General features: G+C 63.6%; 53 protein-coding genes and 1 pseudogene (1 of these 54 running past the window's edge). 31 read left to right on the forward strand and 23 right to left on the reverse strand.

From position 1 onward, the window contains the following. The first annotated feature begins 408 nt into the window (after positions 1–408). Complete coding sequence (locus tag C448_RS08080) at positions 409–1,563, forward strand: MFS transporter (protein WP_004053708.1); 1,155 nt, start codon at positions 409–411, stop codon at positions 1,561–1,563. Positions 1,564–1,733: 170 nt separating this feature from the next. Here the strand turns inward: C448_RS08080 and C448_RS08085 are convergent, their stop codons facing one another. Continuing rightward, a complete protein-coding gene (locus C448_RS08085; RefSeq protein ID WP_004053710.1) occupies positions 1,734–3,629 on the reverse strand; it encodes an ArnT family glycosyltransferase in 1,896 nt (631 codons plus the stop codon). 180 nt (positions 3,630–3,809) lie between these two features. On the opposite strand from C448_RS08085, the gene C448_RS08090 reads away from it, so the two are divergent. Beyond that, positions 3,810–4,886 (forward strand): glucose-1-phosphate thymidylyltransferase, encoded by a 1,077-nt coding sequence (locus C448_RS08090; RefSeq protein ID WP_004053711.1) that lies wholly within the window; start codon positions 3,810–3,812, stop codon positions 4,884–4,886. Between the two features lie 68 nt (positions 4,887–4,954). On the opposite strand, the gene C448_RS08095 is transcribed toward C448_RS08090, so the two are convergent. Beyond that, on the reverse strand, positions 4,955–5,860 hold the full coding sequence (locus tag C448_RS08095) for an SDR family oxidoreductase (RefSeq protein WP_004053713.1): 906 nt from the start codon (positions 5,858–5,860) through the stop codon (positions 4,955–4,957). Between the two features lie 52 nt (positions 5,861–5,912). Here C448_RS08095 and rfbB point away from each other — a divergent pair, with 52 nt between their 5' ends. Then, complete coding sequence (gene rfbB, locus C448_RS08100; RefSeq protein WP_004053714.1) at positions 5,913–6,842, forward strand: dTDP-glucose 4,6-dehydratase; 930 nt, start codon at positions 5,913–5,915, stop codon at positions 6,840–6,842. Positions 6,843–6,951: 109 nt separating this feature from the next. Here rfbB and C448_RS08105 read toward each other — a convergent pair whose 3' ends face one another. Then, complete coding sequence (locus C448_RS08105) at positions 6,952–7,416, reverse strand: dTDP-4-dehydrorhamnose 3,5-epimerase family protein (protein ID WP_004053716.1); 465 nt, start codon at positions 7,414–7,416, stop codon at positions 6,952–6,954. A 111-nt stretch (positions 7,417–7,527) separates the two neighbouring features. Here C448_RS08105 and C448_RS08110 point away from each other — a divergent pair, with 111 nt between their 5' ends. Both C448_RS08110 and C448_RS08120 read left to right on the forward strand, forming a co-directional pair. Next, positions 7,528–8,289, forward strand: coding sequence for a class I SAM-dependent methyltransferase (locus C448_RS08110; RefSeq protein WP_004053718.1), 762 nt, complete (start codon positions 7,528–7,530; stop codon positions 8,287–8,289). Between the two features lie 740 nt (positions 8,290–9,029). After that, positions 9,030–9,833, forward strand: coding sequence for a class I SAM-dependent methyltransferase (locus C448_RS08120; RefSeq protein ID WP_004053722.1), 804 nt, complete (start codon positions 9,030–9,032; stop codon positions 9,831–9,833). A gap of 25 nt (positions 9,834–9,858) precedes the next feature. Here the strand turns inward: C448_RS08120 and C448_RS08125 are convergent, their stop codons facing one another. Both C448_RS08125 and C448_RS08130 read right to left on the reverse strand, forming a co-directional pair. Then, positions 9,859–10,719, reverse strand: a complete 861-nt coding sequence (locus C448_RS08125; RefSeq protein ID WP_004053724.1) for a glycosyltransferase family 2 protein — start codon at positions 10,717–10,719, stop codon at positions 9,859–9,861. Positions 10,720–10,827: 108 nt separating this feature from the next. Continuing rightward, on the reverse strand, positions 10,828–11,925 hold the full coding sequence (locus C448_RS08130) for a DUF2304 family protein (RefSeq protein WP_193363122.1): 1,098 nt from the start codon (positions 11,923–11,925) through the stop codon (positions 10,828–10,830). 151 nt (positions 11,926–12,076) lie between these two features. Here C448_RS08130 and C448_RS08135 point away from each other — a divergent pair, with 151 nt between their 5' ends. The 3 genes from C448_RS08135 to C448_RS08145 are packed head-to-tail and all read left to right on the forward strand — an operon-like array spanning position 12,077 to position 15,578. Next, complete coding sequence (locus C448_RS08135) at positions 12,077–12,955, forward strand: polysaccharide deacetylase family protein (RefSeq protein WP_004053728.1); 879 nt, start codon at positions 12,077–12,079, stop codon at positions 12,953–12,955. 4 nt (positions 12,956–12,959) lie between these two features. After that, on the forward strand, positions 12,960–13,994 hold the full coding sequence (locus C448_RS08140; RefSeq protein WP_239640553.1) for a lysylphosphatidylglycerol synthase transmembrane domain-containing protein: 1,035 nt from the start codon (positions 12,960–12,962) through the stop codon (positions 13,992–13,994). Between the two features lie 39 nt (positions 13,995–14,033). Then, positions 14,034–15,578 carry an alkaline phosphatase family protein gene (locus C448_RS08145; RefSeq protein WP_004053733.1) on the forward strand — a complete coding sequence of 515 codons (1,545 nt, stop codon included), beginning with the start codon at positions 14,034–14,036 and terminating at the stop codon, positions 15,576–15,578. Between the two features lie 223 nt (positions 15,579–15,801). On the opposite strand, the gene C448_RS08150 is transcribed toward C448_RS08145, so the two are convergent. Together C448_RS08150 and C448_RS15535 are read right to left on the reverse strand one after the other, a co-directional pair. After that, entirely contained in the window at positions 15,802–17,028 is a 1,227-nt protein-coding gene (locus C448_RS08150) for an RNA-guided endonuclease InsQ/TnpB family protein (RefSeq protein WP_004053734.1), read from the reverse strand. Between the two features lie 9 nt (positions 17,029–17,037). Then, positions 17,038–17,190 carry a DUF2080 family transposase-associated protein gene (locus tag C448_RS15535; protein ID WP_004053736.1) on the reverse strand — a complete coding sequence of 51 codons (153 nt, stop codon included), beginning with the start codon at positions 17,188–17,190 and terminating at the stop codon, positions 17,038–17,040. Between the two features lie 546 nt (positions 17,191–17,736). On the opposite strand from C448_RS15535, the gene C448_RS08155 reads away from it, so the two are divergent. Beyond that, the gene (locus tag C448_RS08155) at positions 17,737–18,342 is read left to right on the forward strand and encodes a zinc ribbon domain-containing protein (protein ID WP_239640554.1); all 606 of its coding nucleotides are present in this window, start codon (positions 17,737–17,739) and stop codon (positions 18,340–18,342) included. Between the two features lie 202 nt (positions 18,343–18,544). Beyond that, positions 18,545–19,480: a pre-peptidase gene (locus C448_RS08160; RefSeq protein WP_239640555.1), complete on the forward strand. Its 936-nt coding sequence runs from the start codon at positions 18,545–18,547 to the stop codon at positions 19,478–19,480. A 94-nt stretch (positions 19,481–19,574) separates the two neighbouring features. Here C448_RS08160 and C448_RS08165 read toward each other — a convergent pair whose 3' ends face one another. After that, positions 19,575–21,044 carry an MDR family MFS transporter gene (locus tag C448_RS08165; RefSeq protein ID WP_004053741.1) on the reverse strand — a complete coding sequence of 490 codons (1,470 nt, stop codon included), beginning with the start codon at positions 21,042–21,044 and terminating at the stop codon, positions 19,575–19,577. 182 nt (positions 21,045–21,226) lie between these two features. Between C448_RS08165 and C448_RS08170 the strand changes: the two genes are divergently transcribed. The 4 genes from C448_RS08170 (at position 21,227) to C448_RS08185 (ending at position 26,411) form a co-directional block, all read left to right on the forward strand. After that, positions 21,227–21,739 carry a macro domain-containing protein gene (locus C448_RS08170; protein ID WP_004053743.1) on the forward strand — a complete coding sequence of 171 codons (513 nt, stop codon included), beginning with the start codon at positions 21,227–21,229 and terminating at the stop codon, positions 21,737–21,739. A gap of 158 nt (positions 21,740–21,897) precedes the next feature. Continuing rightward, a complete protein-coding gene (locus C448_RS08175) occupies positions 21,898–23,106 on the forward strand; it encodes a TAXI family TRAP transporter solute-binding subunit (protein WP_004053745.1) in 1,209 nt (402 codons plus the stop codon). A gap of 63 nt (positions 23,107–23,169) precedes the next feature. Next, positions 23,170–23,676, forward strand: a complete 507-nt coding sequence (locus C448_RS08180) for a DUF1850 domain-containing protein (protein ID WP_004053747.1) — start codon at positions 23,170–23,172, stop codon at positions 23,674–23,676. Next, positions 23,673–26,411, forward strand: coding sequence for a TRAP transporter permease (locus C448_RS08185; protein WP_004053750.1), 2,739 nt, complete (start codon positions 23,673–23,675; stop codon positions 26,409–26,411). The genes C448_RS08180 and C448_RS08185 overlap by 4 nt, the downstream gene beginning before the upstream one ends. Here the strand turns inward: C448_RS08185 and C448_RS08190 are convergent. Further along, entirely contained in the window at positions 26,408–26,884 is a 477-nt protein-coding gene (locus C448_RS08190) for a hypothetical protein (RefSeq protein WP_004053751.1), read from the reverse strand. The genes C448_RS08185 and C448_RS08190 overlap by 4 nt on opposite strands. 264 nt (positions 26,885–27,148) lie before the next feature. On the opposite strand from C448_RS08190, the gene C448_RS08195 reads away from it, so the two are divergent. From C448_RS08195 to C448_RS08210, 4 genes are all read left to right on the forward strand, one after another. Then, the gene (locus C448_RS08195) at positions 27,149–29,059 is read left to right on the forward strand and encodes a beta-CASP ribonuclease aCPSF1 (RefSeq protein WP_004053753.1); all 1,911 of its coding nucleotides are present in this window, start codon (positions 27,149–27,151) and stop codon (positions 29,057–29,059) included. A 142-nt stretch (positions 29,060–29,201) separates the two neighbouring features. Then, a complete protein-coding gene (locus C448_RS08200; protein ID WP_004053755.1) occupies positions 29,202–29,486 on the forward strand; it encodes a hypothetical protein in 285 nt (94 codons plus the stop codon). A gap of 174 nt (positions 29,487–29,660) precedes the next feature. Beyond that, positions 29,661–30,563: a DMT family transporter gene (locus tag C448_RS08205; protein WP_239640556.1), complete on the forward strand. Its 903-nt coding sequence runs from the start codon at positions 29,661–29,663 to the stop codon at positions 30,561–30,563. Between the two features lie 175 nt (positions 30,564–30,738). Beyond that, positions 30,739–31,683 (forward strand): BMP family protein, encoded by a 945-nt coding sequence (locus C448_RS08210; protein WP_239640557.1) that lies wholly within the window; start codon positions 30,739–30,741, stop codon positions 31,681–31,683. A gap of 44 nt (positions 31,684–31,727) precedes the next feature. Here C448_RS08210 and C448_RS08215 read toward each other — a convergent pair whose 3' ends face one another. Together C448_RS08215 and C448_RS08220 are read right to left on the reverse strand one after the other, a co-directional pair. After that, complete coding sequence (locus C448_RS08215; RefSeq protein WP_004053763.1) at positions 31,728–32,531, reverse strand: endonuclease III domain-containing protein; 804 nt, start codon at positions 32,529–32,531, stop codon at positions 31,728–31,730. Positions 32,532–32,561: 30 nt separating this feature from the next. Further along, on the reverse strand, positions 32,562–32,975 hold the full coding sequence (locus C448_RS08220; protein WP_004053765.1) for a DUF371 domain-containing protein: 414 nt from the start codon (positions 32,973–32,975) through the stop codon (positions 32,562–32,564). 523 nt (positions 32,976–33,498) lie between these two features. Here C448_RS08220 and C448_RS08225 point away from each other — a divergent pair. The 3 genes from C448_RS08225 (at position 33,499) to C448_RS08235 (ending at position 37,206) form a co-directional block, all read left to right on the forward strand. Beyond that, positions 33,499–35,160, forward strand: coding sequence for a glycoside hydrolase family 2 protein (locus tag C448_RS08225; RefSeq protein WP_004053767.1), 1,662 nt, complete (start codon positions 33,499–33,501; stop codon positions 35,158–35,160). Between the two features lie 188 nt (positions 35,161–35,348). Then, positions 35,349–36,239: a coiled-coil protein gene (locus C448_RS08230; protein WP_004053769.1), complete on the forward strand. Its 891-nt coding sequence runs from the start codon at positions 35,349–35,351 to the stop codon at positions 36,237–36,239. 58 nt (positions 36,240–36,297) lie between these two features. Beyond that, positions 36,298–37,206 carry a S49 family peptidase gene (locus C448_RS08235; protein WP_049916187.1) on the forward strand — a complete coding sequence of 303 codons (909 nt, stop codon included), beginning with the start codon at positions 36,298–36,300 and terminating at the stop codon, positions 37,204–37,206. Between the two features lie 143 nt (positions 37,207–37,349). Here C448_RS08235 and C448_RS17070 read toward each other — a convergent pair. Both C448_RS17070 and C448_RS08245 read right to left on the reverse strand, forming a co-directional pair. Further along, positions 37,350–38,858, reverse strand: a pseudogene (locus C448_RS17070) (RNA-guided endonuclease InsQ/TnpB family protein); the annotation flags it as partial. 322 nt (positions 38,859–39,180) lie between these two features. Next, positions 39,181–39,423, reverse strand: coding sequence for a nucleoside deaminase (locus C448_RS08245; RefSeq protein WP_004053777.1), 243 nt, complete (start codon positions 39,421–39,423; stop codon positions 39,181–39,183). Positions 39,424–39,510: 87 nt separating this feature from the next. Between C448_RS08245 and C448_RS08250 the strand changes: the two genes are divergently transcribed. After that, complete coding sequence (locus C448_RS08250) at positions 39,511–40,653, forward strand: DUF373 family protein (RefSeq protein ID WP_004053778.1); 1,143 nt, start codon at positions 39,511–39,513, stop codon at positions 40,651–40,653. On the opposite strand, the gene C448_RS08255 is transcribed toward C448_RS08250, so the two are convergent. Then, on the reverse strand, positions 40,650–41,315 hold the full coding sequence (locus C448_RS08255; RefSeq protein WP_004053779.1) for a type I 3-dehydroquinate dehydratase: 666 nt from the start codon (positions 41,313–41,315) through the stop codon (positions 40,650–40,652). The genes C448_RS08250 and C448_RS08255 overlap by 4 nt on opposite strands. A 409-nt stretch (positions 41,316–41,724) precedes the next feature. Between C448_RS08255 and C448_RS08260 the strand changes: the two genes are divergently transcribed. After that, entirely contained in the window at positions 41,725–42,021 is a 297-nt protein-coding gene (locus tag C448_RS08260; protein ID WP_004053780.1) for a DUF5789 family protein, read from the forward strand. A gap of 73 nt (positions 42,022–42,094) precedes the next feature. Beyond that, positions 42,095–42,691, forward strand: coding sequence for a CPBP family glutamic-type intramembrane protease (locus C448_RS08265; RefSeq protein ID WP_394294946.1), 597 nt, complete (start codon positions 42,095–42,097; stop codon positions 42,689–42,691). A 6-nt stretch (positions 42,692–42,697) separates the two neighbouring features. Here the strand turns inward: C448_RS08265 and C448_RS08270 are convergent, their stop codons facing one another. The 4 genes from C448_RS08270 to C448_RS08285 are packed head-to-tail and all read right to left on the reverse strand — an operon-like array spanning position 42,698 to position 46,025. Then, entirely contained in the window at positions 42,698–43,453 is a 756-nt protein-coding gene (locus C448_RS08270; protein ID WP_004053783.1) for a CPBP family intramembrane glutamic endopeptidase, read from the reverse strand. 40 nt (positions 43,454–43,493) lie between these two features. Next, a complete protein-coding gene (gene nreA / locus C448_RS08275; RefSeq protein WP_004053785.1) occupies positions 43,494–44,762 on the reverse strand; it encodes a DNA repair protein NreA in 1,269 nt (422 codons plus the stop codon). 60 nt (positions 44,763–44,822) lie between these two features. Next, positions 44,823–45,020 carry a hypothetical protein gene (locus tag C448_RS08280; RefSeq protein ID WP_004053787.1) on the reverse strand — a complete coding sequence of 66 codons (198 nt, stop codon included), beginning with the start codon at positions 45,018–45,020 and terminating at the stop codon, positions 44,823–44,825. A gap of 39 nt (positions 45,021–45,059) precedes the next feature. Beyond that, positions 45,060–46,025, reverse strand: a complete 966-nt coding sequence (locus C448_RS08285; protein ID WP_049916188.1) for a transcription initiation factor IIB — start codon at positions 46,023–46,025, stop codon at positions 45,060–45,062. A gap of 150 nt (positions 46,026–46,175) precedes the next feature. On the opposite strand from C448_RS08285, the gene rnhA reads away from it, so the two are divergent. Together rnhA and C448_RS08295 are read left to right on the forward strand one after the other, a co-directional pair. Further along, entirely contained in the window at positions 46,176–46,766 is a 591-nt protein-coding gene (gene rnhA / locus C448_RS08290) for a ribonuclease HI (protein WP_004053789.1), read from the forward strand. Further along, positions 46,759–47,307, forward strand: coding sequence for a DUF7108 domain-containing protein (locus C448_RS08295; RefSeq protein WP_004053790.1), 549 nt, complete (start codon positions 46,759–46,761; stop codon positions 47,305–47,307). Before rnhA ends, C448_RS08295 begins: the two co-directional genes overlap by 8 nt. A 1-nt stretch (position 47,308) precedes the next feature. On the opposite strand, the gene C448_RS08300 is transcribed toward C448_RS08295, so the two are convergent. Together C448_RS08300 and C448_RS08305 are read right to left on the reverse strand one after the other, a co-directional pair. Next, the gene (locus tag C448_RS08300) at positions 47,309–48,547 is read right to left on the reverse strand and encodes an RNA-guided endonuclease InsQ/TnpB family protein (RefSeq protein WP_049916189.1); all 1,239 of its coding nucleotides are present in this window, start codon (positions 48,545–48,547) and stop codon (positions 47,309–47,311) included. Positions 48,548–48,707: 160 nt separating this feature from the next. Continuing rightward, a complete protein-coding gene (locus tag C448_RS08305; RefSeq protein ID WP_004053794.1) occupies positions 48,708–49,058 on the reverse strand; it encodes a PadR family transcriptional regulator in 351 nt (116 codons plus the stop codon). Between the two features lie 181 nt (positions 49,059–49,239). Here C448_RS08305 and C448_RS08310 point away from each other — a divergent pair, with 181 nt between their 5' ends. The 4 genes from C448_RS08310 to C448_RS08325 all read left to right on the forward strand — a co-directional run bounded on the left by C448_RS08310 (position 49,240) and on the right by C448_RS08325 (position 53,330). Beyond that, the gene (locus tag C448_RS08310) at positions 49,240–49,773 is read left to right on the forward strand and encodes an inorganic diphosphatase (protein WP_004053796.1); all 534 of its coding nucleotides are present in this window, start codon (positions 49,240–49,242) and stop codon (positions 49,771–49,773) included. A 105-nt stretch (positions 49,774–49,878) separates the two neighbouring features. Continuing rightward, positions 49,879–50,577: a helix-turn-helix domain-containing protein gene (locus C448_RS08315; RefSeq protein ID WP_004053798.1), complete on the forward strand. Its 699-nt coding sequence runs from the start codon at positions 49,879–49,881 to the stop codon at positions 50,575–50,577. A gap of 88 nt (positions 50,578–50,665) precedes the next feature. Further along, entirely contained in the window at positions 50,666–52,084 is a 1,419-nt protein-coding gene (locus C448_RS08320; RefSeq protein WP_004053799.1) for an APC family permease, read from the forward strand. Continuing rightward, positions 52,077–53,330, forward strand: a complete 1,254-nt coding sequence (locus C448_RS08325; protein ID WP_004053801.1) for a M20 family metallopeptidase — start codon at positions 52,077–52,079, stop codon at positions 53,328–53,330. The genes C448_RS08320 and C448_RS08325 overlap by 8 nt, the downstream gene beginning before the upstream one ends. An 11-nt stretch (positions 53,331–53,341) precedes the next feature. On the opposite strand, the gene C448_RS08330 is transcribed toward C448_RS08325, so the two are convergent. The 3 genes from C448_RS08330 to C448_RS08340 all read right to left on the reverse strand — a co-directional run bounded on the left by C448_RS08330 (position 53,342) and on the right by C448_RS08340 (position 57,209). Next, positions 53,342–54,403 carry a phosphotransacetylase family protein gene (locus C448_RS08330; protein WP_004053803.1) on the reverse strand — a complete coding sequence of 354 codons (1,062 nt, stop codon included), beginning with the start codon at positions 54,401–54,403 and terminating at the stop codon, positions 53,342–53,344. Beyond that, positions 54,400–56,502: an acetate--CoA ligase family protein gene (locus C448_RS08335; protein WP_004053805.1), complete on the reverse strand. Its 2,103-nt coding sequence runs from the start codon at positions 56,500–56,502 to the stop codon at positions 54,400–54,402. Before C448_RS08335 ends, C448_RS08330 begins: the two co-directional genes overlap by 4 nt. A 125-nt stretch (positions 56,503–56,627) precedes the next feature. Then, positions 56,628–57,209, reverse strand: a complete 582-nt coding sequence (locus C448_RS08340) for an HdeD family acid-resistance protein (protein WP_394294945.1) — start codon at positions 57,207–57,209, stop codon at positions 56,628–56,630. A gap of 443 nt (positions 57,210–57,652) precedes the next feature. On the opposite strand from C448_RS08340, the gene C448_RS08345 reads away from it, so the two are divergent. Then, positions 57,653–57,671, forward strand: the 5' end (the start) of a protein-coding gene (locus C448_RS08345; protein WP_004053809.1) for a hemolysin family protein. Its footprint extends 1,325 nt past the window's final position; only the first 19 of its 1,344 coding nucleotides appear in the window; the start codon lies at positions 57,653–57,655; its stop codon lies off the right edge, out of view.

Consider the following 57,671-nt stretch of genomic DNA (forward strand, 5'->3'; position numbering starts at 1 on the left):
ACGCCGCCGCCCGCTCTTTCTCTGTCAGATGGTCTGAGAGGCATCACCAGCGATACGCCGATCCATCCGCCGATCTTTATCAAATCTGTTAATTCTAACCCAACCGCAAATCTATGTTTTTGCATCGTGTGTCACGTCGAATCATTGGTTAGAGCCGCTAAGAGTTGTATTCAGCTACCCCACCCCTTCGCTGTCTGTCGATCAACAGAGCANATCGTGTGTCACGTCGAATCATTGGTTAGAGCCGCTAAGAGTTGTATTCAGCTACCCCACCCCTTCGCTGTCTGTCGATCAACAGAGCAGAACACATCGCTTGAGAGATCCGCTACGGGATTCCGCGTGGAAGTCAGTACGTTTTACCAGCCCACGGGGCTACCGGACACGGTGAAGCGAGTCTGGGACTATCGAGTGACACTCGTCGCCCTCTGTACGCTGGCGTTTTTCGCGACGATGGTCGCACGATTGGTCATCAGTCCGGTTGTCCCCGAAATCGTCGAGACGTTCGGCTCGTCGACCGGTGTTCTCGGACTTGCTCTGACCGGTCTCTGGATGGCGTACGCCTTCGCACAGTTCCCCAGCGGCGTGCTCGCCGACCGATACGGCGAGCGAATCATCATCCTCGTGGCAGTTGGGCTGACCACGGTTGCGAGCGCTCTGCTTGCGCTCTCGCCGTCGATGCCGGTCTTTCTCGTTCTGACGTTGATCCTGGGTGGCGTTGCAGGACTGCATTACAGCGTTGCGACGACGCTACTGACTCGCGAACTGAACAACATCGGCACCGCGATCGGTCTGCACAACTCCGGGGCACCCTTGGCCGGATTGCTCGCGCCGATCGCGGCGGCCGCCGTCAGCCAGCGGTTCGGCTGGCGAGCGGCGATCGCACTCGGAGCCGTGGCCGCGTTGCCCGTGTTCGTCCTCTTCCGATGGAAGGTACGTCCAACGGAACCGGCACGCCCCGAGCAGCCGATGGGGGATCGATTCGCGCTCAAACCGGTTGTGGAACTGCTCTCCCGGCGGAAGATCGCGTTCACTGCTGTGCTGGCGTTTCTGTTCGAATTCGTCTGGCAGGCGACGGCATCCTTTCTCCCGACGTTTCTGATCGCGTATCACGGCTACTCGGTGACGTTCGCCAGCACGCTGTTCTCGGCGTATTTCGTCATCCAGGGGCTGACACAGCCCGGCGTGGGTTCGCTATCGGATCGGTACGGCCGCGAGGAGACGGCGGGGCTCTGTGCAGTGCTCGGGATCGGCGGATTCTCGCTGCTTCTCGTTGGATCGCGATTGGCGGTGCTTCTCGTCGGCATCGTTCTCGTCGGCGTTTCGATGGGCTGGGGCGCAGCACTCCTCCCACGCTTTGTGGACAATCTCTCGAACGAAGAACGCGGCGCTGGGTTCGGTCTCGTCCGGACGACGTATATGATGCTGAGTGCGACCGGCAGCGTCGTCGTGGGCACGATCGCGGAGACTGCAGGCTGGGGGATCGCGTTCGGCACTTTCGTCGTGTTTCTCTCTGTGATCTGTCTGTCGCTCGTCGGCAACCGAGTGCTCGATCTCGGTTTCTGAAACGACGATCCAAACATGACGATCCAGACACGACGATCGATACCGAGAACCACCACCGTGTAGTGGACTAACCGATCTGGGCTTCCATCGACGCCTGGAGCGCGCTACCGAATTCCAGAAACGCCACCAACGGGGGTTTGCTGGTGGCGGAATCCGTCACCAGAACGGTGCTAGGGCGCGCGACGGCGTGGGGACGTGTTCCGAGACGATCCACACTGTCCGGTCCGGTTCAAGATCAGCGTGTACTGTTCGGTCCGGAAATCCTGATCGTCGCCGTAGGTGATCGTCCACGGATCGACGCCGGTCTTCAGGAGGTCCAACAGCGACGTCTGGGTCCGTGGCTGTGGCCACATCGGGGGTTGCGGGCCGAACTCGGCTGCCACAGTGTAGTTGTACTGTCCGGTGAGCAGACTCCGAACGTGTTCAGCCCGTTTCGGTGTCGGTGATCTGGGCGGCAGTCCGCGTCTGTACCCATCGGTGGCCGAGTTCTGACTCCCCGATTCCGCCCGGATCGGACTCGCGGTACCGAGGTGGACGAGATCCCAGTAGGTGAGCTGGATGAACTCCGGGCACCGGGTCGAGAGGTTGTTCATCCATTGGACGCGCGTCGGTGGGTCGGAACCCGCCGTCATCCGCGCTTTGCGATAGCTGCTGATCTGCATATCGCGGGGGAACGTCGCATCCCTGAACCGTGACCGATACACCTCCATCGTCGCGTTGTCGGGCGCGTTCGCGTTCAGCCATTCCCCCGCTTCGTCACGCGGTGTGGTGGCGTAGTGAAGGTCGCCGACGCCGGCATACGCGCTGCTCGTCACGAACAGCACTGCGACGAGCGCCCACATGATGCGCTGGCTGTGACCGCGAAGCCGCGAGAGTGCGGCTGCGAGCAAGAGTGCGAGCAGCGGAAACGTGAGGAGGAGGTGATGCAGCCGAACGTAGCCCCAGCGGGAGTACACGAGGAGATACATCCCGAGCCCGACGAGCAACAGTACTGTCGCGTCCGCCTCGATCGAACGCTCGCGCAGGCGAGTGATTGCCGCCGCTATACCACCGAGCGCGCCGACGAACAACGGAATTCCGAGGCCGTTGAGATAGCCGCGCACCAGCCACCACCAGCTCGGCGCGACCGGTGCAGCCACACCGACCGATCGCGAACCGCCGCCGGAAACCCGCTCGATGAGCACCTCGGGACCGGCAGCGAGTACCTCGGGAAATCCGACGACGATCGCCCCTGCGCCGCATGCGACCGCCATGACGAGAAGCCCTGGTTGCAAGAGTGCGTCGCGCGGGTTCACGCCCGGCCTCCGCGCTCGGAGGACGTACGCGAGGCCAAGGAGTATCACGCTCGTTCCGGCAGTGAGTTTGAACGCGATGGCGATCCCTCCCGCTATACAGCCGGCAAGAAAGACTGCCCTGTCGCCCGTCTCGATGTATCGGAGCGCGAGATAGAGCACCAGCAGGAGGAAAAACAACGCCGGGATGTCCTCGCTCACCTCGTGGGCCATGATGAGAAAACCCCACGTCAGCGAGAGCAACACGGCTGCCAGCCGTCCGGTCGTCCGATCGCGCATCGCCCTTCCGAGACGGTAGGTAAGGTAGACACAGCCGACCGCAAGCACGACGGTGAGCAGTCGCGCAAAAAGCAGACTCCATGTCCAGATCCATTCGGGGGTACCGGTACGAAATTGCCAGAGACCGGCCGTTCGAAGCTGCGGATTGAACTCGACGAACGCGTCGAGCTGTCCCGTCGCGAGCGCGACGATCGCGACCGGGAGCACGGCGAGCAGATTCACGTAGAGCGTCGCCCCAGCAGGCTGCTGTGCCAGGATCGCCGGCCGAATCGCACCGAGTCCGGGATCGTCGACGACGGTGCCGATCGCCGCGAGCGCGTCGATCAGCCGCCAGCGTTCGTCGATCGTCGCGAACTCGGGAATCCCGTGCCAGAACCAGAATCCGGCGAGGACCGTCGCCAAGAGGAGCACGTAGCGAAGATACGGGTCGGTCGTGAGATCGTCGCCGACTCGCTTTTTCGCGCGACCCAGCAGTCCACTGCCGATTCCTCGCATTGACTCGGCTTATGAGCAACCCGTATTAAAAGCGGGTCATCCTGTCACGGCGACAGCTGGCAACTCGATCGCTCTGCACACCGATCGGCAGCCCTCAATCGGATGGACAGTTGTCGTCGTGAATCGTTGTGGCTGCAAGGAACCGCCGCTCCTATTAGCTCGCTCACCGTGTCGCCGGCAATGAAAGGCGTACTTCTCGCCGGAGGCAAGGGCACCCGCCTCCGCCCGATCACGCATACCGGCCCGAAACAGCTGGTGCCGGTGGCGAACAAGCCCGTCATCCAGTACGCCATCGAAGACCTCAAAGCGGCTGGCATCACCGATATCGGCGTCGTCCTCGGGAACAAGGGACGCGAGGCGATCCGGAACTATCTCGGTGACGGTGCCGACTTCGGGGTCGATATCACGTATATCGTGCAGGGCGACCCGCTCGGGCTCGCCCATGCGGTCGGCTGTGCGCGCGAGTTCGTCGATGGCGACGATTTCGTCGTCTATCTCGGCGACAACATGCTCAAACAGGGCATCTCCGCTCTCGTCGAGAGCTTCGAGCGCGGCCAGTACGATGCGGGTATCGCCCTCCAGTCGGTCGCGGAGCCGGAACAGTTCGGCGTTGCCGACGTCGATGGGAACGGCGACGTCACGCGACTCGTCGAAAAGCCCGACGAACCGCCGAGCGATCTCGCACTCATCGGCGTCTACGTGTTCTCACCGGTCGTCTTCGACGCCATCGAACGACTCGAACCGTCGTGGCGTGGCGAGTATGAGATCACCGAGGCCATCGGTACGCTGCTCGACGAGGGTCGTGCGATCGACTCGCTCGTCATCGAGGGTTGGTGGAAGGATACCGGCAAGCCGGCCGACGTGCTCGAAGCGAACCGGTTGGTCCTCGACGATCGGCGGGACGAGACGCCGCCGATCGATATCGAGAGCGACGCGGAGACCACCGGCTATCTCGACGTTCACGACGCGGCGACCATCGAAGAGGGGGCAGTCGTTCGTGGCCCGGTGTCCATCGGCGCGGACACGACGATCGAGGCCGGTGCCTACGTCGGGCCGTACACCTCGATCGGCCCGAACTCGACCCTTCGGAACGTCCATATCGAAAACAGCGTGATCGTGGGTGACTCGTCCATCGCGACCGATGGCAAGATCGTCGACAGTCTCATCGGCCGTGGTACGTCGATCGGCAGTGCCGACGGACTGCTTCCCGAGGGTCGCCGGCTGGTCGTCGGCGAGAACTCGAATCTCGATCTCTGAGACCGCGTCCCGTCACGCTCGCGGCCCGTCTCGCATCGAGCCATCGATATCGCACGGAGCGCTAGGGGTCATAGCGCATCGGCGATCGCGTCGAGATCGTCGGCGAGCGCTGGCTGGTCACGGTCGAGTACGTGTTCGACCTTCTCAACGTCGAGACAGGTGTGCAGCGGTCGCGTTGCGGCACGGTCAACGGCCGACTGTGACCCTTCGGCCAACAGTTCCACGGGCACGTCCATGGAGCGTGACGCATCGAGTCGCTCCCTGATTCGCTCGCCGAATTCGTACGGCGTGATACACGATCGACTGGCGATATGAACCGTCCCCGTGACGTCTGCTGCAAGGAGATCGATCAGCATTGTGGCCGCCTGCCCGGCCCTGCTCGGCGTCACGGTCTGGTCCGTGAACAGCGGGATCGACTCCGCTTTGCGGAGACGATCGCTGACCCACGCTGGAAAGCCGGTGAGTGTGCCCGTAGCGCCGTGGGTTCCGTAGACGAACGAAAGCCGGGCGAGAAGGGCTCCGTCGTGGGCCTTCCTGACGGTCCGCTCGCCGGTGAGTTTCGACTCGCCATACACCTGTTGTGGATTCGTCGGTGCGGATTCGGTGTAGCTCCGTTCGGCATCCCCGTCGAACACGTAATCGGTCGAAACGTGACAGAACGCGAGATCTCGGTCGGCACAGACACGCGCCAGTTCACCGGGTGCTGCCCCGTTGATGGCGTGGGCGTGCTCCGGATTCTCTTCACAGCCGTCCACATCGGTCATGGCCGCACAGTTGAGAACGGTATCGAACTCGTTCGCATCGAGTATCGTGGTGAACCGATCGGTGTCCCGGACATCCAACTCGTGCAGCGGGATGTCGAACGTGGGATCGGTCGAGTGATACGTTCCGGTACACTCCCAATCGCGTGCAAGCGCTTTCGCGATCACATTGCTTCCGAGAAGTCCGTTCGCCCCAACGACGAGCAGCTGCATACGCGGTACAGCCGATGAAAACCTAAATACATACTGTCACCGACGTGCCTCCATGAGCGTGCTCGTCACCGGTGGTGCAGGGTTCATCGGCTCGAACTTCGTTCGCCATCTCCTCGACGCAACGAACCGATCGGTCATCACTCTCGATGCGCTCACGTATGCCGGTTCGATGCGTCATCTCGATGCCGTCCTCGACCATCCGCGCCACGATTTCGTCGACGGCGATATTCGGGATCAGTCGTTGGTTGCGGAACTCTTCGAAGAGGTCGATAGCGTCGTGAACTTCGCCGCCGAATCACACGTCGACCGCTCGATCGACTCGGCCGAACCGTTCGTTGCGACGAACGTTCAGGGAACGCGGACGCTTCTCGACGCCGCACGGGACGCCGATATCGATCGATTCGTCCAGATATCGACCGACGAGGTCTACGGTGAGATCCGCGACGGGAAGTTCACCGAGACGGACCCACTCGATCCCAGAAATCCCTACGCCGCCACGAAGGCGGGTGCGGATCTGCTCGCGTTGAGCTACCACTCCACGTATGACCTGCCGGTGCTCGTCACCCGTTCGTCGAACAATTTCGGGCCGCACCAGCACTCGGAGAAACTCATCCCCAAACTCATCGACCGCGCGGCACGCGAGGAGTCGCTCCCGATCTATGGCGACGGGTCGAACATTCGCGAGTGGACCTACGTGCAGGACAACTGTCGCGCGATCCGGACGGTTCTCGACGAGGGAACGACCGGTGAGATATACAACGTCGGCAGCGGTGACGAACGGACGAACCTCGACGTCGCTCGGACGGTGCTCGATGCCGTGGGAGCACCCGAAACCCTCATCGAGTTCGTCGAGGATCGCCCCGGTCACGACGAGCGGTACGCACTCGATGCGAGCAAGATGGCGACGCTCGGCTGGGAACCGGAGTGGTCGTTCGAAGAGGGTCTCGAACGAACGGTCGAACAGACTGTCGGACGGAACTGATTGGAACCCGCGAGGTGTAACGTCGCTCGTTGCAGTGGCGTTTCGCGATCCGGTCTTCACGTACTTTCGTCCGACAGTACACTCCGAGTCGCCCATCGAGACGACCCGTCTATCCCTGCAGCGTCTCGTCCCAATCGTACGGGATTTCGTCGGTATCGGGCGGTAGCCGCTCCTCGTCGGGGTCGTCGTAGTCGTAGAGGTTCGTCGGGAAGTTGATCAGCAACGCGGGTTCGTCCCCGATCGTCTTGAACCCGTGCCAGCAATCGCCGGGGATACGGACGACTCGCTGGTTGTGTTCACCGATGACGAACGTGTCGAGCTCTCCCTGCGTCGGTGACGGTTCACGATCGTCGTAGATGGCGACCTTGATGCGTCCCGTCGGACAGACGAAGTGGTCTATCTGGCCCCGCTCGTGGCGGTGCCACGCGCGGACGACGCCCGGATAGCTCATCGAGTAGTAACTCATCGCCGGATCGGGGTCGTACAGCTCCCAGTCCTCGCGGAAGATCTCGACGAGATGGCCGCGCTCGTCCGCGTTGACCTGCAGATCGCGCGCTGTAACTCCCTCTATCATGGCTGTCCAGACGTCCAATGCTGTGCGTATAAATACTCCGGAGCGATGTCGATGGACATCGAAGATCGTCGGACAGGTAGTTTATTCTCCTTGCCCGTTCGCGATAGGCGTATGCCGGACGAAGGCCTGCTTCGCCGCTCGCTTCGCCGAAGTGGGGTTCTCGATTGGGTTCGAACGGCGATCGACCGATACAACCGGCTCTACCGATCCGCACCGTACGACCCCCCAACCGACCACCACGAGTTTCGTGCGGTACGACGTCACTCGCAGGAACCGACCGACATCAGTGACCACCTCGAACGACTGTTCGTCGAGGCGATGCAGGTCTCTCCCGACACCATCGTCGAATGCGGCGTCCGTAGTGGCGAATCGACGTTCGTCTTCGAGCGCGTTGCACGCCTCACTGACGCCGACGTGGTGAGCGTCGACATCGAGGAAACGTCCTACACCACCGACTACGACGACTGGCAGTTCGTCAACGCCGATGATATCGATTTCGCAGCGGAGTTCGAGGGCTGGTGTGACGAGAACGACGTCGATCCCGCCATCGACGTCCTGTTCGTGGACACGAGCCATCGCTACGAGCACACGCTCGCCGAGATCGAGGCGTGGTTTCCCCATCTCAGCGAGAACGCAGTCGTCCTCTTTCACGACACCAATATGCAGCGGTTCTATCGGCGAAACGACCGGACGAGAGGGTTGAGCCCGATCGCGAATCGCGGCGTCATTCGAGCGATCGAGGGCCACTTCGACTGCGACCTCGACGAAACCGAATCGTTCGTCACTGTCCTGGATGACTTTGTCTTCGAACAGTATCCTGAGTGTAGTGGCCTCGCAGTCCTCCGAAAACTCGGTTCGACGGCGGCTCCGTGAACCTGCCTCGGGGTCAAGCCCCGAGGCTTCCTGCTTCGGCGTCGGAACTTCCATCGTCCAGCCGAGGACGACAGAGCGGTTCCGGACTCTACGGGCGTTGTCCCTTGCTGGGAGATTCGGACCGTCCCGGCCCTATCTTGCTGGATGGGCGTTCTGGAACGCGCCACACCGAACGCCGGGGGTTTGTTCAACCTCCCGTACTTACGTTCTGGCGGGCCACGTGGCCCATCACGTCCGAACAAAGGTCCAGACAAATAATAAAGCTTACTGTAGCTTCAACCGTGAACTAGCCAGTTTACCGTAAGTTATACCGTAAACTGGCCCGTAGATCGTTCATGCCTCCAGAGGGCTACACGACAATCACGGTTAGTGACAGATTAGCTGCCAAACTCACTCGGATCATGGTGCGTCATGATTGCTCCAGCTACGCTGAAGCAATCAAGTATGCTGCCGATACAACACTTATTCAAGAAGATGAAATCACTATACGAGAGCTTGTTCAACTCCTCGCCGAACGTGTGGACGAGGTAGACGAAAGCGTTTTACAGTAAAATTTACGGTAAGCCCTCAAATCGAGGGTTGAAGCTACACTTACGCGATTCACCCTCGCGGTCAAGCCGCGAGGCACTCTCGCTGTATTTCCTGTAGACCGACTTTCGTCCGATTTTCGAGATCGAAATCGGTGGTCGGATTGTTTCCATCTAGAAAGAACCATCACGGGAGGCGGTAGTGATGTTCGTATGGCTCTCAGATCGTATCTAACCGGTGCAAGCCGACTCTACCGTCGCGACGGGTTCGATTCGGTCTTTCACCGCGGTCTCGAAAAGGTCGAGCGGGACGTGGGCAATGCACTCCCCGCCATCGGCGATACCCTCTGTCGAGCGCTGTCCGTCCGAGAGCTGCGTGGCTACCAATCGTCCGAGGACGACCTCACCGATGTCATCGACACGGCGTACGACTATCGGGGCTACGGTGCGTATCGATCCATCGAGCCGATGCAGATCCGTTCGGAGCTCCGGGACTTCGTCGAAGCGGTCGCTGCAAGCGATCCCGAGACGGTGTGTGAAATCGGCACCGCTCGCGGCGGGAGCTACTACGTTTGGGCGCAGTATCTCGCTGCCTCGAACTACCTCAGCATCGACCTTCCCGGCGGCCGTTTCGGCGGCGGGCACTCGCTCAGACGAGCCGAGTTCCTTCGTGACGTCTGTGACCGTCCGGACGTCGACCAGGCATTTCTCCGCGGCGATTCCCACTCACCGGCGACCGCTCGCCACGTCGAGGAGATTCTCGATGGTGATGCCATCGACTTCCTGTTTATCGACGGCGATCACACCTACGACGGTGTCAAAGACGACTTCGAGCGGTATTCACCGTTCGTCGCCGACGGCGGACTCATCGCGTTCCACGATATCGTCACTATCGACCACGACCCCGACTGCGAGGTCGACCGATTTTGGCACGAACTCCGTGAGGAGTACGAGACGACCGAGATCGTTGCCGATCCACAGCAGGATCGCGGGGGAGTCGGTCTCGTTCACTGGTAACGAGTCCATCGCTGTCGACGACTCGTCACGATACGGACGTCACATTGAGGAACGCGTCGGCCGAACGAGGGTAGGCAGTGCAGTAAATCACCAGCGGATTGAGAACGATACTGCTGGCTGCAATGACGATTGGCAGCAGTGAATCGGTGTTTTTCCGATGCACGACGACGCGCGCCCGGATCATCTTCGCCAAGGTGACGAAATTTCGAACGCTCGGGGCGTACATATCGTCGTTGTCCGGGTGGATCGACTGTGTGTCCAGTATCGCTCGCATCGGGACGCCGGCATCGGCAAGCCGCAACGATAGATCGACGTCCTCGACGCGCAGCGGCATCGCCGGATCGAACACCTGCCCCGAAAGCACGTCCCGATATATCCCTCGGGGAACGATCACGCCATCACCGGGAACGTAGTTCACCTCGGCAACCCCGGACAGCGAATCGACGCGATACGGGAGCGTAAACCGATACTGTGAGAGGAGGCGTACGCACGTCCGTTCCGACGACACGCGGTAGTTGCGCCGGGCCGTCGTCCATACCGCGTCCGGCGTGACTCGCTCGGAAAGCGTCCGCAAGTATCCGTCGGGGAACAGCGTATCGTGATTGTAACAGCAGATGTACTGCCCATCGCTTTCGCGGATGCCTCGGTTGATGCCCCGGCTGAAGCCTCGATTTTGCTCGTTTTCGACTATCCGTACCGAATCGTCCCCTGAGTGGGCGTTCCGAAGCAACTGCAGCGTGTCGTCCTGGCTGTTGTTGTCCACGACGACGATCTCGTAGTCGGTAAACGACTGTTGCTCGACCGATTCGAGCGTCCGGAGGATCGCCTCTCCCGCGTTCCACGTGAGAAATACGAGCGAGAACAGCGGTCGTGAGTCCGTCTCCATCACTGGTTTGCTGGTCGACAGTGCATTGGTGAAACGGTCATGGATCGTGGTTTCGTTCCATCGACGTTGCTATCAGACTGACGACCGAGTCGTCTCGATCACGTTCGGCTATCGGATCCACGTGGTGAAGATGGTGCGAGCGAGGCCGAGTGCGTAGCCGAGTTTCGGCTTTTTCGTCGTTCCGGTTTCACGCTGTGCAATGGAGACCGGGATCTCTCGGATCCGCAGCCCGTTCTTGCGGGCTTCGATGATCAGTTCGGGCGCACTGAACCGCTCTTCGGTGAGTGTGAGGTCGCCGAGCTTTGACCCACGAATCGCGCGAAATCCGTTCGTGCAGTCGGTCATGTCCGACTTGGTGATCACGTTGATCACTTTCGTGAACAGTCTAATTCCCGCTCGGCGAGCGACACCGTTCCCTGATTCATCGACGCCTGCATACCGTGATCCGACCACGTAATCCGCTTCATCAGCGGCGATCGGCGCGACGAGCGCGTCGAGCTGTTCGATCGGATGTTGGCCATCGGCGTCGATCGTGACGACGATGTTCGCACCGCGTTGCTGGGCGAGTTCGAAGCCCGTCTTGAGTGCGCCGCCCTGTCCCTGATTGAGCGGATGCTCGACGGCAGTCGCCGCGGTCGTCGCAACCCGATCGACCGTTCCATCGGTCGATCCATCGGAGACGACGAGCGTTTCGACCGCGTAGTCGTGGACCGATTTCGGTAGCGAACTGACGACGTTTCGGATGCTTTCGGCCTCGTTGTAGGCGGGAATCACCACACAGACCGTTCGTTCCGTGCTGGTGTCGCTACTGGCTGTCTCGGTGGCTCGCTCCACTGCGAGATCCCGCGTGAGTTCGGTGATCGACAGTTGGTTGCTCCGCACCTGTGCCAACAGATACAGGACGAGCAGCACCAGCGCGCTGTTGGCGAGCAACGACACGATGAGCGACCGGCGTTCGACGTGAAACGCCGCCGCGAGGGCACTGTACACGGCTGGAAACGCCCCGGCGGCGAACACGCCGAGCGAGAGGGTGATCGCGATCAGGAACTCCTGCCGCGAGAACGTGGTTCGGTAGCGCTCGAACCCCCAGAGGAAAATCACGACGGCGAGGCCGATGAGGAACGCGGTGAGCGTGCCACTGTCGAGACCGAAGGCTTGCAACACGGGTCCGTTTGCAGTCTGTAGGCCTGCTTCCCACACCGGCATTGTTGCCTGTTCGGTCTCTCGACGACATGACTATTAGCGCTTGTGGCTGCAGTCCCGTTCTGCCCGGTGGTGGCTGCTGCCAGACCCGCTGGTGTCGACACTGACAAAGCACATGAGTTATGCCGACCGCTAAACCAGTATCGACTGATCGATGACTGACTCGCCGGCCGTTCTCTCGGTCGATCTCGAATTCTTCACCCATCTTCCAGCCTACCGGAACGCACGCGGGCGGACCGAGCGAGACGATATCGGTCTCGCTGCTGTCGACGATCTCCTTGCCGTCTTCGACGACTACGACGTATCGACGACGTTCTTCGTGGTTAGCGACATCGCCGAGCGCCATCCCGACTGTGTCGAACGGGTCGCCGCTGCCGGTCACGAGATCGCCTCCCACACTCACCGCCATCGCCATCTCACGACGCTGGACGAGCGCGAGCGTCGCGAGGAAATCGATCGCTCTCGGGCGCTCCTCGAAGACGTGACGGGAACGTCGGTCACGGGATTTCGCGCGCCGTCGTTCGACACTGCTGGGGATCACTTCTCGATGCTCGCGGCAGCCGGCTACGAGTACGATTCCAGCATCGTTCCGTGTCGGTCGATTCCGGGCTGGTACGGCGGCGAACACGATATCGACAGCCCCGTGCCGGCGACGCAGGTGCAGTCGGCTGCTCCCCCCACGATCACCGAACTGCCGGTGAGTACCTTCCCCGGGATACGCCTCCCACTCACGGGTACCTGGCTCCGATTTTTCGGCCCCCGGTATACGACCGTCGGCATGCGACTGCTCGCCCGTCGTGGGATCTGTCCGGTGCTCTACGTCCATCCGTGGGAGTTCGCCGACCTTCCGGACGTGGCAGGCGTTCCGAACCGGGTCTACTGGCACACCGGCAGCTGGATGCGCCGCTCACTGCTCAGGATACTCGACGGTCCGTTCGAGTTCGTCACCGCACGGTCGGCCGTCGAGAGCGCGACCGATAGCGACGGCGCGGCCAGCAGTACCGCCCGCGACACGGCCGTTGGAGGACGGTAGCGTGGTGGACGCAAAACACCGAAAACGGCTGTTCAGAGTGGCCCAGTATCTCCTTGGGGCGCTCACGCTCGCATGGGTGCTTGGACAGGTCGAATGGGAGCGCACGGTATCGCTGTTCGCTTCCGTCTCCATCGAAACGAGCGTGGCGCTCGTCGCCGTGAGCGGAGTTGGACTTCTCGTTGCGCTTGCCATGTGGCACGTGCTGCTCGACAGGATCGAGGACACGCGCTTTCGGGCCGCCATCGACACCGGTCTCATCGTCCTCTTCGTCAACCATCTCCTGCCATCACGGCTGTCGGGGCGGGCCGTTGCACCGTTCGTCGTCCACCATCGGACCGGCATGGCGTATTCGGGTGCTGTCGGGGTTTCGGGCGTTCACACCGGCCTGTATGCGCTTCTGTATGGTTTCGTTGCATTCCTCGGTCTCGTCCTCAGTGTGGGCCAACTGCCGCTGGGACTTGCGCTCGTTCTCGTGCTCTCGACCGCACTGTATGCCGCTGCCGGAACGGTTGTGTTGCTCGCCGGTATCAATCTCAGCGCCGTCGAGCGCATCGCCGGCGGGATCGAGATCATTGCTCGCCGGGTTCCGATCGTGGGCGATCGGCTTGCAGCACTTGCCAAAAAACTCCCCGAGTTCTCGGCGGCATCCGCGGATACCTTCCGCACGCTGCTGCGCGACCCCGTTGCGATCGTCTCCTACACGGCCGGGTTCGTGGTTGCACAGTTGATCGTCCCCGGCCTGCGAGTGTGGCTGATCTTCGAGAGTCTCGGCGTCAGTCTGGAGCCAGCACTCTTCCTTCCGTTCTATCTCGTCATGGCATACAGCGTCACGCTGTTACCACTCACGCCGGGCGGCGTCGGCGTCACCGAGGCGACGGCGACGGCGGTGTTTATCGCCCTCGGCGTGCCGAGTACGGCGATCGTCACGGCGATTTTCGTCGATCGACTGCTCGGCTCCTATCTCCCGGCGCTCGTCGGGTGGTATCCCTCCCTCAAGATGGATCTCTCGAAACTCGTCGAGTCACCGAGTCAGGAGTGAAACGAGAACCTATATCCTCGTTGCAGTATCATGGCTGGCATGACACGGACGTTCGTCGTCGGTCTCGACGGTGCGGGCTGGCGATTGCTCGAACCGTGGATCGAGGCCGGTGAGCTCCCGAATCTCGCTTCACTTCGGTCCGGCGGCGTGTGGGCCGAGAGCCGGAGCTGCCTCCCGCCCGTGACGTTCCCGAACTGGAAGTGTTATTCTTCCGGTAAGGATCCCGGCGGCTTCGGCGTGTTCTGGTTCGAAAACGTCGATCTCGCGAACGAACGCATCGAAACGACCGACAGCCGGGATTTCCACACTGCGGAGCTGTGGGACTATCTCAACGACGCCGGCCGTTCGACGGGCGTCGTCAATATGCCGACGATGTATCCGCCGCGTGAACTCGACGGTGTCGTCGTCTCCGGCGGACCGAGCACCGTCGAGGGGGAGTATCGCTCGATCAGCTCGGGCTACACGTACCCCGAGGGACTCGATCAGCAGCTCACCGAGGAGTTCGATTACCGAGTCCATCCCGAACCGCTCCTCTCCTCGAACGAGGAACGTGGTGCGGAAGTCGACGCCATTCTCTCGGTGCTCGAAAGCCGCTTCGAAGTCGCACTGCGGCTGTTCGAGGAGCAGGAGCTCGATTTCATGCACGTGACGCTGTTTTATCTCAACGTCCTGCATCACTTCTTCTGGGACGACGAGCCAACGCTGCGGGCGTGGAAACTCGTCGACGAGTGGCTTGGACGACTGAACGATCTCGACGACACCAACCTCGTCGTTCTCTCGGATCACGGGAGCGCGCCGACGACGACGGAGTTCTACATCAACGAGTGGCTTGCCGAGAACGACTACCAGTCCCGCGAACGGACCATCGAGGACGTCCTCCGAACGGTCGGTCTCGATCGGGAGAACGTTCTGCGTGTCGCAAAACGTGTTGGTGCCGTCGACGTCCTGAAACGAGCCGTTCCCGAACGGCTTCAACAGCTGGTCCCACAGCGAGCGGGTGTCAAGCGCGGACGGAAACTCGAAGCGATCGATCTCGATCGGACGAGCGCCGTCGCGAGTTCACAAGGCCCGGTCTATCTCAACCCCTCGTTCGAGACCGACGCACTCCGCGACGAACTCATCGGGACTCTCCGATCGGTATCGGACGAGGAGGGGGAACTGTTTACTGCAGTCCATCGCGGTGAGGACGTTTACTCCGGTCCATATCTCGACCAAGCACCGGAAATCGTCGTCGACCAGCGTCCAGGCGTCCACGTCAACGATGGAGTCGGCGGTGGCTCGATCCATACCGATCCCGACCGCTGGGCAGCGGAGAACACACCACACGGCATCTTCGTCGCCAATGGCCCCGATTTCGACACTCGCGGTGAGATCGACCGGATCAGTATCCTCGATATCGCACCGACGCTACTGGTCACGAACGGAACTGACGTTCCAGGGGACATGAACGGTGACGTGCTGCCGATCTTCACTGAGAACCCCTCGTGGGAATCACGCGATCCAATACAGCTGGACCGAAACGACACGAAGCAACACTCCGAACAGGTCTCGGACCGACTCAAGCAGCTTGGATATATGGAGTAATCCCACCAACGATCGGTTGATAGGTGTGTTCAGGGGAACGATCATCGCCGATCTTCGGACGAATGTCCCTTGCTTCTCCCGCTATCGGAGGACTGACCGAACAGGACCCAAGAGAGCCGGTCAACGAAACACATCGGTCGTTTCGGCGATGACACGAACGATCCGATTCGTCGTGCGCCGAGAGATCGTGACCGCGGCGGGCGTCTCGTGACATCCTCCCACCCTACCGCTCGCCTGACGGCTCGCGCTTGAGGGTGGGGCTTCCTGTTTCCGCGACGTGGTTTGCAGCGACCGGCTGAAAGGCGGTCGCCGTAGGGACCACAGTCTCCGCAGGCATTGATTCGGCATTGCCCATGCCTATTTTCGTGAGGCCGCGCTGAAGGACGTTCCACGCGGCGTTCTCGTCTCTGTCGGCGGTGAAGCCACACGCCGGACACGAGTGTTCGCGCACCCACAACGGCTTGTCCGTCTTCGCGCCACATCGGGCGCACTCTTTCGTGGTTCCGTGGGGCCGGACCTCTGCGAAGTATGTGCCTTCGCGTTCGCACTTGTACGCCAGCATCCGCCGGAACGTTCCCCACGCTGCCGATGCCCGGTTCCGACTGTTGCCGTCGAGTTCCATCAGTCCCTTCGCGTTGAGGTCTTCGACCGCCACGAGGTCGTACTCACGAGCGTAGTAGTTCGACAACTTGTGGAGGAAATCCCGGCGCTTTCGCTTGAGGTCGGCGTGACGGCGAGCGACCTTTCGCCGCTGTTTCTCCCAGTTGTTCGACCCGTGGTCGCGGCGCGAAAGGACACGTTGTTCGTGTTCCAGCCGCTCGCGTTCGTGCGAGAGGTCGAGCGACCCGACCGCCGTACCGTCCGTGTCGTGGGCGAACTTCAGGATGCCCATATCGATACCGACGATGTTCTCGGGTTTCTCTGGTTTTGCGGGTGGTTCGTTGGGTGTTTCGACCGACAGAACGGCGTACCACTTCCCAGTGGGTTCGCGTTTGACCGTGACGGTTTTCACGGTTGCGTCGGTCGGGAGGTCGCGGTGTGCGACCACGGGGATGCTGCCAATCTTCGAGAGGTACAGTTCGTCGCGGTCGCTCTTTTTGTCGAGCTTGAAACCGGACTGGCTGTACGTGAACGAGTGGTAGTATCCCGCACCCTTCCACCGAAGGTGGCCGACGCGGTGGCCGTTCTCTTTGAGGCCTTTCAGCGTTGAGAGGTTGTCGTACAGACGTTGGACGACCTTCTGAAGCACTTTGGAGTGGACCGATTTGAGGTCGGTCCACCATTCTTTGAGCTTCGGCAGGCGCTTTTGCTCTTTGTACGACGACGTGCTCTCGACCCGATTCAGTCGGTGGAGAAAGTGGTTGTAGACCTGTCGGCAGGTGTCCAGCGTCCACGCTAACTGCTCGCGTTGGTTGGACGTGGGATTGAGCCGGAACCTGTAGTTGAGCATCTGTATGGTCTACTCGTCAGAATCGGTGTCGAGTTCGGAGGTGCGGACGACCTTGACGGTCGCTCCTATCCACGACTTCGGGAGGTAGACGTGAGCGCCGTTGCCGGTGGGCTTCACGGTTTTCTCCACGACTTCGTGACCTTCTATCTCGTGCCGGTCCATCGCCTGTATCTACGTAGTAGATACAAATAAGACTATCGCTCGTGGTCCGGCCAGCCGACGCGCCGAAACCACGGACGGTCAGATGATGACGGCGTTGACGAGACGCGAAGCGTCTCGTTCGCGCACAAGAGCGAAGCTCTTGTCAACGCTGTATCCCCTCCCTACTCGCAGGCCTCTCCGCACCGCCCGGCGTGCTCCTTGAGGGAGGAGCCTTAGCGCCTGAATTTAGGTAAGCAACCGCGCACAAAGCAGACTCCATGTCCAGATCCGTTCTGGGGTACCGGTACGAAACTGCCAGAGACCGGCCGTTCGAAGCTGCAGAGTGACGGACTGCCAGCCCGAAAAGAACGTATCGTTGATCATCGGCAGATGCTGGGCCGAGGCCGATTCTGGCCTCCGAGTCCGAAACGGATCGATTCGATCGAAACAGTACCGTCTTATAGAGTGTAATCGTACCACGAGAGGAACGCTCTGAAGGCCCTTGATACGCACAACAGATAGGTCACACAACTCTCGTGGACGGACGGTGAACCGTGGATGGGTTCGATGAGCTCCGTCGACCCGCGCTGTCCGGAATGCGGCGAGCCCATCGGTATGACATCGGCCTTCTGTATGTACTGTTCGGCCGATCTGACCGATTACTCCGAGGACACGATCCTTGGCACTGACGAGCAGCGCGGCGACACGCAGCGATCGTCACCGTCGCACGCATCCACACCGGTCGAAAACACCACCACTGGTGAAAAACCACTACTCGATCCCGACGGAGCAGGGAGCACGTTCCTGACCGCCGTAGTGGGCCTCGTCGGTGGGTTCGTTGTTGGCGTCCTGCTGTTGCTCTTCGTCACCGGAATGCTGTCGGCCGCGCTCGGCGTTGCCACCGGCTTCCTCGTGTGGCTCGGCACGACGATCTACTTTGCCCGACGGCGGACCGTCCAGGAGGCCGTCTCGAAAGCCGCCTATGGGATCGCGCTTGCCCTCCTGCTGTATGCGCTGATCCCGTTCAGTTCGACGTGGGAAGCGAACAGTCTGAGCACTCGTCTGACCGACTTCGTCGGTTTGCTCGTCATCCTGGCCATCCCCGTCGCCATCGTCGCTGGTGTTGGACGCCTCGCCGGCCGTTACGTGCCGGCAGACGACACCCAATCGTAGCGACCACACCTATCTACACGACTCATCTACCGACGATTGCCGGCAAAAATCCTGCGAGCCTGGGACAGTTCGTCGATCACCGTTGCATATCCTTTCGAGAACACCAAGAACCGATCTGATGAGGGCGAGACTCGCGAAAACTGTACTGTGTGTATGATACACATACACAAGACTTATTGCAAACCCTTCTGACTGCTTACTAGTGACGCAATTCACTGCATCCCGTCACGAGGTGGGGAGGGCACAGGCTTCCGATCCATCGCCCGCCGTGGATACGACACGGCGTCGGTTCCTCGCGGCGGGAGCAGCGGGGATCGCCGGACTCGGCACGCTCGGCAGCGCAAGCGCGGCCCCCGACACGCACACGCTCACCGTCGACGGCTTCGGCCCGCCGACCACCTACTCGTTCACCGTCGGTGGCGACCTCGAAAAGAGCACGGCCGACGGCGCAACGATCGATCGTAGCGACCGGATCGTCGGTCGGAGCGCCCACGGAGCGGTCGGCGATGGGAAAGACGCCTACACGTTCACCGGGGAGCTCTCCTCGTTCGATTTCGATGGTTTGGGCGAGATCAACGTCCTGCTCGATGGCGAGCCAGCACACGTCGGGAACCGCCCCGATCACACGCTCGTCATCGAGGGGTTCGGCACGACCACTCCCTACTCGTTCGTCATCGGGAAGGGGACCGCCAGCCAGAGTGACGCCTGCGATGCAAGCGTCAACGACAGCGACCAGACCACCGACTTCGGCACTGGCGGTGCGGTCCGGTCCGGAACGGACGCATACGTCTACGACGGCTTCCTCCAGTCGTTCGACTTCGATCGACCCGGCGAGATCAACGTCACCATCGATGGGGAGGCCGCCCACGTCGGCCGGCGTCCCGATCGAACGCTGACGATCGCCGGCGATGGCGAGTACACTCCCTACGAGTTCTCGGTCAGCGGTTCGATCCGGGGAATAATCGAAATCGACGAGGAACGGGCCATCGTCGACAGCCCCACCGTCTCCGGTGCCGTGAGCGGCGACGGACGCGACACGTACACCTACGACGGCGACCTGACCGAGCTCACGTACCCCGACGACTGCTCGCCCGTGATACACAGCAATGACGAGGTCGTCACCAGCACCGACTACTGAGAACGATACCGATCGTCCTCGACTGCCCGAATGCTACGTTCGTACTCTTTTCTGTGGTTTCCAGGTGAATCGGTTGGATGGCTGCGACCACCGTTCAGTCCGTCGCGGGGTCGGCTCGTTCGGTACTCGCATTACTCTCACTCTCCCCGCGTGGCAGCTTGAAGACGACCACGAGCGCGACGAGCCCGATGACAGCCGAAACGACGAACGCCGACGAGAGCCCGCTTGCCAGCGCAGCGGCCGCCCCCGCCGGCGGCGTGTTCGTCTCGAAGAGCACGCGTTGGAGATCGCCGAGCGTCGACACGCCGGGGACGGCCGCGAGCTGTCCGCGTGCGAGCGTCGTGATCACGAACCCGAGCACGGACACGCCCATCGCGCCGCCGAGTTGGCGGAAGAACTGCTGGGAGGAGGTCGCGAGCCCCATCTGCTCGGCTCCGAGATGGTTCTGGATCACGGTGAGCAACGGCGGCGTCACCGTCCCCATGCCGACGCCCATGACGAACGCGACGGCGACGATCACGACGAGCGACGTTGCGGGCGTCCAGAACGCGCCTGCGGCGAAACTCACCGCGATACAGGCCGTGCCGACGATCGAGAGCCGACGCTCGCCGATGCGTTCGGTCATACGGCCCGCGAGTACGCTCATGCCCGACCAGCCGATCGAAATCGGCACGACCGCGATCGCCGAGCTGTTCGCACCGCCGTGAACACTCTGGACGAACAGCGGGATATACGTCAGCCCGGCGAAGACGACGAAGCTCGTGAGGAAGCCGGCCGTGATGGTGGCGAGGAAGGTCCGATCGCCGAACAGCGCCAGCGGAATGATCGGTTCGCTGGCCCGTCGTTCGGCGAAATAGAAGCCCCCAAGCGAGGCGAGGCCGATTACGACGGCGATGCCGGCGGCGAGCGGCCGGGTCGTGAGCAGTTCGAGGCCGATCAGGATCGTGCCGACGCCCACCGCGATGGCGAGTGCCCCTGCGTAGTCGATATCGCCCGTGGCCGTACCCGTCGATTCCTCAAGCGTCGTCGCGATGAACGCGACGGCGATGATTCCGACGGGGACGTTCACGTAGAAGACCCATCGCCAGCCGAGCGTCGAGACGATCGCGTAGCCGAGCGGCGGGCCGAGCACGCTCGCAACGCCCCAGACCGAACCGCCGAGCCCGATGGCCCAGCCACGGCGCTCGGGCGGGTAGATCACGCCGAGGATCGTGTAGGGAAGCGCGAGCATCGCCCCACCGCCGATACCCTGGATCGCACGGAAGGCGACGAGTTCGGCCATGCTGCCGGCCGCCCCCGAGAGCACGCTGCCGGCGACGAAGGCGGCGATGCCGACGTAGAAGAGTTTCTTCCGACCGTAGGCGTCGGCCAGCCGGCCGAACAGCGGCATCGTCACCGCGGTGAACAGCATATACGAGGTGAACACCCACGGGTAGAGTTCGAGCCCGCCGAGCGCGGCAACGACCGTCGGCATCGCGGTCGTCACGACGGTGCCGTCGATCGCGGCGAGGAAGATCCCGACCAGCACGCCGATAGTCACGAACCGCCGTTCTCGCTCCTCCACGGACTAGGCCTCCCGGGAGCTGTGGGGTCCATCCGATCGAACGCTGCGTGTTCCGTGCATGGGGATGCTACTCGATTTGCGCCCTTAAACTCGGGCCTAGCTTCTATCTCTCCGTTGACACCGACGTCGGCCCTTGAGCGGAAGGGGTAGAGATTTTACCCGTTGGCGATCAGACAGTGGATATGGAGTTCACCGTGATCCAGGGTGACATCGCCGCCCGGGAGGCCGATGCGCTCGTGAACGCCGCCGGCACGAGTCTGGAGATGGGATCGGGCGTCGCGGGCGCGCTCAGACGCGGTGCGGGCGGGGAGATCAACGAGGAGGCCGTCTCACAGGGGCCGATCGATCTCGGGACTGTGGCCGTCACCGACGCCTACGACCTCGACGCCGAGTGGGTGCTCCACGCCGCCGCGATGCCACATTACGGGGATGGACAAGCCACCGCCAAGAGCATCCGTGCGGCGACGCGAAACAGCCTCGCACGTGCCGACGATCTGGGCTGTGAGTCGCTCGTGCTGCCGGCACTGGGCTGTGGCGTCGCCGGATTCGATCTCGGGGAAGGTGTCCGACTCATCTGTGAGGAACTCGCAGCGTACGATCCGGTATCACTGACCGACGTGCGACTCATCGGCTACAGCGACAGCGAGGTCGAAACCATCCGCGAAGTGGCGACCGATGTTCGAGACGATGAATAAATGCAGGAGTTGTACAGTTCGACACGGATCTGACCGTCGCTGATGTGGGCATCGCCATCGCTTCGTAGCGTCGCTGGCGAAAAAATCGCGTCACGGCAGGACTATCATGGACGATCGTCTCCGGTAGATTAATGCCGGCGGAGCCGACTCGATAGTGTATGGCAAAAAATGACTCTAGTGGGGACCTGAAGGGAGACACGACGGGCTCCTCCCGACGGACGTTCCTGCGAACGGCCGGTGCGCTCGGCGTCGTCGGCGCGACCGGGCTCGCGGGCTGTGCCGGTGGCGGCGGTGGCAACGGCTCCGGCGGCAACGGGACGAGCGGCGGAAGCGGTGGTGGTAACGGTTCCGGGGGCAACGGCTCCGGCGGTGGTGGGGGCGGCTCCAACAACCTCGTCTGGGACGCCGGTGGCACCGGCGGGACCTACTACCCGCTCTCGAACGAGATCAAACAGGTCGTCCAGTCGAACACCGACTTCAGCCTGCAGGTACGTTCGACGGGTGCCTCCGTCGAGAACGTCGGCAGCCTCGCCGACGGGTCGGCCGACTTCGCGCTGATCCAAAACGACATCGCCTCGTTCGCGAAAAACGGCACGGGTATCGATGCCTTCCAGGACAACGCGATCAAGAACCTGCGCGGCGTCGCCACGCTCTACCCGGAGACGATCACCGTCGTCACGCCCGGCAGCAGCGACGTCGAAAAGATCTCCGACTTGAGCGGCAAGACGATCAACACCGGCGATCTCGGCAGCGGGACGCAGGTCGACGCGAAGACGATCCTCGAAGCAGTTGGTGTGTCCGATTTCACCGAGCAGAACACCGACTTCTCGCAGGCCGCCGAACAGATCCAGAACGGCGACATCGACGCCTCGTTCGTCGTCGGCGGCTGGCCGGTCGGCGCGATCTCGGAGCTCGCCGAGACGAGTTCGATCGGCATCGTCGCCATCGACGGCGACGAGCGCAAGCAGGTCAAACAGGCCGCGGACTTCTTCGCCAACGACGAGATCCCCGGCGGCACCTACCAGGGTGTCAGCGACGCCAAACCCACCGTCGCCGTCCAGGCGATGATCGCCACGACGACGCAGGTGCCCGAGGAGACGGTCCAGAACGTGACGGCCGCGATCTTCGACAACGTCTCCGATCTCACGATCAAGACGGACTCCATCAGCGCCGACTCCGCTCAGGACGGGATGTCGATCGATCTCCACCCCGGCGCGGCGGCGTACTTCGACTCGGCGGGCGGTGGCTCCGGCAACGCGAGCGGTGGGACGACGATGGGTGGCGGCACGACGATGGATGGCGGTACCGACGACGGGATGGGAACCGAGGCCGGAACCGCGATGGACAACGACACCACCTCGTCCTAACGCGGTGGCCGACCACGCGTTTCGAACCGTCCGTCGAACACCGACGACCGAACAGCATTACCGATGACCGACCGACAGCGACGGACCGTTCGTCTGTTACTCGTGGTGGCAGCCATCGGGCTGGCGGTCACCGCCGTCGCCGCGGCGACGCCGGCCGGCCGCGCACTCGTCGTCGAGGACGCAAACAGCGGCGAGCAGCTGCTCACCACACCCGTCTCGAACGGGACGCCGGTCGTCCTCAGCTACAATCACAGCGTCGAGAAGACGCCCGTCCACGACATCTACGTGGTGGACAACGACTCACTCGTGATGACGGGCATGGAGTTCCAGTCCTATGGCTGGGGGCTGCCGGCGCGCGCGAACGTCACCCGCGAGAACGGTTCGTTCACCTTCGATCCGCAGGGACGCTACGAGGAACTGTACGTGAAGCCGGGTCGGACCGCCGACCACCGGCTTCGGGTGGGCAACAACAGCTATGATCTCGTTGCACGGTCGGATGCCGAGGGCGTCCGTCTCCACCTCACCGAACGATCGGTCCTGCAGAACACACTCGACACTCTTGATTCATGAGCACTGATACAGCAACCGACGAGACAGGCGTCACAGGTGACGCTGCCGAAGACGCCGACGAACTGATCGACGAACTCGAACGCCGGCGTTCGCTGCGCGGGCTGGCGGGGATGGCCGTCATCGTCATCGCGGTCGCGTTCTCGGCGTTCCAGCTCTGGCTCGCCGCCCGCGGGTTCACGTTCTCGTTCTCGCTCCCGCTGTACGGCGAGATCAGCCTCGGCTCGCTCCAGTCGCTGCAGGTCAACAGCATCCACGTCACGTTCGGGCTGTTGCTCACCTTCCTGCTCTTTCCGGCGACGCAGGGCGATGGCTTTCTCTCGCGGCGACTGGCACGGATCGTCCCGGCGCTCGAAACCCGGCTGGGCGAGACGAACCCGGTTACCCGCGGTGCGCGCGGCGTTCGTGGCGTGATTCGCTGGCTCCTGCTCGATCCCGAGCGCGAACGCGTCACGCCCGTCGATATTCTCTTGATGATCGTTTCGATCCTCAGCACGCTCTACATCCTGCTCGATTTCGACGAGGTCCAGCTGCTCCGCTCGCTCGGGCTCGATTCCGGACAGACGATCGCCGAACTGATGCCGGTGCTGTCGGCACCCGTCGACGCGCTCTCCGCGATCGGAATCCCGCTCGACGAGACCTCGGCCGCGTTCGTCCTCGGGGCGCTCGGCGTGTTGCTCGTGCTCGAAGCGACCCGGCGGACGCTCGGCTTCTACCTCATGTCGATCGTCACCCTGTTCATCGTCTACGCGCGCTTTGGTTACCTGATCCCGGGTGACGCACCGATCGTCGGCGTGCTCGGACAGATCCCGCCGAGTCCGTGGTCGACCGTCATCCAGAACCTCTGGTACAACACCGCCAACGGCGTCTTCGGCGTGCCGGTTCGGGTGAGCGTCCAGTTCATCTACATCTTCATCCTCTTCGGGGCCTTCCTCGAAATGAGCGGCGCGGGCAAGTGGTTCATCGACCTCGCTTACTCGGTCACGGGGCGACGCAAGGGCGGGCCGGCGAAGGCGTCGATCCTCGCCTCGGGGTTCATGGGGATGATCTCTGGCTCCTCGATCGCGAACACCGTCACCACCGGTGCGTTCACGATCCCGCTGATGAAGAAGACGGGCTATCGCGCCGAGTTCTCCGGTGCGGTCGAAGCCTCCGCGTCGTCGGGCGGGCAGATCCTCCCGCCCGTGATGGGTGCGGCGGCGTTCCTCATCGTCGAGTACACCCAGACACCGTTCGCGAACGTCATCGTCGCGGCGGCGATCCCCGCGATCGTCTTCTTCTTCGGCGTCTGGGTGATGGTCCATCTCGAAGCCTCGCGAGCGGGGATCGGTGGCGTCGATGCGTCCGATCTCGTCGGGCTGCGTTCGCATCTGCGACAGGGCTGGTTCTATCTCGTGCCGCTCGTCCTCCTGCTGTACTACCTCCTCGTCGCACGGCTGACGGTCGCACGCTCGGCATGGTATACGATTCTGGCGATCACCGCGCTCATCGCGCTCGTCGCGGCCTACAACGAGCGTACGCGCTGGCCGCTGGTCGGCGTCATCGGCGGGCTCGCGATCGCGGAGTTCCTCGCTCATCTCGTTGCCGGTGTCGGTGTCATCGCCGCGCTCACCGGCGCGGGTGGTGCGGGGATGGCTCCCGGCGCGGCCGCGTCGGCCGTCGCTGGCAAGATGGGCTGGCTCGTCATCGCCGTGAGTTTCCTCACGCTGCTCGCGCGTTCACACGGCGACGCGCCGCTGATCGACTACGACGACCAGGTCGACGATGCCATCGACACCGTGACGAGCTCGGTTGGACGCCCACAGTTCGGCACCAACCGGGCGGTCGGGTTCCTCACGTTCCTCGAAAAGGCGATGGAAGCCGGTGCGCGCACCGCCACGCCCGTGGTGATCGCCGTCGCCGCCGCCGGCATCATCCCCGGCGTGATCAGTACCACGGGGCTGGGGCCGAACCTGACGACGCTGATCCTCAGCGTTGCGGGCGACTCGCTCGTCCTCCTGCTGGTGATCACTGCGATCTCCTCGATCATCCTCGGGATGGGGATGCCGACGACCGTCACCTACATCATTCTCGTCTCGCTGCTCGGCCCGGCCATCTCCAATTTCGAGGTGCCGTTGCTGGCCGCCCACCTGTTCATCCTCTATTTCGGCGTGATCGCCGATATCACGCCACCGGTGGCAGTCGCAGCGTATGCGGCCTCCGGCGTGGCGAAGTCCGACCCGTTCCAGACGGGCATCGAGGCGTTCTCGCTGTCGCTCAACAAGGCGATCGTCCCGTTCGCGTTCGTGCTGGTTCCGGGCGTCGTGTTGCTACGGCGGATCCCGGGCGTGCCGGCCGACGCCGATCAGGTCTACCGCGTCATCGGGGTCAGTGACGTCCTCGACGTCGGCTACTTCGTCCCCGAGGTGCTGATCCCGATCGTGGGCGTGTTCCTCGGCGTGGTCGCGCTCGGGGCGACGGTCATCGGTTTCCTCTACAGCGAGGTGTCGTGGGCCGAGCGGGCTGCGTTCGCGCTCACGGCGCTCCTGTTGATGGCACCCGGACTGCTGTTCAACAGCGCCGAGAGCATTCTCGCGGCGCTCGGCATGGCCGTCTCGTTCGACGCACTCACCTTCGATCTCGCGTTGCGCGCCATCGGCGGCGTGCTGTTCGCCGCGCTCGCGCTCACCAATCGCCGTCAGATGGAGCCGGAGGCCGAGCGCGCGGAGCAAGGCGACGACACGGCGGCCGAGGCCTAATCGACCGCGAACGGGCTCTCACTCCGTTTCCACTCCCAACCGGGGAGTCGCGTCTGAAACCCCGCCGCAAGCGCCGCGAGCGCGTCGTCGGCACCCGCCGGCCCCTCGATGTGAGTGTGGATATCCGCGTAGTGGAAGGTCGCCTCGCCGAGCAGTCTGAGCGGTTGCTGACCGGCGATCGTGCCGGCGAGTTCGCGGCCGAGCAGTTCGTCGACGACGAACCCCGGGTAGTCGCCCTCGACGTCGAGATCCTCGAGCAGCGCGAGCAGCGCGGCGACGTTGACCGCGCGATCGCCATCGGCGAAGACGGTGTCCACTTCGTCGCGGTAGGTCTCGACGGTGACGCTCGCGACGTCGGTGTCGAAGGCGTCACCGAGGTCGGCGCGCACGTCGTTGATGAGTGCGACGACCGTTGGGGCGCGGTCGGCGGTGCGCTCGTGGGCGGCGGCCACGGTGTCGGCGGTGACTCGCATGTGTGGGCAAAGGGGCGAGGGGATGTCACGGTTTTGCGAAAGGTTTTATAATCGTCGTCCTATACCTCCGAGTACACGCGGGTTTTCCGGACTCTCAGCACCGAACGCGGGGTCCGAACCCGAACCCGCCCGCTGGGTCGAAGACCTCCAGAGCGTACCGCATAGGCTACGCGTCGTGTTCGCGACGGCGAGCGACGAGATCCGATCGCCGGTGGCGATCGGGGGTGACCCGGACGGGTGAAATCTCATGGACTGAGTTCCAGTATGAGCACGGTAGACAAGCAACTCGACGAGATAACGTCGACGATAACGGACGAACTGCCAAACGACATCTCGGTTTCGGACGTCACCTACGAAGGGCCGGAGCTGGTCATCTACACGCGTGACCCGAAGAAGTTCGCGCGCAACGGCGACCTGATCCGGACCCTCGCGGGCAAGCTCAGAAAGCGCATCACGGTGCGCCCCGAACCCGACGCACTCACGCCGCCCGAGAGCGCCCGCGAGACGGTACGGTCGGTGATCCCCGACGATGCCGACGTCTCGAACGTCGACTTCCACGAGGACACCGGCGAAGTCGTCATCGAGGCCGCGAAGCCGGGCATGGTGATCGGCCGCCACGGCTCGACTCTCCGGGAGATCACTCAGGAGGTCGGCTGGACGCCAGAAGTCGTCAGAACGCCGCCGATCGAGTCCTCGACGGTCTCCAATGTCAGAAACTTCCTCAAACAGGAGCGCGAGGAGCGCCGCGATATCCTCGAACGGGTCGGCCGACAGATCCACCGCGAGGAGATGTCCGACGGCGAGTGGGTGCGCATCACGACGCTCGGCTGCTGTCGCGAAGTGGGGCGAGCGAGCTTCATCCTCTCGACACCGGAAACCAGAATTCTCATCGACTGTGGCGACAAGCCCGGCTCCGACGACGCGCCCTATCTCCAGGTGCCCGAGGCGAACCCACTCAACTCGATCGACGCCGTCGTCCTGACACACGCCCACCTCGATCACTCGGCGCTGATCCCGCTGCTGTTCAAATACGGCTATGACGGCCCGATCTACACGACCGAGCCGACGCGCGATCTGATGGGGCTGCTCCAGCTGGACTATCTCGACGTCGCGGCCAAGGAAGGCCGGAGCCCGCCCTACGACAGCGCGATGGTGCGCGAGGCGGTCAAACACACGATCCCCATCGAGTACGGCGACGTGACCGACATCGCGCCCGACGTCAAACTGACGATGCACAACGCGGGCCACATCCTCGGGAGCGCGGTCTCGCACTTCCACATCGGCGAGGGCCACTACAACGTCGCCTTCTCCGGCGACATCCACTACGACGACACCCGGCTGTTCAACGGTGCGGTCAACGACTTCCCGCGCGTCGAGACGCTCGTGATGGAGTCGACCTACGGCGGGCGCAACGACTACAAGACCGATCAGGCGGACTCCGAGGAACGGCTCGTCGAGATCATCAACGAGACCGCTGACCGCGGCGGCAAGGTCCTGGTCCCCTCCTTCGCGGTCGGGCGCTCACAGGAGATCATGCTCGTGCTCGAAGAGGCGATGCGCAACGGGAAGATCCCGGAGATGCCGGTCCATCTCGACGGGATGATCTGGGAAGCGACGGCGATCCACTCGACCTACCCCGAATATCTCCGCGACGACCTCCGCGATCGCATCTTCCACGACGACGAGAACCCCTTCCTCGCGCCGCAGTTCAACCACATCGACGAGGGTGAGGACGAACGCGAGGAGGTCGCCGCCGGCGATCCCGCGATCATCCTCTCGACGTCAGGGATGGTCACCGGTGGCCCGATCATGTCCTGGCTCGAGCATTTGGGGGCCGATCCCGACAGCACGATGACCTTCGTCGGCTATCAGGCACAGGGCACGCTCGGGCGGCGCATCCAGAACGGTTGGGACGAGATCCCGATGAACGGTGGGCGCGGACGCTCGGGCACGCTGAACCTCGAACTCGAAGTCGAGACCGTCGACGGGTTCTCGGGTCACGCCGACCGACAGGGACTGGAAAACTTCGTGAAGACGATGAACCCCCGCCCCGAGAAGGTGCTCTGCGTTCACGGCGACGAACAGAGCGTCCAGGACTTCTCCTCGGCGCTCTATCACAACTACAACATGCGGACGTTCGCGCCGAAGAACCTCGAAACGTTCCGGTTCAAGTAGCGAGCATAGCGACCCCTGCACGGGGCGGTGTGCTGACTGTTCTAACTGTCGTTTGGCGCGACACAGCGTTCCTTCCAGACTCGATTCCGTCGGCGAAACGACTAACACGGAGCGACAGCGTATCTTCACATGGGTGTCGAGAGTGTACACACCACACGGATCGGCTGGCAACGGCCGGCCGACCGTCTCCGACAGTGACGGGGCAAAACGTATCGGATCGTTCGAGCATCATCTCTGTGGCGCTGGCGGCTTGCTGTTGGCCATCATGCTCACGGTACTGTTCTATCCGCTGTTGGTCTCGCTCGCACTCGGACTCGAGATGCTTGCCACGACGGCGCTCGTTTCGGTAGTCGTTCTCGTCTGGTGTATCGCGTGGATCGGTCTCGAACTGCTCTGGGAGTGGCAGGCGGGGCGAAATTCCACATAACTGCTGCTCGATTCTGTTGCTCGCGTGCCACGAACGAGGCAGCGAATCGCCTTGCACGCGAGTGAACGCGTTCCGGTGGAATGCGCCGCTCGCTGCGTCACGACCGCGGATTAACATTATTATCGATCGTAGATCGATCACAAAAGCTATCCAGAGACCGATACAGTCTCTGCCATGGATACTGTTGTTGTGGGGCTTGCTCTTCTGACTGCGACGAGTTGGGGCATCTCGGATCCGCTCTCGAAAGCAGGCATGGAGCGGGGTGGAACGCCACTGTTGGCATCGATCGTCGTCGTCTCGGTGAGCGTGATCGGCTACTGGCTCTCGCTCGTCCTCAGAGGGTTCGATCTCTTCGCGCTGCCGTTCTGGGTGGTGGGTGCGTTTTTCGGGATCGGGCTCGTCTCGACCGGGCTCGCGCGCCTGCTGAACTACGTCGGCGTCGAGCGCGCCGGGGCCAGCGTCAACAGCGCGACGGTCAACACGCGTCCGCTGTGGGCGACGATCCTCGCGATCGTCTTTCTCGGCGAATCGATCACGGCCCAAGGAATAGTGGGCATTCTCTGTGTCGTGAGCGGGCTGGGGCTCGTCGCGTTCTCGGGTGGGGGTGACATCACCGGCTGGAACAAACGTGATCTGCTCTTCCCGCTCGGGGCGGCACTCACGTTCGCGTTCGGGAACGTCGCCCGCCGATTTCTGTTCACCAACACGGGCGCGACACCGCTCGATGCGGTCGCGCTCAACGAACTCGCCGGGCTCGTCGGACTGCTATCCTTTATCCTCTACTCGCAACGCGGGCAGCTGCGCTCGTTTTTCCAGGTTCCGCGGCAAGCGTACGCGTATTTCGTCGGCTGTGGCGTCTTCAGCGCACTCGCGCTGTTCGGGCTGTTCGCTGCCCTGGAACGGGGCCAGGTGACCGTCGTCGACCCGCTTTCGAGTCCGACCTCCCTGTTCGCGATCCTCGTGACGGCCCTGTTCTTCCGCCAGGTCGAATCGATCACGCGACGGCTGCTCGTCGGTGCAGTTCTGGTGATCTCCGGTGTCGTACTCATCACCGGACCACAGTTTCTGACGCTGTGATCCGAGCGAATACGCGGCGTAGCGATCGAGTCCGATAAACGACAGTTTCATGCGACGCGATCGTGAGTCGTTCGACGATGGATCACAGCAGATCACGCGCGGAGCGATGCCCGATACAGGCCGTCGACTCACAGTCACGATGGCTCACCCGCCTCGATGTCGGAGCAACGAGACGATGACCACCACTTCGACCCGGCTGACGGTTGCGATGGTTCTCCCGGGGAACGTGGACGACGACGGGTTCGTTCAGGCGGGCGACGAGGCACTCTCCACCATCGAGGACGAACTCGCTGTCGAGACCCGCTCCGTCGATGGCGTGGCGTCGGAGACGGAATCGCTGTCGGCAGCCATCAGCGATCTCGCGGCCGACGAGCCCGATCTGCTTATCGTCCACGGCGGGCAGGGCTCTGCGGCCGCGGCCGACGTGGCCCCGGAGTATCCGGACGTTGCGTTCGCGGTGACACAGGGTTCGGTCACCGGCCCGAATCTCGCGAGCTACGTGGTCCTTCAGGAGCAGTCGGTCTTTCTCGCCGGGGCCGCCGCCGGCCTGCTCACCGAGAGCGACGTCGTGGGCCATATCTCCGGAATTCGCGTCCCGCCCGGTCTCAAGGGACGGGCCGCCTACGCCGCCGGCGTCGCACACACCAACCCGGACGCGACGCTGCTCACCACCTTCGCCGGCGATCAGGACGACGCGGATCTCGCTCGACGCGTCGCCGAAGCCCAGACCGAACAGGGTGCGGACCTGATCTTCACCATGCTCAATGCGGGCCGTTCGGGCGCGATCACGGCCGCCGACGAGCACGGGATCGAGCTGTTCGGCAACGTCGGCACCTGGTATCCCGAGCATCCCGAAACCTTCGCCGGATCGGCGGTCGCGGACGTCGGTATCGGCGCGATCGAGGCCGCCAGAGATCTCGAAAACGGCGACTGGCAGGCTGGACAGGTTGTCAAGATCGGACTGGAGGAGCCGGAGGCCGCCCGACTGTCGCTCGCACCGGACGTGCCGGACGACGTTCGCGAGCGCGTCGATTCGCTAGCCGAGCGCATCGTCGCGGGCGAGCTCGCGGTCGAGACCGACTACGACGGTCCGGAGTTCGATCCGCTCGATGCGGAGTGAGCGACCGGGACGAAAATCAGTGAGCGCGGTCGGTACCGTCGACCTCAGTCCGCTTCGGCCGGATCGACGACCTCGTCGGTTGCGGGATAGACGCCCACCTGTTCACAGAGATCGCCCATCGGGCAGGCGTCGGGATCGTCGAGACAGGCGGGGCTGCGTGCGGTGCAATATTCGCGACCGAACTGGATCGTCGCCGTGTGGCCGAACCCACATTTCTCGGCAGGAACCTGCGCTTCGAGCACCTCCCGGACTTTTTCGTGATCGGCATCGGCCGGGGCGATCCCGAGTCGGCGATAGATCCGGTGGACGTGTGTATCGACCGGGAAGACGCCCGCGCGCCCGCCGGAAAACAGGAGCACGCAGTCGGCGGTTTTCGGTCCGACACCCGAGAAGTCGAGCAGCGTCTCGCGCACCGTCGCGGGTTCCTCGTCGGTGACGAACTCGTCGAACGCTGCGGCGCTGCCGTACTCGTCGACGACGCGCTCGGCGATGGCGATCATCGTCTCGGATTTCTGGTTGTAGAGCCCTGCCGGTTCGATCGTCTCGGCAAGCGTCGACTGCTCGGCATCGGCGAGTGCCTTCGCGAGATCGGCTCTCTCGCCGTAGCGCTCCATCAGCGCGTCGTGGGCGGGCTGGCTCGCCTTGTCGCTCGTGTTCTGACTCAGGATCGTGCGCACGAGACACTCGAAGGCGTCCTGGCCGCCGTACGTCTTCTGCCAGTAGAGCTCACCGAGCCGATCGACGACCGCCTCGGCACGGGTTTCGGCGTCGTGCTCGTCGAATGCCGCGGCGAGACCGCCGCCATCGGACCCGCCGCTGATGTTCTCCGTCGGTTCGTCCTCGCTCATGTCTTCCCCTCGTGGGCCGGCCACAAAACGCTATTCGACGCGGAACACAGCCGTGATCTCAGCTCCCTCGGCGAGCGCGTCGACGAAAGCTCGGTCGAGATCGGCGGCCGCTTTGTCCGCCCCGACCATCACGGTTCGATCGTCGACGTAGTCGCTCGTCCGGCAGACGAAGCTTCGGTCGTTCGTGCATTCGAGCGCCGGATGACCGCGACCGGTGACGGTTTCGGTGTGATCGCCGGCGTCGAGCGTCAGCGTGATCGTCGCCTCGCTGTCGCGGCAGGCTTCGACGAACGCGCGGTCGAAATCAGCGGGCGTGCGGTCGGCCTCGATGCCGAGAATGCAGTCACCCGCCGGCGTCAGATAGTCGTCTCGCGTCAGTTCGAGCGTGCTCGCGTGGCGCGCGGTGACGTTCTCGTGGCCGTGCGCACGGACGCGTTCTTCCATAGCATCCATCGCCGGAATCGACAGTTATAGCTTCGTATTCAACAGGCGCTAATACCACGACCGTTAGGTCGTGGATACCGCGCCGTAAGATTACTTCGGCAACCGGCGAAATCGGAAGATTTAGGCGGTTTACCGTCCAATGTACTACTATCGGAGGCGGTCCATCCGCCACCCAATGAGACAGTATCCGACAACCCGCAACGCTCAGCGAACGACCTTCGCCGGAGGTTGTGGGCCGGTGCGGAAAGGTACCTCCAAGTCGAGTCGGGATGAATGACGACCGCCCGGACGCGCCGCCGAAAGGCGGCACGTCCGTGTATGGCGTCCCGAACGATAGGAGTAACCGGGGGCTTGGCACTCCCAGCGGTCAACGTGGCCGCGAACCTGAAACTCCCAACCCAGCGCGTTGCGGTGCGGGCGTGGGATTCCCCGGCCTTCAGGCCGGTGGAGGATGTCAAAGCTTCGCGTTTCGGGCGCTGACCCACGACACAAGGGCTATGGCTGCGGCGAACGCCCAACTGCTATGAATCTGCACGAGTGGACGGCCGCTGCGGTCGAGCCCGGCGACGGCCCGCCCGAGGCCGACGAGTGGCACGCCGTCGATCCGGCGGCCCCCGATGCGTTCGCCGGCGAGCACGCCGTCGCCTACCGAACGGAGTTCGCCGATCCGCGCGAGGGCGACGAGCGGGCGTTGCTCACCCTCCGCGGACTCTACGCCCACGCTCGTGTCTGGCTGAACGGCGAGTTCGTCGGCCGCCACGACACCTATTTCACGCCGTTCCGGACGGTGTTCGACCCCGAAGCGGAAAACGAGCTGCTCGTCGAGTGTCGCGCGCCCGAGGACCGTTTTGGCGGCGTCTTCGAGACGGCACTCGTCTCCGAACGCGAACGTGTGCCCGGGATACGCTGGGGTGCCAGCGTCGAGGGCGTGCCAGCGGCCGTCATCACCGATCTCACGGTTCGCACCGCCGAAACAGACGAAGAAGTGGGCGTCAACGCCATCGTCACGATCGATGCGGGCAGCGATCTCGACGGTCGCGTGCGACTCTCGCTGCAGCCCGAGGGGGCTGACGGCGCGAGCGCGCTGACACAGGTCGGCGTCCAGGCGAGCGCGGGCGAGCGCGTCGTCGTCCAGGGACAGCTGTCGGTGCGCGATCCCGACCGGTGGTGGCCTCGCGGCACCGGCCCACAGAACCGCTACACCGTCCGGGCACAGCTCGGTGGGCACGATCGGACGGCGACGACCGGCTTTCGAACCATCGAATACGGTCCGGAGGGGTTGTCGATCAACGGGACGCACGTTCCGGTGCGCGGGCTCGTCTCGCTGCCCGACGAGAGCGCGACCGACGTCATCGACCGCGCGATCGCGGCGAACGCGACGCTTGTCCGCCCGTACAGTCACGTCCCGCCGGAATCGTTCTATGAGGCCGCCGACGCGGCCGGCGTGCTCGTCTGCCAGGACGTGCCGATGAGTGCGGGTGCGCTCGACGCCGAGCGCGCGCGGCTGGTCGCGCGTACGCTCGCCGGTGCGGTCGGCCATCGACCGAGCCTCGCCGTCTTCGGCGTTCGCGACGACGCTCACGGGTTCGACGTCACGACCGAGGAAGAAGACCGGCGCGTGCTCCGCTCGACGGGCAACGGTGACGGCGGTGCGGCGACGGCGACGGCAGCCAAAACGTCGCTGCCCGACGACGCGATCGTGCTCTCGATGCCGGGTCTCGATATCGGGACCGATGCCGACGACGGAATCAAAGAATCGTGGGTGCTCGACGGCTACGCAAGTGACGGGACCCGAACGCGCTATGTAGTACCAGGAGCCGATGGCGGGGCGACGCGGGCACGACGAGCGATCGAGGCGCTTCGGCTGTCGGCGAAACCGTTCGTGACGGCCTTCGATCCGTCGGGGGAGGGCACCGATGCCGTCGAGGCCGCTTTCGAGCCACTTGCGGCAATGCTCGACGACACGGCGGCGGAGCCACGGGCTGTCGTCGTCAACGACACACCCGAAACGATCTCCGGCGAGGTCGACTGGCGGGCCGGAAGCGAGAGCGGGAGCCTGCCGGTCACCGTCGGTCCGTTCTCGCAGGCGGTGGCTGGCGAACTCGACGCATCGATCGACAGCGAGCAGATCGCGTTGACGCTCGTGACCGACGATCGACGGGTGGAAAACGGGGGCGAGCGATGAACGGGTTGAGAGAGAACGACCCACACGATCACAACGCTTAAACCGTTTCTGGCAGTATTGGTACATGCCAGAACGCTGCCGGCGTCACAGTGGTATCGCACAGAGAATGATACGGACCACTCCTCAGAGACGACGAGCGCCCGTGAGTGGCAACCGTACGCTGGCGCGGCTGGGATAGTAACAGAACCATGGCAAGCACGATCGATCAATCCGAAAACGTCGAACTGACCGACGACGACCTCGAAAGCGACTCGAAAGGACAGCTCATCAAACTCGCCGGCAAGCTCCGCGACCGGCGCAACGACCTGAATCAGGCAGCCTCCGAGCGCGCCGACAAGCGCGACGAGCTCAACGCGAAGACACGAGAGCAGGTCGACCTCGCACAGGAACACCGCGAGAAACGCGACGAGCTCAACGAGGAGGTACAGGAGCACAAACAGAAGCGCAACGAGCTCAACGCCGAGGCCAACGAACTGTTCGACGAGGTCGACGAGCTGAAAGGCGACCTCGAACTCGACGAGGGGAAGGATCTCGACGAGCTCGAAGAGGAAATCGAGAAACTCGAATTCCGCCAGCAGACCGAGGTACTCTCGACGGAGGACGAGCGCGAACTCATCGAGAAAATCGAGAACAAACGCGAGCAGTATCGCGAGCGAAAGGAAGCGCTCGACGACACCGATGGGCTCGAAGAGGTCAAAGCCGAGGCCGAGGAGATCCGTGCCGAGGCCTCCGAGCACCACGAGAAGGTGACGGAGCTCGCCGACGAGGCCCAGGAGCACCACAACCAGATGATCGAGGCCTACCGCGAGGCCGACGACGTCCGCGACGAGGCCGACGAGTGGCACGAGAAGTTCGTCGATGCCCAGGAAGCCGCCGACCGCCACCACGAGGACTTCGTCGAGGTGCAAAAGCGCCTGCGCGAGATGGACAAAGAGGAGGAAGAGGAGCGCAAATCCGAGCGCGACAAGAAGCGCGAGGAGGCCGAAGCCGAGGCCGAGGAGATCTACGAGCAGTTCAAGCAGGGCGAGACCCTCGACACCGAGGACCTGATGAAACTGCAGAAAGCCGGCAAGCTCTAGATACTACGATCGTCGCCACGAGCGAACGATTCATCCGCCGCGCGCCCGACGAGTGGGTATGCCGACCGATTCACGAGCGACATTCATGAGAGCAGCCATCGGCGCGAGCGCGGGCGCTGGCATCTGGGGGACGGTCAAACGGCTCCGCGCGCAGGCGAAAAACGGATATAATACGGTCGAAGTCGCCGTCGAGGGGCCCATCTCCCGCGAGGGAAGCCGTCTTCCGAGCAGCAGCCAGCGTTCGATCCCGGCGGACAAGATCGTCGAGCAGATCGAGCGCGCCGACGAGGACCCGAACGTCGAGGCGCTGGTCGTCAAGCTCAACACGCCCGGCGGCGAGGTCCTGCCGAGCGAGGACATCCGGCTTGCGGCCGAGCGTTTCGACGGTCCGACGATCGGCTACGCGACCGACACCTGTGCGAGCGGTGGCTACTGGATCGCCGCCGGCTGTGACGAGCTCTGGGCGCGCGAGGCGAGCGTCGTCGGGAGCATCGGCGTGCGCGGCTCGTCGGTCAACGCGAAGGGGCTGGGCGACAAGCTCGGGCTCGACTACCGCCCGAAGACCGCCGGCGAGTACAAGGACGCTGGCTACCCGCTCAAAGAACCCGAAGAGCAGGACGACGAATATCTCCAGGGGCTCGTCGACGACTACTACGAGACGTTCGTCGAGCACGTCGCCGAGGGCCGCGGGCTCGATGAGGAGACGATCCGCGAGACCGAAGCCCGGGTCTATCTCGGCACCGACGCCATCGACAACGGGCTCGTCGACGAGCTCGGCACCCGCGAGGACGTCGAGGAGCGCATCGAAGAGCGCCTCGGCCACGACATCGAAATCGAGGAGTTCACGCCCGAGCAGAGCCTGATGGAGCGCATCAGAAGCCAGTCGCAGGGTGTGGCCTACGCGTTCGGTGCGGGCGTGGCCGATTCGATCGGTGTCGACGACGAGTTCAGTCTGGAACTCAGATAGCGAGCTACTCGATTATTCGTTCAGCTCCTGCCAGTGCTCGTAGACCGAGAGAGCCTCGTCGTCGGCCTCGTCGGCGTGGATCAATGGAAGGTTCCGGTCCTCCCAATCTTTCTCGTACTCGTCGTGAACGGACCCTGCGGTCAAGCCGCGGGGCTTCCCGCTTCGACGACGCGCTTTGCATCCACTCGAACTCGAGTGAACGCAGGGAGCGCAGTCTGCACGGGCGTTGATTCGGAGCATCCCGCCCCTATCTGTTCGAGACCTCTGTCGAGAATATTCTTNAGTGAACGCAGGGAGCGCAGTCTGCACGGGCGTTGATTCGGAGCATCCCGCCCCTATCTGTTCGAGACCTCTGTCGAGAATATTCTTCGCCGCGTTCAGGTCACGGTCTTCCTCGTGACCGCAGGCCGGACACGAGTGTTCGCGCACCCACAGCGGCTTGTCGGTCTTCACACCGCATCGGTTGCACTCCTTCGTCGTATTCCGAGGATCGACCGACACGATGTGTGTTCCGTGCAGATCGGCCTTGTATTCAAGGAGCGAGAGGAACTGCGACCATGCCGCATCCTGTTTGTTCTTCGCCGACTGTGAAGTTTCGAGCATCGGCTTCACATCGAGGTCTTCGACGCACACCACCTCGTACTCGGTCACGAGCCACGAGGTCAGCTTGTGCTGAAAGTCGAGGACTTTCCGTTTGATGTGGCGTCTCGCTGTCGCCACCGCCCGCCGCTGTTTCTCCCAGTTGGCCGACCCGTGTTCTTTTCGGTCGAGCGACCGCTGTTCGCGCGCATAGCGGTCGTATTCGTCGGAGAGGGCGAGTGATTCGACCGAGCAGTCATCGGACGTATGGATGTACGAGAGGATGCCGAGATCCACGCCCACGCAGTCGTTACGGTCGATCTCCTTCGGGTCGGGCTTCTCGGGTTCGTCGGCCTCGATGACGAACGTGGCGAACCACTCGCCGGTGGTCTCCTTCTTGAGAGCGACCCNCAGTCGTTACGGTCGATCTCCTTCGGGTCGGGCTTCTCGGGTTCGTCGGCCTCGATGACGAACGTGGCGAACCACTCGCCGGTGGTCTCCTTCTTGAGAGCGACCCGTTTGATATCATCCGTTTCCGGCAGGCTCCGGTGGGTGCGAATGGGCATATCGCCGATCTTCGAGAGGTGAAGGGTTGCATATCCGTCCCGGCCCGTGTTGTGATCCACGTCGTAGCCCTCGGACTGATACGCAACCGAACGAAAGTCACCCGCNAGGTGAAGGGTTGCATATCCGTCCCGGCCCGTGTTGTGATCCACGTCGTAGCCCTCGGACTGATACGCAACCGAACGAAAGTCACCCGCGCCCTGCCATTTGAGCCGTCCGACCTTCCGCCCGTTCTGCCGATGTTCCTTGAGGACGGTCAGGTCGCGGTGGATCTGCGAGACGGTCTGTTGGGCGGCGTGCGCCGAAACTTCCGCGAAAATCGGCCACTCACGCTTCCAATCGGTAAGTTTCGAGTGCTGGTCGTAGGCACTCGGTCGGTCGTTCCACTCGGCGTGATAGTAGTCACGCACCGCGTGATTCCGTATCTGGCGGTGGATGTCGATGTGCCGCCACGCCTCGCTCACCGTGGGATCGTCGGGATACGCACGGAAACGAAGCGTGAGATCCATCGACTAGTCCAGGCCTTCTCGGATGAGGTCGCCGTAGGCACGCGGCATCCGAAGCCCGTGTTCCTCGGCGTACTCGGTCGCTCGCTCGATGTCTTCGTCGGTGAGGTCNGGTCGCCGTAGGCACGCGGCATCCGAAGCCCGTGTTCCTCGGCGTACTCGGTCGCTCGCTCGATGTCTTCGTCGGTGAGGTCGACGCGAAGGTGTCGATGTTCCATATCCGTTACAGATTCAGTTAGCATTTTCGCACACATAAATGCGTCGGACATCCGTTGAGCTTACGCGATTCACCCGCGGGATCAAGCCCCGCGGCACTCTCGCTGCACTACCTGTAGGCGTCACAGCCTGAGAGGTCCTCGCTGCCGACACGTTTACAGGCCTGCTCGATGGCCACCGTTTCGGCGTGGGCCACGGGGTTGTTGGTCTGGGCGACGAGGTTGGGGCTCTCGGCGAGGATCTCGCCGTCGCGCACGATGAGGCAGGAGAAGGGTCGTCCGCCGTCCTCGACGTTCTCGCGGGCGATCTCCAGCGTTCGGTCGACGAACTCGGGGTCTGCAGTGGTGGACACGGACAAACGACGTCGGCCGGAGCCATGGATGTTCGCCAACCGGCACCATCGCGGGTGTTTTCATGGCGGGGTCGTGAACAGTGAGCCGTGAGTACGCTCGTCGTCTGTATCGACCGCGGCGAGACCGTCGCCGACATCGCGGGCGAGCTGCCGGTGGTCGGCGAGCAGGCGGTCCGCTCGCTCGTCACCGACGTGGGGCTCGCCGACCCCGAAAGCAGCCGCGTGAACTGCCTGCTCGAAGGGCTGCGCCTCGCCGGCGAGCTTCGCGACTCGGGCGCGGAGCCGGTGGTCGCGGTCGTCTCGGGCGTCGACGACTCGGTCGATGCGGACCGAGATCTCGCCCGGCAGATTGAACGATTGCTCGCCGACCGGTCGATCGAGTCGGCGGTCGTCGTCACCGACAGCACGGCCGAGGAGCGCGTCGTCCACGTCGTCGAGAGTCGGGTGCGCGTCGATGCCGTCTCGCGGGTCGTCGTCCGACAGGCCCGCGATCTCGAATCGGCCTACTATCTCCTGAAGCAGTTCCTCGCCAACGAGGAGCTCCGACAAACGGTGTTGGTACCGATCGGTGTCGCGCTGCTCGCGGTGCCCGTGTTGGTGGTGTTCGCACAGAGCCTGCGGGCCGCCGTCGCCGCTGTCGCCGCTCTCACCGGTCTGTTCGTCCTCTACAAGGGGTTGGGTGTCGACGACGCGCTCGCGGCGCTTACCGGTGGGGTGCGCGATGGGCTCTACACCGGGCGGCTCTCGGTCGTCACGGGTGTGATCGCCGGCGGGTTCGCGCTCGTGGGCCTGGTCGTGGGAGTCATCAGCGCTTCGCCGCTCGCGGGTGAGGCGAGCGCGCTCGTGACGGTCATGGCGTTCCTGTTCGACAGCGTGCCGTGGCTGACGGCGGCGGGGCTGACCGCGAGCACCGGTCGGGCGATCGACGAGTGGCTGCACAGTAGTCGTGTCGGCAACGCCACGCTCAACCTCCCGTTCGTGCTGGCGGCGGTCGGGCTCGTCGTCCGAGGGTTCGGGGCCTACTTCTTGGAACGCGCCGGCATCATCGACCCGTTGCGGATGCCGGCGACGAGTCTCGGCGTCGTCTCGATCCGTGGGTTCACGATCGGCGGTGATGCCCGACTCGTGGCGTTCGTGATCGCCGGCGTGTTCGTGAGCCTGCTTGGTGTCGTCGTTGCGATGCGGATGGGCGAGAGTAGTGCCGACGAACGCACGGAGAGCGTCGACTAGTCGAGGGTGTCGAGCAGTCCGGCGAGCGTCGCGAGGTCGTACTGGCCGGGTGCGGTCGCTCGGTCGGGATCGACCGGTGCGTAGGCGATGCGCGAGCCGTAGAGGGGGGCGATAGCCCGCGAGTGGCCGCCGACCGCGTCCATCGCCATCGTCGCCACGCGGTCGCCGCGCTCCGTGCGGGCGTGTGTGGCCGCGAGCAGATCGAGCACGTCGCCCGGGTCGGTGGCCGTGACGGCGAGTTTCGCGACCGTACCGTACTCGCTTGCGCGCGTTAGGGTGTTTTCCATCGCCGATCGTGATGGCGTCGCGTCGAAATCGTGTGTCGAGACGATGCAGTCCGCGTCGTGGTCGCGGGCCTCGTCGGCGAGCCATTCCTCGTCTGTGATCGTCGCCAGTTCGACGTCGATCGCCGCGACGGTCGGGAACTCGGCAGCGCGCGAGAGTGTGTCGAGTCGATCGGAATTTTCGGGAGCTTCTCCACCCTCTTCGATCGTTCGATTGGTCGCGATCAGTGGGAGTTCGCCGTCGTAGGTCGCGAGTGCGTCGAGTGGGTCGTTGGCGAGGTCCATGCGGAACTCGACGGCGTCGGCGTGGGCGCGGGCGGCGGGTTCGTCGCTCAAATCGGCGGTGGCCGCCGCGAGCACGAGCGAGTCGAAGTCCATGCCCGCCCTCGGCCCGAGCGGGCGAAAACTTGTTCGGCTCGTGTGGCCTACAGCTGCGGTGCGGTCGCGGCGCGGCCGCGGCGGTGGCGGCTGCGGAGCGGTTGCGGTGCGGTGCCTGGCGGATGAAGGGCGAGGGACGCGAGCGACCGTAGGGAGCGAGTAGCGAACGGAGTGAGCGCGCCCCGAGGGCTTCGGCGGTGCTGTGCGGTTGGCAGCTGCGGTGATGTGATGGTGGAGAGTCCACGCGAGCGTAGCGAGCGTGGTTCGCCGTGAGCGAACGAGCGGAGCGAGTGAGTGAGCGGTTCTTTTTAGTCCAGGTTTTTGCGAGGAGTGGTTCGCGCTCTGCGCGAACCCGACGAGTAAAAAAGTGGTTCGTAAAACACAAAGCGGGCCGTCACGCGGTGTTCGTATGGCCGATGACGAAGCCGACGAGGAAGCGGATGAGGGACCGGTCGTCGAGCTGGGCGAGGGGCCGTCCGTCGAGGGCGTGCCGCTGGCGCGCGTCGCCTCGCGGCTGACGTGGGGGATGGAGCATTCGACGGTCGAACAGCGCGTGGGTGATATCGAGATCCGGACGCCGGATGGGCCGACCAGCCTGAGCGACGTGCTCGTGGAGGTCGACGAGCCGTACTTCGAGCGCCGTCAGGAGTTCGAGGAGAGCGTGCGCGAGGTCGTCGGGGCGGGGCCCGTTCAGACCGAGGAGTAGGGTGGATCGCTCGTCGGGGCGGCGGTGGGTCGCGCTCGCATTGCTGTGGGGTGCGGTGCTCGCGATCGCGTGGATGGCGCTCGAACGCAGCACGAGCACGGCGCTGTGGGCGCGGGTCGTCCGTGACGGGCTGCTCTATCTCGTCGGGCCGGCGGCGCTCGCGCGGCTATACGGCCGACGGCTCGGCTGGCGTGTCGATCGGCGCGCGCTGCGGAACACCCTTTTGCTCGCGCTCTTTGTGTTGCCGTTCTATCTGGTCGGCTCGTCGTTGCCGACGGTGCGGGCGTACTACCCGATGTGGAGCGTCGCGCCGACCGTGTCGTCGTTCGTTCCCCATGCCGTCGGGCAGTTCGTCGTCGTGCTCGCCGCCGAGACGTACTTTCGCGGATTGCTCTGTGTCGGCGTGCGCGAGATCGGGTTCAAGAGCGTGTTCATCAGTCCCGTCGTGTATGCGCTCCAGCACGCGAGCAAGCCGCCGATCGAACTACTGTTGTCGGGGCCCACCGACGTGCTCTTCGGCGCAGTCGATTATCAGAGCCGGTCGATCCTCCCTTCGGTCGTCGCCCACGGGTTCGGGCTGACGCTGCTCGATTGGCTCGTGCTCCATCCGCCGCTGCTCGCGCCCGAACGGGTTGCGGGCTGGCTGCGATGGCTCCCGGTACCGGTGTGAGATCGATCAGAAGAGTACGTTGACCGGGAGGTCCGCTTGGAGAACGAAATAGAGCAGCGTGAACAGCGTCGCGTTGTACGCGCCGTGGATGAACGCCGGTACGACGAGGTTGTCGGAGAACTCGTAGGCCGCGCCGAAGACCAGGCTCGGCAGAAAGAGCACCGTGATGGTCGCCAGTCGCCCGCCGACGCCGCCGGTCAGGGACTGAAAGTGGATCGCGGCGAAGACGGCGCTCGCGAGCATCACACCGGGGACGGGGCCGAACGATTCCCGGAGTCGCCCCTGGACGATGCCACGGAAGAGCAGTTCCTCGCCGGGACCGATGATGACGAACGAGGCGGGAATCAACAGGAGCAGCAGCTCGGGGTTCTGGGCGGCGATCTGCCCGACCTGATTTTCCGCCGGCTGGACCCCCACGACCGTGAGCAGTATCGATCCGACGAACTGCGCGATGAGCGCCAGCGCGTAGCCGCTCAGCGCCGTAACGACGTCTCGAAGCGACGGAACGTCGATACCGAGATACGTCCGTCCGAGACCTCTGAATCGAAGATACAGCAGGGCAGCACTGCCGAAGGCGATCCCCTGCCCGGTTACCAGGGAGATGACCAGCAGCGCCAGTGCACTGAGTTCGATATCGAGGAACGCGAGCGAGCGCACGATCGCCCTGCCGAGAACGGACGCAACCCCGATACCGAGACCCCCAACGGCGAGCGCGACGACGAGGGCGCGCACGCGACCGGTCTGCTCGCCTGTGGCACTCATACGTCGTTTCGAGTGGCCGGGGGCGAAAGGATTCCGCCTTTCAGTTGCCGAACGCCGACAGACTGGACTGGACACCCGCCGCGAGCGATGACTTTCGGCGGAGGCGTGCAAGCGAGATCGGCAGTTGGGGTTCGAGCTGGCGGAGGGCATCCCCGAACGACTCGGCCGTGCCCGACTCGCCGTCGAAGGCGTTTCGTACCGACTCGCGGACCTGCCACACACCTGTGGGTCCCCAGTAGTCGGGCGTTACGTGGCGCACGACGAGCACCGACGCCTGTCGGCCACGCTCGACGAGCTGTTCGAGCACGCCCAGTCGGGCGGCGTAGTACGCGCCGGCGGTCTCGTCGACGTAGGACGTCCGGCCCTCGTGGCCCTCGCGGTCGGCGGCGAGTATCATCCCTCGCTCGGGGGCGGGGTTCCAGACGCTGCCGGGAGCCTTGCACTCCACCAGCTCGAACTCCCAGTTTCCCGGCGCGAGCAGGATCCAGAAGCGGTTGCCGAGATACTCGTTGTAGAACAGCTCGGGTTTGTCAACCGCCGTCGCGTTGCGGATCTGCCCGCGGAGGAACTGTCCAACGGTGTCGTCGACGGCGGTGATCGACCAGCGCGTGGGGACGAGCCGGCGGTTCTCACCTTCGCCGAGCGCGCCGGCCGAGAGGATCGTGTTGATGTCGTAGACGTCGAAGCCACGATTGTAGAGGTAGTTCATCGCACCCTCGGCGTGCCAGTCGTCGTCTTCGAGAGTCTTCTTGACCGGGCGCGGGACGTGTGGGTTCTCTGTCAGCGTCGCGCTCTCGGCCCGTGCACGCGGCCCGGTCGGCGAGGTGACGTCCCCGGCCGACACGGAGAAATCCACGTCGAGCGAGCTGTCGAGCCCGATCTCGACGTCGACGGGTCTGTCGGCGATGGCGACCTCGCGCTGCGTTCCCAGAAAGCCGTTCCAGGCGTCGGCGACGTTCGTCACGCTGGTCGTTTTCGCGGTGTTCACGAGCCCCGTGCGGTGCTGGAAGACGTCCTCGATCGAGAAGTCCCGATCGTACCAGTGGCCACCCGTCTCGAAGTCGGCGGCGCGTTCCTCGTGACCGACGGGCGAGAGCATGCCCGTCGAAACGTTCGGGTACGAGGAGCGACCGACGAAGATGGTGGGTGAGGTGCTGCCGAGCAGCGCGTCGTCGGAGACCCGCTGCTCGAAGTTCGTCTCGACGTCATCGAGGTAGTCGGTGATGGCGTAGGATTTCTCGGCCGCCAACTGCCGGCGCTCGGCGCGCTCGTCGCGCTCGATCTCCTCGAAGTATTCGTCGAGCCGCATCGAGTGAATCGAGGGCTCTCGGACGCATCAACCCTCGGATGGACGAAGACGACCCCTTCGTCACGTTGCCTTCGAATTCCCGGTCAGCCCGAATCCAATGGCGCTCCCGACTGCGGCACCGACGAGCGTGACGGCAGTGACCCAGATGGGTTGACTGTCGTAAAATCCGAGCCAAAAAATGAAGAGTCCACTGATGAGCGCACCGATCATACCACCACCGAAGCCCGTTAGCATCGCCCGCAACGTCGCTTTATCCATGTGTTCACGATTCGCCGCGTGCAAGTAGGTGGTTCGGTCCTAGCTGTGAATGCCCATCGCCTCGATCTGCTCTTGATACCGGTTGCGGATCGTCACTTCGGTGACCTGGGCGACGTCGGCGACCTCGCGTTGGGTCTTCTTCTCGTTGCAGAGAAGGGAAGCGGCGTAGATCGCCGCGGCGGCGTAGCCGGTGGGTGACTTTCCCGAGAGCAGACCTTCCTCGGCGGTCGTCTCGATGATGTCGTTGGCCTTCGCCTGAACCTCTTCGGAAAGGGTGAGCTCCGAACAGAAGCGGGGAACGTATTTTTTGGGGTCGACAGGGCGCATTTCGAGGGCGAGTTCCTGGGACACGTACCGATACGTCCGCCCGATCTCCTTGCGTTCGACGCGCGACACTTCCGAAATTTCCTCCAGGCTTCGGGGGATGCCCTCCTTCCGACAGGCCGCATACAGCGCCGAGGTGGCGACGCCCTCGATCGAGCGCCCGCGGATGAGGTCGTCGGCGAGCGAGCGCCGGTAGATGACCGAGGCGACCTCGCGTACCGACCGTGGAACACCCAATGCAGAGGCCATCCGGTCGATCTCCGAGAGCGCGAACTGGAGGTTGCGCTCGCCGGCGTCCTTCGTCCGAATGCGCTCTTGCCATTTGCGCAGCCGGTGCATCTGCGAGCGCTTCTTCGAGGAGATCGATCTCCCATATGCGTCCTTGTCCTTCCAGTCGATCGTGGTCGTGAGCCCCTTGTCGTGCATCGTCTGGGTGGTCGGCGCACCCACACGGGATTTCTGCTGGCGTTCGGCGTGGTTGAACGCTCGCCATTCCGGGCCGGGATCGATGTTCTCCTCCTCGACGACCAGCCCGCAGTCCTCACAGACCAGCTCGCCACGGTCGGTGCTCTTGGCGAGATTGTCCGAATCACACTCCGGACAGCGGCGTACCCCCTCGTTTTCGTCGTCCACCTGCTCCGGTTCGGCCTGACGCTCCCGCTGACGAGTGGACCGTGTCATTGCACTTTTATAGTAGTATCCTCAGAACGTATAAACTCTTGGGGGCGAACGGTTGATATTCGACCCATCGGATCGCCACCGCTCGTCCGATAGTGCTCCCGATGACCTCGTATCGCAACCGCTATGCGACCGCTACGGCGAGTGTCGGCAATGCCGGTCATCGAGTGTGACGTCGATCAGGCCCGCGAGCGTCTCGAATCCGCCGGGGTCGCGATCGAACCGGGCAACACCGATCACGAACGCTGGCGAGCCGTCGGTGAGGAGGCGACTGCCGTCGCCTACGACGGAAAGGTCGTGATACAGGGCGCAACACCGGCCCGTCTCGAAGGGTTGCTCCGGGGGGACGGCGGGCGCGCACACTGCTATTTCGACGGCGCGTCGCGTGGCAACCCCGGCCCGGCGGCCATCGGCTGGGTGATCGTCGACAGCAGTGGCATCGTCGCCGAAGGTGGCGAGCGCGTCGGTGAGACGACCAACAACCGCGCCGAGTACGACGCGCTCACCCGGGTGCTCGAACGCGCCGCCGACTACGGGTTCGACACTGTCGAACTCCGTGGTGACTCACAGCTCGTCGTCGAGCAGGTCAAGGGTGCATGGCAGACCAACGATCCCGCGCTGCGCGAGCGCCGGGTGCGGGTGCGCGAGCTGCTCGAACGGTTCGACGACTGGTCGATCGAGCACGTCCCGCGCGAGGCGAACGAGCGGGCCGACGCCCGCGCAAACGAGGCCTTCGATGAGTGAGCTTCCAGAAGCGGTCGTCGACGAGGCCGAACGACTCACGCGGCTGGCACGCACCGTCACCGACGAAGACGAACGCGAGGCCTACCGCAAGCGCCGCCGCGAACTGCTCGCCGAGCACGGCTTCCAGGTGCGCGTCCGCAAGACCGACGATACACTCGTCTGTCATCCCGACGAGTGGCTCGCCGACGGTAAGATCCGGCCCGAGCGCATCGAGGACACCGATCGGGCCGTCGAGCGCTCGCTGTCGGGGGCCGGCGATCCCGACGACTGGGAGCAGGTTGCGGCACACAACGACGCGGTCGTCGAGGCCGTCGCCGCACACGGCACGATCCACGGTGCGAACGCGCGGGCCTTCGCCGATTTCATGAGCAACCACTACGCGCGCCCAGTCGAGTCGGCGACCGAAACCGAGCGTCGGGAGTTCCGTACCGAATACTTCGTCCGGAACGCGTGGCCGACCGACGAGCAGCGCGCGGCCGTCGAGGAATCGCTGTCGCTCGCCATGGCGGAAGCCGACGCTATCGACGATTCGAACGGGTGAACTACCCCGCCCTACTCGCGCCCTGCGGGCACTCGTTGAGGGCGGGGCTTCCCTGTTCCATGACGCGACGTGCAGGAACCGGCGAAACCGTGGTTCCCACAGCGGTCGCAGTCTCCGAGGGCGTTCGTTCGGGGTGAACCACCCCTACATCATCGAAGCCGCGAGAAAGGATGTTACGGGCCGCGTTTGCGTCTCGGTCGGCCTGAAAACCGCACGCCGGACACGAGTGCTCACGCACCCATAGCGGTTTGTCGGTCTCGACGCCGCACCGGGAACACTCTTTGGTGGTTCCACCGGGGCGAACAGCTGCAAAGTGTGTCCCTTCGCGCTCGCACTTGTATTCGAGCATCCGGCGAAACTCACCCCATGCGGCGGACGCGGTGTTGCGGCTATTCGACGGGGATTCAAGCATCCCGCTGATGTTCAGGTCTTCGACAGCCACGAGGTCGTACTCTCGTGCGTAGTACGCCGAGACGCGGTGGAGAAAGTCCCGACGCTTCCGTTTCAGGTCGGCGTGACGTTTGGCGACGACCTTCCGCTGCTGTTCCCAGTTGTTCGACCCGTGCTCTTTGCGGGAGAGCTTTCGATGCTCGCGGTCGAGACGGTTGCGTTCGTCCGAGAGGTCAAGCGATCCGAGTGCGAACCCGTCGGTATCGTGGGCGAATTTCAGGATGCCCACGTCGATGCCGACACACTTCTCGGGATCGTCGGGTTTTGCGGGCGGGTCGTCGCCGGTTTCGATACTGATAGACGCGAACCATTCGCCCGTGGGTTCGCGTTTCACCGTGACTTGCTTTAGTGCGGCATCGTCGGGTATCTCGCGGTGGAGGGTAATCGGCACGTCACCAATTTTTGAGAGCGATAAGACAGTTCGACCGCCCGTTTCGTGGAGCTTGAAGCCGGACTGTCGGTAGGTGAATGACCGATACTCTCGCGGTGACTTCCACCGGAGGTGGCCGACGCGGTGGCCCTCCTCTTTGAGTCGGTGAAGCGTTTCGAGGTTGTCGTACAACCTCTCAACGACGTTCTGAAGCGTGCGCGAATACACGTCGCCGAGGGCATCCCACCACTCCTTGAGATCGGTGAGGACGCCGAGTTCGTCATATCGGGATGTCCCCTCAACGCGGTTCAATCGGTGGAGGAAGTGGTTGTACGCTTGCCTGCAAATATCGCGGTGCCGGTCCAACTCCTTGCGGAGAGCGTCGGGCGGCTTGAGACGATATTTGTGGGTACGGCGCACGGTGAATCGGCTTTATGTCTTGCGATTAGTAAGGGTTCTGCTTCGGACGAAAGATCAGATGATGACGGACGCCGTATCCCCTCCCTGCTCGCGCCTGCGGCGCTCGCTGAGGAAGGGGTCTTGGCGTCCTGCGTTACGGATAAAACCGCGCGAGCGGTGGTTAGTTGTCGATGAGCTCGCGGACGGTCTCGGCGCGTTCCTCGTCGGTGACGAACTTGTCGAGTGTCCAATCGAGCTGGTCGACGACCGCCTCGTAGCCGTCGTCGGTGAGCGCGTAGTCGTTGGTACGCTTGTCCCGTTCGGATTTCTCGACCAGATCCATCTCTACGAGATCGTCGAGGTTCGGGTAGAGTCGGCCGTGGTTGACCTCCGAGTCGTAGTACGATTCGAGCTGGCGTTTGATCGCAAGGCCGTACATCGGCTCGTCCGACAGGATGGCGAGGATGTTCTGTTGGAACGCCGTAAGATCGCGGGCGATACCACTGTCCTGGACCGCTTGTGCCTCTGGCATCAGCAGGAAGATGTCACCCACATATTTAATCCTTCGCAACCATAACGGACGTTGTCCGAAATAGGGGACGCGACTGGAATAAACAGGTGGTACCACTTGTTAATATCACCATCAAACCGTCGGTCGGCGCGGGCGGCACGATAGAAAACGCTTTTTCGTCGCCTCGTCGGACGAAGGGGTGATGACGAACCTCTGGGAAGACCTCGAAACCGGCCCGAACGCACCCGAGACGATCCACGCCGTCGTCGAGTGTCTCAAGGGCGAGCGCAACAAATACGAGTACGACAAGGACGTGCCCGGCGTCGTTCTCGATCGCGTGCTCCACTCGAACGTCCACTACCCCAACGACTACGGCTTCATCCCGCAGTCGTACTACGACGACGAGGACCCCTTCGACGTGATGGTGCTCGTCGAGGACGCGACCTTCCCCGGCTGCATCATCGAGGCCCGCCCCGTCGCGCTGATGCGCATGGACGACGACGGCGAGCAGGACGACAAGGTGATCGCCGTCCCGGCCGAGGACCCCCGATTCGACCATATCGAAGACCTCGGCGACATCCCCCAGCAGGAACTCGACGAGATCGACGAGTTCTTCGAGACCTACAAGAACCTCGAAGCCGGCAAGGAAGTCGAGACGCAGGGCTGGGAGGATCGACAGGCCGCCTACGACGCCATCGAACACGCCCAGGATCTCTACGACGAGCAGTTCGCCTGAGTCGTTTCGGCGGGATCGCTGCGCTCGTCTCGACACGTCGTAACGGATCAGTGACGAGATCGACCGGGCGAACGGTTTTTGACTCCGTTGGGCCTATCACTCCCGATGGTCCCGCCGTCGCAGTCCGCAGTGGGCTTGCGTGTCACCCTCGACATCTGGCACCCCGACTGCTGGACTCTCACGGTGACCGAAGACGCTGACGGCGGCCTGCTCGGCCACGGTGTCTATCCCATCGACGGGGCCGCCACTGGCCGATTTACCGTTTATGGCGAGACGACCGATGCGGTCGAACGGCTCGTCGCCGCCATCCAGAACTCGCCGCTCACCGACTCGGTTTGGGAAACCGACCATCTTCACGCCACGAGTGAGACGGTTCCCGGAAGCGCGTCCCGTGCGATCGTCGTCCGCTATGCGATCGAGAACTCGATCAACGATGCGCTCGTCTCACGCGGCTTCATCCCCGACGAACCGGTGAGAATGCACGGCGGGAGGGAGTATTGGACGGTCATCGTTCAGACCGACCGCGCGACACTCGGCGAGCGTCTCGATGCCGTCCGCGCGGAGAACGACGCCGAGATTCGGATCGAGGACATCGTGGTCCCTCGCGGCGGACCCGGCGTGCTCCCGACCGACGACCTCTCAGGACGCCAACGAGAGGTCTTCGATCTTGCCCGTCGTCGGAACTACTACGCGTGGCCCCGAGAAGTGAGCGCCACCGAGCTGGCCGAGGAACTCGACGTTGCGAAGGCTACTCTTCTCGAACATCTCCGGAAAGCCGAGGCCAAACTCTTCGGACACCAGTGACTTCGTTCGGAATGATGAAATTTCGCTGTGTGGATAACCCGTTCATGCTAGGGAGGTGGCTTATTGGCCCACTATAGTATGATAACATATGGCACAATCGAGCGAGAAAGACGACCGTAGTCTCGCACGCGATATCGGACCGTATGGAGCGATGAGCACCGTCATCGGCGGGACGCTCGGGGCGGGGCTGTTCGTCACGCTCGGGACCGCAAGTTCCACGACCGGGCCGAGCGTGATCCTCGTGGTGTTGCTCGCGGGCGTGATCGCAACCGCTATCGCCATCAACTACAGCTGGATGTCGACGATCTTTCCCGCTGCGGCGGGATCGTACTCGTACGTCTCGCGCACGTTCAACAGCCGCCTGCCCGGATTCGTCGTCACGTGGTCGAAATGGCTCGGCTATATGGCCGCCGACGCGAGCCTCGCCATCGGCTTCGGAAGCTATCTTCAGGTGTTCTTTCCCGATCTCATCGCGGGTCGGACCGGGATCGCCCTCGCCGGGTTCGGGGTTCTCACCGTCCTCTTTTTGGTCAATCTCGTCGGAACGCGCGGGTACAGCATCGCCCAGAGCGCCATTCTCGGAGTGCTCGTTCTCGCGATCCTCGTGCTCGTCCTCCCCGGATCACTCTCCATCGATACTGCGAACTACCGGCCGTTTTTCACCGGGGGATCGAGCGGCTTCCTCGCCGCTGCCGCGCCGCTGTTCTACGCCTACATCGGGATCGCCGTCGCGGGCCAGATGGGTGCTGAGGTGAAAAACCCCGGTCGGAACCTCCCGTTGGCGATGATCGGCGGGACGATCATCCTCACCCTGCTGTATATGTGGACCGCAGCGGTGATCTACGGCGTGGTCGGCGATTATACTGTCCTCGCCAACTCGGCGCGCCCGCTCGCCACCGCCGCCGAGACGTTCCTCGGGACGGACGCGACCGCCATCGTCGCCTTCGGCGGCCTGCTCGCCACCGCATCGAGCGTGAACGCCGTGATGGCGGCGGCCATCAAGATGCCATATTCGTGGTCGTGGGACGAGATCTTCCCACAGCGGTTCTCGATGGTGAACGAACGGTTCGGCTCGCCCCACTGGTCGTTGCTCACGCTGTATGTGGTCTCCTCGGCACTGACGTTCTACGCCTCGGGACTCAATCAGGTGATCGTGATCGCCACCTTCAGCTACCTCATCGCGTACTTCGCGGTCTCGGTATCGTTGCTGTATGCCCAGTACGCCCGGCCCGATATCGTCGAACAGGCGGATTTCAACCCTCGTAGCGGTCTCCTCGTTTCGGGTCTCGTCGGTGCGATCGGCGCATTCGTATTGCTCACCCAGGCCTACCAGGGCACCCTCACGGTCTACGTCCCGTGGGTGATTATCGGGCTCGTCGTGTTCGGCATCTACTGGTATCGTGGCCAGCAGGCCGGCACCGATGTCGAATCGATCCTCGACACGCTGCCGGGCGTACCCTCCGCCGAATACGATCCCGATATTCAGGAGACCACCGCCGATGACTGACGATCCCGCCGACACGCTCGACACTGCAACGACCGACCCAGGCACGCTCGTAGGACGGATCGATCGCGACGAAACCATCGAGCTCCTTCAGGAGCTCGTTCGCATCCGCAGTCCGTACTTCGAGGAGGAAGCAATCACCGAGTTCGTCTACGACTGGCTCGATTCACGAGGGCACGATCCAGAGTACCATCCAGTGAGCGAACCCGATATCACGGGCTTCGAGGGCAACAACGTCCTCGCTCGACTGGCGGGGACGGACCCCGACGCGCCGACGCTGCTGTTGAACGCCCACATGGACACCGTCGAGATCGTCGAGGCGTGGGACGAGGACCCGCTCTCGGGACGGATCGAGGACGGCAAACTCTACGGTCAGGGGGCCTGTGACATGAAGGGTGGTCTCGCGGGCATCATGGTCGCGTTCGATGTACTCGCCGCGACCGATGTGGATCTCGCGGGCGATCTCCTCTTCAGTGCGGTCGTCGACGAGGAGGGTCCCTACGGATTGGGCGCAAACCAACTCGTTCGTGACGAGATCACCGACGAGTGTGACGCCGCTATCGTCACCGAACCCGGCCCGATTCTCGCTCAAACGACCATCGAGAACCCCGCCCTGCTGCTCGGTGCGCGCGGACGGTTCCTCTACGATATCACCGTGACTGGCGAGGCCGCACACGGCTCACAGCCACAGAAGGGGACGAACGCCGTGGTCGATGCGGGACGGTTGGCCGATGCGCTCGCGGCGATGGACGTCGGCACACACGAGAAACTCGGCGACGGCTCCGTCTGTCCGATCGAAATCGAAGGTGGCGGTGAGACGCTTTCCGTACCGGAATCGTGCCGTCTGCTTGCCGACCGCCACGTCGTTATCGGTGAAACCGAAGACGTCGTCCGAGCGGATGCAGAACGCGTCGTCGCGGATCTCGATCTCGACTCCGACGTACAGATCGACTTTCGGGACGCGCCCGCCCCGGACGTTCGCTACGGCCCCTACGTCACCGATGCCGACGACCCGCTCGTGAACGCACTATCGAGTGGTGTCGAAACGGTCACCGACGACGACCCAGCCATCGGCTACTTTTCGAGCGTCGGTGACTTCAACTACTTCGGCCACCGTGCCGACCTGCCGACCGTTATCGTCGGTCCTGACGGCGAGAACATCCATGGCGCTGGCGAGTTCGTTCACACCGACGACGTGGTTGCTGTGGCCCGTATCGTCACCGCTGGCTGTGTCTCCCTGCTCGGCTGAATGCTACTGTGTCAATCCTGATCGAGGAGTCTGTCGATATCGAGCCGATCGACGAGTAGCGACTGCATCCGCTCGATGGTGTCGGCGCTCCGTGCAGGGCCGGCAGCGATGGCGTCCTCGGCGCGGTCGACGGCCGTAATCGTGTCGGAGGGGACGCGGAGCACCGGTACGTCGGCCTTCTCAGCACGACCCAGAACCGCCTGTGGTGGACTGTGGCCACCAGTGAGAAGTAGGCAGGTGATACCGGACGCCTGCAGCGCTGCGGTCTGGACCTCGGATCGATCGCCGCCAGTGATCATCGCGGCCGAGCGCGTGCGACGGAACTGTCCGAGCGCGGCTTCTGATCCCATCGCACCGACGGAAACCCGCTCGATGAGTCCATCGAGAGGGATCTCGTCGGTGAGCACCTGTGCGCCGAGCTCGTCGGCGAGATCCGCCACGGTGATGCCCGCGAGTTCGCGCTGGTGGGGCACCACCCCGAGAACCGGTATCCCACGGTCTTCGAGGAAGGGGATGGCGTCGGTCGTCAGTTCGTCGTAGTTGTCGTCCGACACGCCGTTGAACAGTACGCCATCCACCTCGTCGAGCTGCCGGGTCGCCGCGAGCACGTCGTCGATGTCGCCGGGCTCGTCGTAGTGGGCGATGAGAACCACCCGTGCGTCGAGCAACTCCGCGACGTCCCGATCGGTGAGATCGATGATCCCGCCCGTCGAGAGTCGGGTGCCGCCCTCGACCACGATCAGCTCACGATCGGCGGCGAGTTCGCGGTAGCTCTCGGTGACGCGCTCGCGCAACTCCGCCGGATCAGCCTGGCCACGCAGTGCCGTCTCGACGAGCGTCTGTGAGTAGACCACCGGCTCCAGGTCGTGTACCTCGGCATCGAGATCGAGCAGTTCGCCCGCGAGCAGCGGGTCCTTGTCGAGCGTCTTGCCGACGTTGCTCTGGAGACGCGTCCCCTTCGGTTTCATGTAGCCGGCGTCCACGTCGCGCTCGTCGGCGATCCGTGCGATCGCGAGTGCGATGGCCGTCTTGCCGGTGCTTTCGTCGGTCGTGGTGAATAGTATCGGGTTCATCGGTCGAGTTCCTCCGGGTCGATCGTCGCCGCGAGATCCACCGCCACGACGCCGTCCGGCGTGGCGACGAGTGGGTTGATATCGAGTTCAAGGAGAGAGGGGAAATCGGTCACTAACTGCGAGATGCGCTGGATGGTCTCGACGAGCGCCGCCTCGTCGACGGGATCACGGCCCCGAGCGCCGCGAAGCAACGGTGCAGCATCGATCTCGTCGATCATGGCCGCCGCCATCGGTTCGCTCACGGGGGCGACCCTGACGGCGACGTCTTCGAGCGTTTCGACGAAGATGCCGCCGAGACCGAACAACAGCAGGGGGCCGAACTGCGGGTCGCGGTTCACCCCGACGATGGTCTCGGTTCCGGCGTCGAGGTCGACCTGTTCCTGGAGCTGGATACCGAGCACGGTCGCGTTCGGCTGGTAGTTCTTCGCGCGAGCGACGAGATCCTCGTAGGTGTCTGCCACCGCGTCGTCGGGAACACCGACACGGACGCCACCGATATCGGATTTGTGCTGAATCTCCGGGCTGGCGACCTTCATGACGACGTCGCCGTCGATCTCGGCGGCACGGCGTTCGGCATCGCTTGGCGTGTCGACGACGGCCCCTTCGGGCGTCGGAATACCGTAGGCATCGAGCAGCTCCATCGCTTCGATGCCGAGCGCGTTCGAGGGGCGTTCGGCCGCTCGTTCGATGATCTCCCGGGCAGCCGCCTCGTCGACGTCGAACGTCGTCGGGGCCTCGTACTCGCGGGTCGAGATCTCTCGATAGCGGGCGAGCGAGTCGAGACCCGTGACCGCCCGTGCCGGGTCGAAATACGTCGGGATGCCCGCGTCGTTGAGGATCGACTGGGCCTCCTGTGTCGACTCGCCGCCCATCAGACAGGCGGCCACCGGGAGGCCGTGCTCGGCCTGTGTCGCGGTCGTGATCTCGGCCAGCTCCTCGAAGGAGAGCACCGCCGTCGGACAGGCGAGCACGAGCGCCGCACCGACGTTCGGATCGGCAAGCGCGACGTCGAGCGCGTCGCTGAAGCGCTCGGCCGCTGCATCGCCGATGACGTCGACCGGGTTGTAGATGTTCGCTTCGTCGGGGAGGCTCCCCGTGAACGAGTCGAGCGTGTCGTCGGTGAACGAGGCCAGCTCCAGCTGTGAGTCGCCGATCGCATCGGTCGCCAGCACCCCCGGTCCGCCGGCGTTCGTGATGACGGCAACCCCATCGCTCTCGGGGAGTGGCTGGCCGTCGAGCATGGTCGCGGCGTCGAACAGCTCCTCGACCGTCTCCGCACGGATGACGCCCGCCTGTTCGAGACCCGCCTCGTACGCGCGCTCGCTGCCGGCGATTGCCCCCGTGTGCGAGGAGGCCGCTTGCGCGCCAGCCTCCGTCCGACCGGATTTCACCACCACGATCGGCGTTTCCTGCGTGACCTCCCGGGCCGTCTCGATGAATCCACTGCCGTCGGCGATGTCCTCCAGATAGCCGATGACGGCACTCGTGTCGTCGCTCTCGCCCCACGCCGCGACGAAATCGCGCTCGTCGAGGACGGCTTTGTTGCCGAGCGACACCACGTCGCGAAAGCCGATGTCGCGGTCGTTGGCCCAGTCGAGCACGGCGGTGATGAACGCGCCCGACTGGCTCATGAACGATATCGAGCCGTCTTGAGCGCTCTCGGGACCGAACGTCGCGTTCATGTTCACTGCGGTGCTCATCACGCCGACGCTGTTCGGCCCGACGAGATTCAGCCCGTATTCGCTGGCCGTCTCCTGGAGGTCGCGCTCGCGTGTGGCCCCTTTGCTGCCGGTTTCGCCGAAACCGGCCGTGAGCACGACGACGTTTTCGATACCGGCCTCCCCGGCGTCGTGGACGACGTCGACGGCGATATCGGCCGGCACGACCACGATGGCGAGATCGACGGGGTCGGGAACCGAGCCGAGATCGGGATAGCACGCACGGTCGAACACCGTCTCCGTGCCCGGGTTGACGGGAACCACGTCACCGTCGAATTCGAGGAGGTTGGCCGTGACCGCCCGCCCGACCGATCCGTCGCGCTCGGTTGCACCGACGACGGCGACGCGCTCGGGGGCGAACAGGCCCGGGAGTTCACTCATCACTAGCGACCATCGGGACGCAGCGTAAAGATACTAGTACATTTACCTCTCTGCTCGCGCCTTCGTTCCGATCGTCGTCGGAATTTCGGCGTGACCGAGTCGCCGATGACGACGCAGAGAGCTGTTCAAGTACCGATGGCAGAGCCATCACGTGCTGCACGTCGCCCGTTCAGCGCGAGGAACACCATCGAAAGGCCGGAGCTCAGCAGGTTCACGCCGAAGAGCAGGCCGATCGCCCATTCGGCGGTGCTCGGCCAGCCGATCCACAGCAACACGCCAACGGCCAGCGCGAGGACTCCGCTCGCGATCGGCCACCACCAGTTCGGCCGCGAACGCAGTCTGAGTCCCATGAGAATTTCGAGCACGCCGTTGAACACGAACACGACGGCCAGGACGAGCGTGAGCGTCGTCAGTCCGAGCACGGGGTTGACCAGCGTGACGATCCCGCCGACGACGTACAACAGCGCCAGCAGCCCTTGGCTGAGTGCACCTATCCAGCCGCGTGCGGAGAACACGTGGACCCCATGACTGACCCCGCTCACGACGAGCAACGCTCCCAGAAGCGCGGACAGCGCGAGACCCGTCACCAACGGGGCGACGATCGCAACCACGCCCAACAGCGAGATGAGGAGTCCGACAGCCGCGAGATACCGCCACGTCGTTGCCAACGGCGTCGTACTGGGGCTCGTCCCTGTTTCAGTGCTCATGATATATCTAAACGGTAATATTACGAGCAGAAATATAAGTGATTGGGATGGTCGGTAGCAGTATATTAGAATGGCACCACAGTATAAACCCGAAGCAGAGCTTCGATTTCGAGGGTGATATGTATGGAATATGGTATTATTTCGGGAACGATCTCGATCGATTTCGAGAGGCGTCTTCGGTGAGCGAACACGACGCCCCAATCAACCATGGAAAGAGGGCCATAGCGTGAGGCTTTAGCCGCTACTCACCAACATTGAGATAACACAAGTGAGTACCGACACAGCCGAACCATCCATTCCACGAGACGCCATCGGGGCAGTCCCGCCTACAACGGCTCCTGACGAGCGGAATCGAGTGATGAGGGTGCTCTTGATGGTGAACCGGTGGGCGACTGGATCGGTCGGATCGACTGAATCATCCCCGATCGATCGCCCGACAGCTGATGGTTGACGCCGTCGCCG

This window comes from Halococcus morrhuae DSM 1307 (assembly GCF_000336695.1).
GTDB classification, from domain to species: domain Archaea; phylum Halobacteriota; class Halobacteria; order Halobacteriales; family Halococcaceae; genus Halococcus; species Halococcus morrhuae.

Coding starts and splice junctions, on each gene's coding strand:
- C448_RS08085 (WP_004053710.1), bottom strand. CDS start 3,629: ATGCGAGGAATCGGCAGTGGACTGCTGGGTCGCGCGAAAAAGCGAGTC.
- C448_RS08090 (WP_004053711.1), top strand. CDS start 3,810: ATGAAAGGCGTACTTCTCGCCGGAGGCAAGGGCACCCGCCTCCGCCCG.
- C448_RS08095 (WP_004053713.1), bottom strand. CDS start 5,860: ATGCAGCTGCTCGTCGTTGGGGCGAACGGACTTCTCGGAAGCAATGTG.
- rfbB (WP_004053714.1), top strand. CDS start 5,913: ATGAGCGTGCTCGTCACCGGTGGTGCAGGGTTCATCGGCTCGAACTTC.
- C448_RS08105 (WP_004053716.1), bottom strand. CDS start 7,416: ATGATAGAGGGAGTTACAGCGCGCGATCTGCAGGTCAACGCGGACGAG.
- C448_RS08110 (WP_004053718.1), top strand. CDS start 7,528: ATGCCGGACGAAGGCCTGCTTCGCCGCTCGCTTCGCCGAAGTGGGGTT.
- C448_RS08120 (WP_004053722.1), top strand. CDS start 9,030: ATGGCTCTCAGATCGTATCTAACCGGTGCAAGCCGACTCTACCGTCGC.
- C448_RS08125 (WP_004053724.1), bottom strand. CDS start 10,719: ATGGAGACGGACTCACGACCGCTGTTCTCGCTCGTATTTCTCACGTGG.
- C448_RS08130 (WP_193363122.1), bottom strand. CDS start 11,925: ATGCCGGTGTGGGAAGCAGGCCTACAGACTGCAAACGGACCCGTGTTG.
- C448_RS08135 (WP_004053728.1), top strand. CDS start 12,077: ATGACTGACTCGCCGGCCGTTCTCTCGGTCGATCTCGAATTCTTCACC.
- C448_RS08145 (WP_004053733.1), top strand. CDS start 14,034: ATGACACGGACGTTCGTCGTCGGTCTCGACGGTGCGGGCTGGCGATTG.
- C448_RS08150 (WP_004053734.1), bottom strand. CDS start 17,028: ATGCTCAACTACAGGTTCCGGCTCAATCCCACGTCCAACCAACGCGAG.
- C448_RS15535 (WP_004053736.1), bottom strand. CDS start 17,190: ATGGACCGGCACGAGATAGAAGGTCACGAAGTCGTGGAGAAAACCGTG.
- C448_RS08155 (WP_239640554.1), top strand. CDS start 17,737: ATGAGCTCCGTCGACCCGCGCTGTCCGGAATGCGGCGAGCCCATCGGT.
- C448_RS08170 (WP_004053743.1), top strand. CDS start 21,227: ATGGAGTTCACCGTGATCCAGGGTGACATCGCCGCCCGGGAGGCCGAT.
- C448_RS08175 (WP_004053745.1), top strand. CDS start 21,898: ATGGCAAAAAATGACTCTAGTGGGGACCTGAAGGGAGACACGACGGGC.
- C448_RS08180 (WP_004053747.1), top strand. CDS start 23,170: ATGACCGACCGACAGCGACGGACCGTTCGTCTGTTACTCGTGGTGGCA.
- C448_RS08185 (WP_004053750.1), top strand. CDS start 23,673: ATGAGCACTGATACAGCAACCGACGAGACAGGCGTCACAGGTGACGCT.
- C448_RS08190 (WP_004053751.1), bottom strand. CDS start 26,884: ATGCGAGTCACCGCCGACACCGTGGCCGCCGCCCACGAGCGCACCGCC.
- C448_RS08195 (WP_004053753.1), top strand. CDS start 27,149: ATGAGCACGGTAGACAAGCAACTCGACGAGATAACGTCGACGATAACG.
- C448_RS08205 (WP_239640556.1), top strand. CDS start 29,661: ATGGATACTGTTGTTGTGGGGCTTGCTCTTCTGACTGCGACGAGTTGG.
- C448_RS08210 (WP_239640557.1), top strand. CDS start 30,739: ATGACCACCACTTCGACCCGGCTGACGGTTGCGATGGTTCTCCCGGGG.
- C448_RS08215 (WP_004053763.1), bottom strand. CDS start 32,531: ATGAGCGAGGACGAACCGACGGAGAACATCAGCGGCGGGTCCGATGGC.
- C448_RS08220 (WP_004053765.1), bottom strand. CDS start 32,975: ATGGAAGAACGCGTCCGTGCGCACGGCCACGAGAACGTCACCGCGCGC.
- C448_RS08225 (WP_004053767.1), top strand. CDS start 33,499: ATGAATCTGCACGAGTGGACGGCCGCTGCGGTCGAGCCCGGCGACGGC.
- C448_RS08230 (WP_004053769.1), top strand. CDS start 35,349: ATGGCAAGCACGATCGATCAATCCGAAAACGTCGAACTGACCGACGAC.
- C448_RS08235 (WP_049916187.1), top strand. CDS start 36,298: ATGCCGACCGATTCACGAGCGACATTCATGAGAGCAGCCATCGGCGCG.
- C448_RS08255 (WP_004053779.1), bottom strand. CDS start 41,315: ATGGACTTCGACTCGCTCGTGCTCGCGGCGGCCACCGCCGATTTGAGC.
- C448_RS08260 (WP_004053780.1), top strand. CDS start 41,725: ATGGCCGATGACGAAGCCGACGAGGAAGCGGATGAGGGACCGGTCGTC.
- C448_RS08265 (WP_394294946.1), top strand. CDS start 42,095: ATGGCGCTCGAACGCAGCACGAGCACGGCGCTGTGGGCGCGGGTCGTC.
- C448_RS08270 (WP_004053783.1), bottom strand. CDS start 43,453: ATGAGTGCCACAGGCGAGCAGACCGGTCGCGTGCGCGCCCTCGTCGTC.
- nreA (WP_004053785.1), bottom strand. CDS start 44,762: ATGCGGCTCGACGAATACTTCGAGGAGATCGAGCGCGACGAGCGCGCC.
- C448_RS08280 (WP_004053787.1), bottom strand. CDS start 45,020: ATGGATAAAGCGACGTTGCGGGCGATGCTAACGGGCTTCGGTGGTGGT.
- C448_RS08285 (WP_049916188.1), bottom strand. CDS start 46,025: ATGACACGGTCCACTCGTCAGCGGGAGCGTCAGGCCGAACCGGAGCAG.
- rnhA (WP_004053789.1), top strand. CDS start 46,176: ATGCCGGTCATCGAGTGTGACGTCGATCAGGCCCGCGAGCGTCTCGAA.
- C448_RS08295 (WP_004053790.1), top strand. CDS start 46,759: ATGAGTGAGCTTCCAGAAGCGGTCGTCGACGAGGCCGAACGACTCACG.
- C448_RS08305 (WP_004053794.1), bottom strand. CDS start 49,058: ATGCCAGAGGCACAAGCGGTCCAGGACAGTGGTATCGCCCGCGATCTT.
- C448_RS08310 (WP_004053796.1), top strand. CDS start 49,240: ATGACGAACCTCTGGGAAGACCTCGAAACCGGCCCGAACGCACCCGAG.
- C448_RS08315 (WP_004053798.1), top strand. CDS start 49,879: ATGGTCCCGCCGTCGCAGTCCGCAGTGGGCTTGCGTGTCACCCTCGAC.
- C448_RS08320 (WP_004053799.1), top strand. CDS start 50,666: ATGGCACAATCGAGCGAGAAAGACGACCGTAGTCTCGCACGCGATATC.
- C448_RS08325 (WP_004053801.1), top strand. CDS start 52,077: ATGACTGACGATCCCGCCGACACGCTCGACACTGCAACGACCGACCCA.
- C448_RS08330 (WP_004053803.1), bottom strand. CDS start 54,403: ATGAACCCGATACTATTCACCACGACCGACGAAAGCACCGGCAAGACG.
- C448_RS08335 (WP_004053805.1), bottom strand. CDS start 56,502: ATGAGTGAACTCCCGGGCCTGTTCGCCCCCGAGCGCGTCGCCGTCGTC.
- C448_RS08340 (WP_394294945.1), bottom strand. CDS start 57,209: ATGAGCACTGAAACAGGGACGAGCCCCAGTACGACGCCGTTGGCAACG.